This window comes from Zhongshania aliphaticivorans, assembly GCF_902705875.1.
Lineage (GTDB): Bacteria > Pseudomonadota > Gammaproteobacteria > Pseudomonadales > Spongiibacteraceae > Spongiibacter > Spongiibacter aliphaticivorans_A.
This window is the reverse complement of sequence record NZ_CACSIK010000001.1, coordinates 461,371-519,041: the sequence shown is the minus strand read 5'-3', so window position 1 is coordinate 519,041 and position 57,671 is coordinate 461,371. Positions and strand designations below refer to the sequence as shown.

Below are 57,671 nucleotides of genomic sequence, written 5' to 3'. Positions count from 1 at the left end.
GCATACGGCACAGACAGTCTTGTCATTGCCCCCATTGGCATTCCCAACCAATGACATATCATGACGCGAATAACCGCACCATGGACAACGAGCAGCGCAGACTGGCCGCGATACTGCTCTGCAATACGATCTAGCTCTGTGGTTACTCGCCGGCAAAAGTCAGGCATTGCCTCGCCGTTTGGCGGACTAGCCTCAGCTGGCGACTCCCAAAAATCTGACCATTCTTGAGGGTATTGCTGACGCGCCACATCGTGAGGCAAGCCCTCCCAGTCACCAAAGTGCATTTCACGTAGGTCGTTACATACGGTTACTGGCGTTTTCTGTTCACTGGCAAGTGTCTCCGCAAAGCGTTGGCAGCGCTGTAGCGGGGAGCTCACAATATGATCCCAATTAGGGCCCATGGTCGCGACTTTATCGTGCATTTGCTGCCAACCAAGTTCGCTGAGGGCAACGTCGGTGCTGCCACGAAAAATCTCGCCACCCTCGCATGCCCCATGCCGAAGTAAATCTATCTGTGTTTTGCTTACTTTAGCCATGACAGCATTCCTATTTTAACTATTGCCACGGCTCACACCAGCTTGCTCAAAACTCGCCATTTCTTTTTGCAAACGGCAGGCCGCCTGCATAATGGGCAAGGCCAACGCCGCTCCGCTTCCCTCACCCAAGCGCATATCCAACTGCAACAATGGTTCAGCTTCCATTTTATTTAACAGACGGCTGTGGCCGGGTTCTGCCGAGCAATGAGAAAAGAACAACCATGGTCTAATCGAGGGGTTAATTCTTACCGCCGACATGGCCGCTGCGGTACATATATAGCCATCAACCACCACCGCTATGCCTTTTTGAGCTGCACGGATATAGGCACCGGCAAGGGCATTAATTTCATAGCCACCAATGCGGCGCAACACTTCCATGCCGTTTTTCATATGGGGTAAATGCCGAGACATTGCACGAGTTACCACCGCCGATTTTTTTGCCAGCATCTGGTCTGTAATTCCTGTACCACGTCCCACCATCGCCATTGCTGACAACCGAGTATGCGCTACCGCCAAGGCAGCAGCAGAAGTACTATTGCCAATGCCCATTTCGCCGCCAATAAACACATCAATGTCACCGGCTTGGTCGATAATATCCCGCCCGACAATCATGGCCTCTTCACATTGCTCCATGGTCATGGCTTCGGTGACGCACATATTCTGGGTACCAGCACCCACTCGCATATCAATAACATTGGGTAAATCTTCAAGTGCGTACACCGTGCCCACATTGATCACTTTAAACTCAGCGTCCATCGCTTTAGCTAGGACACTTATCGCTGCGCCGCCGCTAGCGAAATTACGCACCATTTCGGATGTCACCGATTGTGGATAAGCCGACACACCTTCGGTTGTCACTCCATGATCCCCAGCGAACACCGCAATTAAAGCCTTATCTAAGTGAGGCTCTAGGGTTCGTTGCACTGCTGACAATTGAATTGCAACATCTTCTAGCCGCCCCAACGCCCCCAGCGGTTTGGTTAAACTTGCTTGCCGCGCCTGCGCAGAGGCGCGAAACTCCTCGTCAGCTTCTGGTGCTGACTCCTCATACCAATGTGACATATTTTATCCTTTCAAAACTTGCTCTAAACCCGCCGTTACCAACACGACTCGATCTGCCATTGCCGCGAGGTCCTGATGCAAGCGCCCCGATTCGTCAACAAATTGCCGACTTAATGACCCCAGAGGCACAATTCCCTGCCCCACCTCGTTGGTCACCAACACAATATGACCCTCTGCCTGCTGCAACACCTGATAAAACTCGTCGCGAACATCATGCCAGTTTGATAAATCATCTTTCATCAGCCAATTACTTAACCATAAGGTTAAACAGTCAACCAAGATTGCACTGTCCACTGCTGCATTCGCTCTAATCGCCGCAGTTAGCTCCTCAGGTGCCTCTACGGTACGCCAACCCTTGCCTTGCCGCAGATGTTGATGGTGAGCAATACGCGCCGCCATTTCTTCATCCCCTGCGGTGGCAGTAGCAATATACACACGCTGAATATTGTCTGGAGCCATGCAAATCCGCTGCTCAGCTAACTGACTTTTACCCGATCGTGCACCACCAAGATACAATTCAAGCACTGTGACGCTCCTCTACATTATTATCGATGCTGCCACCAAGAAGGCTTCTAACGTATAGTAAACCCCACATTCTACAAGACCGGCTGCAACAGAGGGAAATATGGGACATCGATTATCGAAGATTTATACTCGCACTGGCGATGATGGCACCACCGGACTCGGTGATGGCTCTCGTATTGAGAAAGATCATCACCGAATGGAAAGCATTGGCACTGTCGATGAACTCAACTCTGCCATCGGCTTGCTGCTGGCCGAGCTACCTAGCGATGACGCCTATGCTGCACTGCTAGCCCAAATTCAACACGATTTATTCGATCTTGGCGGCGAGCTCGCGGTACCTGGTTATACCATGATAAGCGCAAGTCGCATTAGTGAGCTTGAAAGTAAATTAGACTGCTTAAACGAAGATCTTCCGCCGCTTAAAAACTTTATCCTTCCTGGTGGTAGCAAACCTGCTGCACTCTGCCATATGGCTAGAGCTATATGTCGCCGCGCCGAACGCTGTCTTGTCGCGCTCAGTAAAACTGACGAAGTAAACACCACCGGTCGCCAGTATTTAAATCGCCTATCAGACTTTTTATTTGTAATGGCAAGGCTATTAGCGCGCCGTAATGGCGGTCAAGAGGTATTATGGCAGCAAGCAGACAAACGATAAAAACGCCCCCCTTTTGTCACTTATAATAAGAACGGGGCGGCTACTTAAGACATCGCGCTAGCCATACAATTTATGACTAGCGCAAAAGCGATAGCTAGACCAACTGCACTATCGCCACTGCACAGACCCACACCAGCAAACTGCGTGACAGTAAATGCTGAACCGCCAACAACTCCTCCGAAGCCAAGCGTACAAATTGTTCGCCATCTACCTGCCCCTCTGGCACAAATTCAGGCAGTGCGGTCATACCGATTTTATCCAAAAGATCAGCAGACGGTAGCTCGCTACTCACACTCTCTCGCCACGTTTTTATACAGGTATCAAAATTCCCGACAATGGCAAAAGCAAAACCCAAAATACGAACCGGCAACCATTCCAAATAAAATAACGCGGTGGCAGCACGATTCCGATCGTCCTGTTTAAGTTGATCATCATTCGCCAATAAAAACAGTAAACGATATGCCAAGGCCGCCGCTGGCCCTGCAAGCACAAACCAAAACACCACGGCAAACCAGCGCTCAAAACCTTGGTAGAACACCGCTTTGCGAACACTGTTATGAAGTTCAAGGGCATTCTCGGCACCCACTTCACAGAGTTCTGCACTAAAGCCTCGACCATGCTGGTAAGCACCTTCTAAATCCGTTCGCTGCCAGCTGTTTAGGTAAAGTTTGAGACGAACTTGAAAATCACCACGCCCCAAACAATATAACAAAATGGCCACACTGAGCAGAAATACCGGCAAACCAAATAAGATGGGCGCCAACAGCCAAAGCACGATAAAAACACCGATCATCGGCAGCGCTACCAGCACAAGCAAACGCAGAGTGCTATTGCTAATTTTCGCCGTCATATCTCGATAACGCAGGAACCAAGCATCTTCTTGGATAACCCCGCCGCTACCCCAAAATTGCACTGCCGCCCACGCAATTAAAATGGCAAAAAATTCCATGATTTACCCCAATGCAGTTTTATAATAACGCCAATCAAAAGCTATACCTGGATCAGTTTTTCGCCCAGGTGCCACATCACTGTGACCCACTATACGGTTTGTGGTAATAGCCGGATAATAACTCTGCAAGCTTTTTGTTACAGTAATGAGCTCACGGTACTGGGCATCGGTATAGTTAATATCATCTGCGCCCTCAAGCTCAATACCAATACTGTAATCATTACAGTTATCGCGCCCCTCAAATTGCGACACCCCAGCATGCCACGCTCGATCATTAAACGACACAAATTGATGGATAATGCCTTTGCGATTAATAAACAAATGCGCAGAAACGGTTAAACCTCGTAAATCTTGAAAACTTGCATGTGCATCACAGTCTATACAGTTGGTAAACAACTGATGAACATACGGTCCACCAAACTCTGCGGCTGGCAGACTAATATTGTGGATAAGCAGCAAGCTAATATCATCGCCACTAGGCCGCTGATTATAATTGGGCGACGGGCACCGTTTAGCGCCGGCCAGCCAACCTGTCGGTTCGATTAAATACATTGCTTCACACTCTAACTACCCCATGCCCGCCACGACACGACTCTGAAAAACCCCGTTTTATTGCTACCGAGAGTACAACGGTGACGGCTAAACGTAAAATCACAACTCTGAATTTCCACGCAACAATATTCAATCCATATACAGCTAGTAACAATACCAGTAGTCCCCTAGAACAGAAGCAGATTGATTAACGTGTGTTTACGATATCAGCCACATGATTGGCGAGTTCGTCGAAATGACGAATACATATATCGGCCTGTGCCGCAAACACTGACTCCCCGCTAGGATCATATAAACAACGATACATACCAGAAGCTTTAGCGGCCTCTAGATCGTAAATATAATCCCCAACATACATCGCATTTTCGGGCGCTACCGATAGTCTCGCGGCTAAATCAAGTAAGCCAGTAGGGTCGGGCTTGGCGGGAGCGTCTTCACGAGTAATCACCTCTATCGGCGGTATAGCTAGACGATGGCAACACACATCAAAAGCCGCACGGGTGTTTCTCGTCACAATCCCTGTTGCCAAGCCCGCGTTGAACAAGTCATCAAGCAGTGTTTTTGCGCCCGGCATCCACGTCGCACTGGCAGCGCCGACCATTTCAAACTCATGGATTATTTGCTGCGCTTTAGCTCGCTCTTGGGGACATGGCAACTTAGCTAGATACGCCAATAAATCCACGTTTTCTGGCCAGCCCAATTGCTGCCGTAAATCCTTAAAATTCAGCCCCGAATCCACGAGCGTGCCATCTAAATCAAAAAAGATAGCGGATATTGTAGCCGGTATACGCATCAATTTTTCAAACGATATCCGGTCCGAAACATCCAAGCAACGGTTATCAAACACAGCCCCATGAACACTAAAATCATCACCACGCTGACACCAATATTGACGTCAGCCACGCCGTAGAAACTCCAGCGAAATGCGCTGATTAAATAAACCACCGGATTAGCTAGGGTGATGGACTGCCACAACGGTGGCAGCATGCTTATAGAATAAAAACTACCACCCAAAAAGGTTAACGGCGTAACAATCAACATGGGCACCACTTGCAGCTTTTCAAAACCGTCGGCCCAAATGCCGATAATAAAACCGAACAAACTAAAGGTTGCCGCGGTAAGCACCAGAAAGGTCACCATCCAAAACGGATGTGCAATGTGGTAATCCACAAACAGGTTCGCGGTAATTAAGATAATACTACCCACAATCACCGACTTCGTTGTTGCCGCCCCAACATAGCCCAGCAATATCTCTCTCATTGAGATTGGTGCCGATAAAATCTCATAGATAGTGCCGTTATACTTGGGAAAATAAATACCAAACGAGGCATTAGAGATACTCTCTGTCAGCAACGCCAACATCACCAAGCCTGGAATAATAAATGCGGCATAGCTTACACCGTCGATTTCCACCATCCGCGAACCAATTGCAGAGCCAAACACCACAAAATACAGCGACGTAGAGATAACCGGCGACGCGATACTTTGCATAATAGTTCGCCAAGTACGCTGCAGCTCAAATTGATAAATCGCTTTTACAGCATGAAAATTCATTCTACAGCCCCCACTTCCACGGTAGCAGTATCACTCACTAAACTCACAAAAATTTCCTCTAAGGAGCGCTGTTTCGACTGGATATCTTTGTAATCTATGCCGTGCTCATCAAGCCGCCTAAATAAATCAGCAATTCCGGTTTGATCACCTTTAGTATCAAAATGATAAATTAACTCTAGTCCATCGGCGGCTAAGGACAGCGGGTAATCCTGTAATTCGGTAGGCAATTCTTGCAGGGACTTTTTCAATTGCAGTCGTAATTGCTTTTGCCCAAGCTTGTCCATTAATACATTTTTTTCTTCCACAAGGATTAATTTGCCACGCGATATCACACCTATCCGATCCGCCATTTCCTCGGCTTCTTCAATGTAGTGGGTGGTTAAAATAATGGTCACCCCTCGGGCGCGGAGGCCTCTTACCATTTCCCACATATCGCGACGCAATTCAACATCAACACCCGCCGTAGGCTCATCAAGAAACAAGATTTCAGGCTCGTGCGACAAGGCCTTGGCAATCATCACTCGACGCTTCATTCCTCCGGACAATTCCATGATCCGGGCGTTGCGCTTATCCCACAGCGAGAGTTGTCGCAGTATTTGCTCTATATACGCCTTGTTGGGCGGACAGCCAAACAAACCCCGACTAAAGTTTACCGTGGTGAGAACACTCTCAAAACCATCGGTACATAATTCTTGTGGCACCAAACCAATTTTAGTTCTTGCCGCACGGTAATCACGAATAATATCGTGACCATCCGCAGTAATAACTCCTGAGCTGGGATTCACTATCCCGCAAATAATACTAATCATCGTGGTTTTACCGGCCCCGTTAGGGCCTAGCAGCGCAAATATTTCACCACGCTTTATTTCCAAAGAGATGTTATCAAGTGCTTGAAATCCGGAGTCGTATATTTTGCTCAATTGCTGAACACTAATAATGGCAGACACGGGCTCTCCTAATTGGCAGCTGCCAAACGGCAGTCTGCGATATAATTTAACCGCTCGAGAGTGTCTGTCATGTCTAGGAAATTGGCAAGTATTAGGTCGGAATAACTAGAAAAAGCTAATCACGAAAAGCCAAGGGTAATCTGCCGCTATTCAGGTTGATACAGTTGCTGCCAAAACATTTTTGCGGCGGTATCGGTCATAACATTGATGGCGGTAATATCGAGATAGATACCATCAATGAGCAGGCGACTCATACCGTGCAATGTTGACCAGCTCACTTGGGCAAAACGCAGAGGGTCGAGTTCGGCATTTTGAATCTCCTGCTGCCAGTGACGAATTTGCTCAAGGTAGGTCTTAAAAGCATCGTAAGCCTCCACTTTTAGCGACTCAGTGAGCTGTTGCGACTTCCAAAGGCGGGCGCCAAACATCAACTCATAATATTCGGCATTATCAATCGAAAACTGCACATAACGCCTAACAAAGTCCCGCACGGCCTCTTCACTTATTGCTGCACTGGCAAGGCGGGGCTGCGTCCCAATGACCTCTCTCAATCGACGAAAGCCCTCTTCAGCGACACCGCACAATAAAGCCTGTTTATCTGTGAAGTGGTGATATGGCGCAGTGCGAGACACGCCGAGGTTTTGCGCCAACTTGCGCATTGAGAGGCCGCTTTCCCCCTCACTTTTTAACAGTCGAGCCGCTTCATCCAAAATCTGACGCCGCAAATCACCGTGATGATAGGGCTTGTCACTCACTAGAGCGGAGGCAGGAAGAGGTTTTGAGTCATTTTTCATTGCGCCAATCTACCAAGGTATCTTGACAGTGTCTATATTGAGAGGTAATCTCAACAAACTTGACACCGTCTAGTTTGCTATTCAAATTGATCCAACCCACGATAAACGCCGCCTTAAAAGCGCAAGTAATACCCCGGAGAGTAATACCATGAGCCAGTACCCCAATATGTTAAAGCCCTTAGATCTCGGGTTTACCGTGCTTAAAAACCGCGTTCTAATGGGTTCGATGCACACCGGCCTTGAAGAAGCAGAGAATGGCTTTGAGCGCATGGCTGCGTTTTTTGCTGAACGTGCGCGTGGCGGCGTAGCGCTTATTGTTACTGGCGGTTTCGGCCCCAATATTCGCGCGGCAACACACGAGCACACCAAAATGCTACGCACCGAAGAAGATTGCGTAGGCCACCGTATTGTTACCGACGCCGTTCACAAAGCCGATGGTAAAATCTGTATGCAAATTCTGCATACCGGACGCTACGCGTTTAACGAAAACCCCATTGCACCATCAGCAATCAGAGCCCCCATCAACGCCTTCACTCCCGAAGCCGCCAGCCTCGATCAAGTTGAAGAACAGATTCAAGACTTTGTTCGAACTGCGGTACTGGCTAAGAAAGCCGGCTACGATGGCGTAGAAATTATGGGCTCAGAAGGCTATTTCATTAATCAGTTTTTAGCCAAGCGCACCAATCATCGTGACGATGAATGGGGTGGCGATTACGAAAACCGCATGCGTTTACCCGTGGAAATTGTCCGCCGAGTACGCGAAGCTACCGGCGAAAATTTCATTATTATTTATCGCCTATCAATGCTTGACCTTGTCGAAGGTGGCAGCAGCTACGACGAGATATTAACTCTAGGAAAAGCCGTAGAAAAAGCGGGAGCAACCTTAATTAACACCGGTATTGGCTGGCACGAAGCGCGAATTCCAACCATTGCGACCAAGGTTCCGCGCGCCGCATTTACCTGGGTAACAGCTAAATTCCGCACCGAACTTAGCGTTCCTGTTATTACCTCTAACCGCATTAATACACCCGAAGTGGCTGAAGATGTATTGGCTCGTGGTGATGCTGACATGATATCAATGGCGCGGCCATTTCTTGCTGACGCCGACTTTATCGCTAAAGCCGCAGCGGGTCGCAGCGATGAAATCAATACCTGTATTGGCTGCAACCAAGCCTGCTTGGATCACATTTTCAGTGGTAAATTAACCAGCTGCTTAGTTAACCCCCGCGCCTGTCATGAAACTGAGATCACCATTTCGGCAAGTGATAACCGTAAAAATATTGCCGTGGTTGGTGCCGGCCCCGCTGGTTTAGCCTTTGCAACAACGGCAGCCGAACGTGGCCACAGCGTCACCTTATTTGACGCAGCACCCAGCATTGGCGGTCAGTTCAACATTGCCAAGCAAATCCCAGGAAAAGAAGAGTTTAACGAGACCATTCGCTACTTTGAGCGCCGCATTGCCCTCACGGGTGTTAATACCAAGCTCGGCGCAACCGTAGATCAGTCTACGTTGAATAGCGGTAACTATGACGAAGTAGTTCTGGCTACGGGTATAAAACCCCGCACCCCTCCCATCGAAGGCATTGAGCACCCTAAAGTTTTAAGCTACCTAGATGTCATCAGAGATCGCAAAGCGGTTGGTAAAAAAGTCGCTATTATTGGCGCCGGTGGTATCGGCTTCGATGTTGCCGAGTTCCTCACTCATACCAGCGACGCTAGCACCAATATCTCGACCTTTATGCGCGAATGGGGTGTAGACATGACTATGCAGGCACGCGGCGGTATTGAGGGAGTACAAGCCGATGTATCTGAGTCACCACGCGAAGTATTTTTACTACAGCGCAAAACATCTAAAGTTGGCAGCGGGCTGGGCAAAACAACCGGTTGGATTCACCGTGCTGGGCTGCAGCAAAAAGGCGTTAATATGCTGCCCGGTTGCGAATATCTGAAAATTGATGATGCCGGCTTACATATTCGACTCGGTAATGAAGAGCGTATCCTAGACGTAGACAATATCATTGTCTGCGCTGGTCAGGAGTCTCTCACAGAACTCAGCGAAGGCCTTACTAGCTCGGTGCATCTCATTGGCGGAGCACATTTAGCTACTGAACTAGATGCCAAGCGTGCAATCGATCAAGGTACTCGTTTAGCGGCAACAATATAACCTTGTCATAACGAGGAATCCTGAGGGAGTAAATAAAACCTCTCACCCACTCTTGCAGCGCTGTCATGCAGCCGCTGCAAGAGCAGTTATTTACAGTAGCCATACTCAGGATTCTGACTTAAAACCTTCACGTTGTTAATACCAAAGCCTCAACCACCCTTGCAACCATCACAATCAAACTTTCACACAACAGCACTAGTTCAATCTTCGCACATCACCTACCATTGGCATGACTTTAGCTTAGTAAATTAAAATCATGTTTTGTTCTTTTTGCGGGAACGAATGAAGCCATCACTACATCCAAATACCAGCAACCCTCATCAGCCAAACACTCATTATTCGCTAGATAAGCGCAGCCCAAAGGATATGCATGCCCGGCCCTATAAGCTCCATCGGTCAGTTTCTGTTGATTTTATTCCTGACATTTCATTTTGCGTCGTCAATTCACGCCGAAGAAGCCGTTGGCAAATCCACTCAACGCATTAAAGTAGACAATGATGCGCTAACCGAAATGAGCGGCATAGCTGCCAGCAACACTCATCAAAATATCTATTGGGCACACAATGACAGTGGCGACAGAAGCCGCCTATTTGCACTGAATGACAAAGGAGACCTCGTAACAGAACTAAGGGTAGACGGCAGCAGCGCATTTGACTGGGAAGATATAACTAGCTTTAAAGACCAAAACGGCAGTTATTTGCTCGTCGGTGATATCGGCGACAATATGGCCCTGCGACCCTTCATAGACGTATATTTACTCAAAGAACCCAATGATATTAGCAAGTCCATACTCCACACCAAGAGTGAGCGGCACTATTCGCTAATCTACGAAGATGGCCCCCACGACGCAGAAGCATTAGCTGTCGATAGCGCAGAACGATTTGTTTACATTCTTAGTAAACGAGACACACACCCTCGCCTTTATCGCTTCTCCCTTGATGCCATCGAGGGCAAACCGATTCCACTCAACTTTGTGGGCGACATTCGAAGTATCCCAAGCATTGAAAAGCACAAAGAACAGCGCCAAGGAGGCATTAGTGGACACTCTCCAACAGCAATGGCCTTTAGTCCTAAAGGTGACCTAGCGATGATAGTCACCTTGCGCCACACTTATTTATTCACCCGCAAGCCAGGCCAGAGTTGGCTAGAGGCACTAAATAGAACACCTTTTTCCCGCACACCGAATCGCATGCGCCAAGCAGAAGCGGGGGCATTTACAGCAGATGGAAAACACGTGGTCGTCGGCTCAGAAGGCCAACCAGCGATAATCGATTTCAGCAGCTCACCAGATTTAACAGCTAGTCACGAATAATGCCTGCAAACCAACATCTACAGGCATATATACGACTAGGCACCCACTGTTGGGGTAATGCATAACAGGGTTAATATCACACCAATACCCGCCGCCCAAACTAAGCTACGCAAGGTTGCCCAATTTTGAATATAACAGATGGTAAATACCACGCGAACACCAATATACGCCATCGCCAGCAGATTAACATTCGCCTGATCAGCGCCGCCAAACTGCGCAATAATCACCGCGGCTGCAAATAATGGAAAGCCTTCAAAGCCATTTTGCATTGCCGCAACCACACGGGCTCCACGACCATCTAGCTGCGCCAGCCACTCTCGAGGATGATTATTATCAAAACGACCATTTTCAGATTTACCCACTTTGGCAATTAATGCGGTCAAACCCGGCATTAAACCAGCAACAAACACGCACCAAAACGCAATACTCATAACATCTCCTCCAATTTATTTTTATTCGGCGTCAATGTAACACAAGGGAATAATGTAGAGTATTTAACAAAAATTTAGGAACTTACACATTTTCCCTATGCGTAAAATTGCACACGACAGGGAACCGCTAAATGGTTAAGGGTTACTGCGCATTATCAATCGGGGCATGTAAAACAAGACCTACTGTCATATAAATATCGTCGTAACGAACGCCACCATTGCCATAGGGCTCATCTACAGGGCCTGTATTACAAATAGCCATAAAGGAGATTAGCGGTTCTTCTCGAGCCATTCGAAAGTCACCACTGCTAAACACCTTCTGCTGCTGAGCAAATTCACCTCCACGGATATATAAATCAAAACGTTGTCCGCCCTCATCCGCCGGCGCATTATTCACCACATACCAAAGCTCATACCAAGTATCAGTTTGCATACGATCGGCGTTTTTATCCGCAGTGGGGTCCACAATCGGAGCGTATTGTTTAAACCCTTTGGACACCATGAGCGCACCGGAATTTATTGTGCCATCTGATTCGGCTTTATCAGTAATCCGAATCATAGGTTCAAAGGCATTGTAGTTAAGCTCAACAATCTCTGCTGTGGTTTTATTGCTTAAACCAAAGGAATGATTATTAGGGAAATACTCAACATTGATTCGAGTATAAAAGGTATATGTCTCACCTACCTTAACTGGCAAGGGCAAGGCGAGGGAGCTCAGCGCTTTACGATTGCCAACCACACCTTCAGCCGCTGGCTTTTTAATTAAATAATGATTTTCGCTCGAATGCTCTACACGTATTTCAGTGACCTGAGGCCTTTCAACTCTGGGCCTAGTTTGATTATCTGGGTCAGCCAAAGACCAGTTTGCAAATTTTTCAGAGGCTTCAAAATCATCAATTAAAACCCAATCACCCGCTTTCACATTAAGAACCACAAGCCAAAGTACGGAGATACTAATTACCTTAATAGCAGTTCTCATTAAACACACTCCACGCCTAACATGCTCACTATGATTCCTTCATTTTCTATTCGAAAATCCGCAACAGACCACCCGCTTAATCTACTTACCATCTGTATATAGTTACCAGTGCTACCTACCTGATGTCGGTGCGGCAAGGCCGTCTAGAATACCCTTCAAAGTGTGCTCGACCTGTTGATGCTCTGTTGACTCGACAAAGCCAATAGAAAAGGTCTGCGGACTAGTAAGGTGTTTCGCTTTAACGCTACGACCAAAACCCAGTACCGTCATATAGGGACGGCTTAGGTAATCATCTGGATATTCGTCATCCTCGTGGTGCAGTATATAAAGCATTCTTGGTGATTTAACATCACCAAAGGCATACCATTCCGGCGCAGGTAGATCACCTTTAAAGGGCTCATCAATAAGATGAGATTTATTGTCGGCAGAAGCGTACCAAAAGTCATCTTTATCCATTTCGCCGCCGGGCACGCCTTCATACTGCACCCAATATTTATACCCCGGACTAACAGCCGTCATTGTGAAATCACAGCGGTCAGCATAAAAATCCCACTGCCCTTGCCACTTGCCGTTGGCAGAAGTGAATATGATTTGAACGTGATCGGACTCCTCCACGGTAAGCTCTGACCTAGCAGGATCGGTTCCCGCATTCATGGCATGAAAGTAACTGCCATCCTGCTTATGAATGGCATTGGGAAAGCCCCGATACTCGCCTTTCCAACCGGATCCCGGCTCCTTATGAAAACCAATCCAGTCTATACCGTCCTTGTCGACCATACTCGAAAGCCCGCCACCGGTTTTTTCAAGATAGAATGTGGCATTGGCAATGCGCACTATATAGCTGGGCAAACCGCCAGAAGATTCGTCGACACCGTGGCTTAAGCGCACAGGTGCCGGTGTTGTCGTCATCGCACAGGAAGACGCAAAATACACTACAAAAAATGTAAATATTATTAATTTTATGATTTTAATCATGGTCAGAGACTCTTCTAATAATTTAATCAACACGCTGTAGCACAATCCACCACGGACTAGCCAAACGCAACTCGGCTCATACTCAGTCTTTTATATTTGTAAAATGGAATTGTTTTAAACAACTCTTCCAGCGGAATCATTGCGAATGCCCAGAAAATGGAAACATCAAAATACAAAATTAACAGCGCACAAAGCGGAAGAGACACCAACCACTGGGTAATAAAATGAATTTTCAATACCCGTGAACTCTCGCCTAAGGCCCGTAAAATATTTCCAGAAACCGTGTTGTAGGCACGCAAAACAGGCAATGCTATATACAGTGGTGCAATGGTCGCCAAAGCCCTATGGGTGTCAGCATCGACATCCGAATAGATAAAGGGTAAACATTGACTGAGCAAAAGAAACAGCCCTGCGATAATCATCGACAAGACCATCCCAATTTTCACACTATCTTTAACAAACACATTTAGATCTTGCTTAAATCGCCCGCCCATTGCTTGACTAAGACTAATTGCGGCTGCCTGTGCCCAAGCATTAGTAAATTGTGTGCCCGCCCGTAGCCATGGAAATAATAAAGTTATGGCCACAAATTCGATGAGATCAAGTTGTGCATACAATAGTTGGTATACCGTCACGCCGACTGATATAACAAAGAAGTTTGCGGCAATAGGAAAAATTTCAGCAGATTGGCGTTGTACTTCTGCTAAAAATGGTTGACCTCGTGGATAGCAAAGGTCGACACCCTTCTCTGCCCTCAATGAAAAATATAAGAATATCGCCCGCAACAAAACGGCTGCCACACTTCCCCACGCGGCCCCCTCCACACCTAAGGCTCGAAATTCCCAAAACCCGTTTATCAAAATATAACTTAACAATACATTGAACGGCAGCTCAATTAAAAAGCCCTTAAGGGGCACCGTTGAACTGCCTCGACCATTATAAAATGCGGTACAAACTTGGGTGTAAGCCGTAATCAAAATCACGTATTTACTGATCGCGATATAACGCTCTACCACTTCTGCAAGCTCTGCATCATTTGTAATGATGGCAACAAGATTGCTACCAAAAACACTAAGAACAAAGAAGAACACCAAGGCACTAGTCACATTGACAAATAAACCGACCCAATAGACTACGGCTAGCTCATCTTGTTTTTTTCTACCATGTGCTCGACCGATAAGCAGCTGTATACCATTGCCAATCGCTATTTTAATACCCAGTACAAACGCCACAACCGTAGATGCAATACCCATTGCCGCGACAGATAATTCACCAAGCGGTGCGACCAACAAAGTATCTATCATTAGCATCGACTGGACTAGCAAGGCATTGAATGCCAATGGCCACGCCACAGCCAGATTACTCCGCATACTCACCATGGAATTCACAACAACAAACTCCCTATCGACATCCCTTTCTGCAAGCTCGCCCGTAAAAATAGACGTTATATCTTCTTACAGAAAAGGCGTAGTCATCCACTAAGATGAAAAATGCTGCCAGCGGCCTCTAATCGCTAAACCATCGCAATCATCAACTAACTATTTACAGCTACTTGCGTAGCACTTTTCTTTAGCATAAAGCCAATTGCGAGAATAATGGACGCACATATTAAAAACATAAACCGCCCCCACAATGGGTTTGGAATCAAGCTCATTAACATTATCGCCGCCCCCATCGTCATCACCATTAAGCCAAGTTTGTGGCGCTGCTGACTATCGGCTTCGTCTTGCTGGTCATCGGCAATGTAAGGTGTTTTCAAGTCCTCGAAAAATCGCTCGGTTTCCACCTTATTTATGTCTGTCGCTTCGTTATAGAAAAGTGTCGTCGCACAGAAGAAGCCCGCCGTGATAAACAAATGACCACCAATCGTTAAGATGATATTCATATCGACCGTTTCGCGATCTGTTAGGGACTCAATCCCCACCATGCTCGCAAACACATCAGCGGTAAAAACATTCATCACCAACCATGACACAAAGAAGCCAACGGCCACCGTCGCCCAAGATGCCCACGCTGGCGTTTTCTTCACAAAAATGCCAAACAACAAGGGCACCAATAAGGGAACTTGCACCATGGTCGACACTGACATCATCAGTTCGAACAAACTAAGCTCTTTAAGGGACGCAAAAAACAAAGCTGCCGCGATCACTAATAAGCCGCTGAGAAAGCTAATCAACTGGCTAATCCGCAGTAGCTTTTTATCATCCTTTTTTCTATTCCGTCTTGCTAAAAATGGCTGATAAATACTCCGAATAAAAATACCAGCGTTTTTATTCAGTGCAGAGTCCATTGACGACATCGACGCAGCAAAAAGCGCCGCCATCAACAAGCCTACCGTACCCGCCGGCATTGCAAGGCGAGTAAACTCGAGGTAGACCGCATCGGCGGCCTTGCTGCCAAGTTCTGAATAGCCTGCCGCCGCATCTGGGTACAATGTGGCAGCCGCCCACGGCGGGATAAACCAAATAATAGTGCCAACGCCCATTAAGGTCATTGCAAGTAAGGACGCTTTGCGGGCATTTTCTGAATCTTTTGCAGTGAGAAAACGAAAAGAATCATGAAGATTCATAATCGTTATGATTTGCTTTGGGATAAAAAACAGGAACGTTCCAACAAGAATCATCGTGTGATTCATATTTGGCCCAACGAGAAAGCCGCCGGGAAAATTACTGACCATCTCAACGGGGCCGCCCACTTTCACCAAAGCCACGATGGCACACGCCACTGAGATAACGGCAACCACCAAGGTTTGCACAAAGTCAGAGGCAACAACCCCCCAGGCACCCGACAATACCGATACAAACACAACCGTCAGGCCTATCACTACAATAGTTACGCTAATATCCGCACCAAATACGGCACTTGAAAAAACCCCTAAGGCATTGAGCCAGACACCGGCATTAAGAAAGGAGAAAATAATTAAGGCCCAAGAAAAGAACAGTTCATTACCATGACCAAAACGTCGCCTTACCGCCTCTGTTGGTGTATCCACTCGCATTTGTCTAAAGCGATGAGCAAAAAATGCCCAACCGACAAAGTAGGCAAAAGTATTGGCAATATAGACAAGCGAAATGGCAAAGCCATCCGCAAATGCCTTACCGGCAGCACCGGTGAAGGTAACGGCTGAAAATTGCGCCATGAAAGCTGTGGCGCCAACCATCCACCACAGCATTCGCCCGCCACCGCGGAAATAATCACTTGTGGATTTTTCAGCCATTCTCGCAAAAATGGCACCCACAGAAAGAATCATGACAAAGTAGACTGCGATTACAAGATAATCGTAAAACATGAACTTACCTACCTATTGCCGATGGCTATTGCAGATGACTAACATCTGTCCAGTTATTATTATTTCTGATTAGGTCAATGAGTTGCTGATACTGACTGCCTTCCTTGAAGGACGGGTACGGCGTAAATGCCTCTCCCCGAATATCTTTTACAAATTCCCTTGCAAGAAAATGCCAGTTTCGCTCAGTGTCACCAGTAATATTTGGCAAATCCTCAGCGATCTCTTGAGGAATCGGCAGCTCCTGCCAAGTTTCATTTTTATCCCAAAAATACAAAGGCCCCATACCGTAGTGGCCTTTAATAAAAATCGCGCCTTTAGTGCCATAAAACACAATATGATTTTCATCAAATTTCGGCGTTAGTCCGCCATGCTTAAACAGGGCTGACACCGGCTTGCTCGCAAATGGACTTTCTAACTTCGCCAGTACCGTATACGACCACTCAACATTGCTCTCGCCCCACTCTAATGCAGGGTCATTGAGATCTTTGGGAATAAAATCCCTGCGCGTTTTAAAGTTATGCACGCCTTCGACAATCGGCGCCTTTCCCAAATCGTCACGAACATCGCCGGCTATCGCGAGAATTTTTTCACCAATCACTGAGGTAACAATCGAGATCATGTGAGTGAAATTATTATTTAGACGACCACCACCATCTTCTTTGCGATGGGACCAGCCAAAGGGAATGTCACGCTCTAAATTAAAATGCGATATACATTCGACCTCGACGGGCTCGCCAATGGCACCACTCGCCACCAATTGCTTGGCATGAAGGATATGCGCCATGTAACGGAAGCTGGCTGCGAAGGCTGTCTTAACGCCCTTCTGTTTAGCTAATTGATACAGTTCTGCCGAGGTCTCGCCACTAGCGGTGAGAGGCTTATCGCTGAATACATGGCAGCCAAACTCAATCGCCTGCTTTATCGGTTCGTAGTGGGCGCCGCCCGGCGTAGCAATAGAGACAATATCGGGCTTACAGGTTTGCAGTGCCGCCTGCCAATCTGTACTTGAATATGGGATTTCCATTTTGGCAGCAACTTCTGCCAGCACACTGGGGGTTCTGCCCACAATGCCAACCACCTCAGCGCCCGCACTGCGGAAGGCATCAGCGTGTCCTTGGCCGGCAAATCCCGTTCCATGAATAAGTACTTTTAACTTCGTGTCCATTAGTCCCTCCTGTTAATTTATTATTTAATCCGGTGAAGCACTGACTACCAATTCCACATTGTGCCGTCTTCTAAACGGCTAATGGGAAGGTAAGAACGCTTGTAAGGAAAGGCTTTTGCGGCCTCTTCGTCAAACTCTACACCTAAACCAGGCGCGTCACTGATATAGGCCATACCGTCAACGATTTCCGTGTTGTGTGGAAAAATTTGAGGAAGATCTTGGTCGCCAAAACCAACAAACTCTTGAACACCAAAATTCGGCGCCCAAGTATTCAAATGCATATGCGCAGCAAAACAAATAGGCGACAAATCTGGTGCACCGTGAGGCGCCAGCTTTACGTTGAACATAGCCGCAAAATCGGTAATTCTGCGCAAGGCTGTTATCCCCCCAGCATGTGTCGCCGCGACTCGAATGTAGTCAATGAGCTGGTTCTGAATCAGGTCTTTGCAATCCCATATCGTGTTATACGTTTCGCCAATAGCGAGAGGCGTCGTGGTGTGCTGCCTGATTAGCTTATAGTTATCCTGATTTTCCGCCATGGAGGCATCTTCTAAAAACATCAGATTATAAGGTTCAAGCAGCTTTCCGAGACGGGCTGATTCAATAGGTGTGAGTCGGCTGTGAACATCGTGTACCAGCTGTATTTCATTACCGAGCCGGCTCCTAGCGCGATCAAATAATTCGACAATCATATTGAAATATTTTTGCGTCGACCAAGTCTCTTCAGGCGGCAATGGTCTATTGCCCTGCATTTCAAAATAATCTTTTTTGTCCCCTAGCACGCCGTAAGTTACATCAAGACCGGGAACGGCAGATTGCAATCTGATGGCCTTGAATCCCGCCGCAGCATGTTTCTGGGCATTATCTAAGGTCTGTTCAATATCTTCGCCATTGGCATGGGCATATAAGCCAACCCCTTTACGACTTTTGCCGCCGAGCAGCTGGTAAACGGGCAGACCGGCAACCTTACCTTTGATGTCCCACAGCGCCATATCAATCGCTGCGGTCGCGGCCATATTAATAGGGCCTTTGCGCCAGTAAACACCGCGATATAAATATTGCCAAATATCTTCTATATCATGTGCATTCCGGCCTATTAAGCAGGGAATAACATGCTCTTCCAAGAGCGCCACTACAGCCTGTTCACGACCATTTACAGTGGCATCACCCACACCATAAACCCCCTCAGAGGTAGTCACTTTGACCGTGACAAAGTTTCTTCCGGGGCAACATACAAACACTTCTATATTATTAATAATCACCTAGCGAGACTCCGAATCCGCAAAACATAAATCGATTTACTAAATCGGTTTAGTTGCTTAACTTACCATAGTAAGGCAGTATGTCAACAGATTTAGGAAATCAACAATTCAACGCAGAACACACTTAATGACAAAGGTAAGATTGGTTGATGTGGCCGCCCAAGCTGGCGTGTCCAAGAGCACGGTGTCGCAATATTTAAGTGGTCGTTTCGACTATATGTCGAAGGATACAAAAGAGCGCATACAACAAGCGATTGCGGAATTGAATTACGTCCCCAACTCCATCGCGCGCAGTTTAAAAACCAATATCACCAAAACCATTGGCATCATTGCTCGTGACGTCACCGGCTTTTATACCAGCCGAACAATACGCGGCGTGGATGACTACTGCAAAAGTAGTGACTATAACGTGCTGATCTATAACACCGATTTTGATCCCGACAAAGAAGCTCAGGCTTTAAACAATCTAAGGCAGATTAATGTCGACGGAATCATTATTTCACCATCAGGCACCAACACTGATCTAATCAACAACTTTGTTAAACAAGGCTTACCAATTGTCCAGTTTCAGCTAGAACACGATGGCTCTGAAAAGAACATCATATTGTCGGATTATAAAAAAGCCGCTTTTGATGCAAGCGAATATTTAATCCAACTTGGTCATCGCCGAATTTGCTTTGTGACCCAAGATTTCGAACACGTTAAGTCAAGGCGAGATCGCTATCTTGGTTATTGCGAAGCACTCGCGAAACACGGCATCGCTTTAGACCAGGAACTTATACAATATTGGCATCGCGGAGATGGCTTTTTAAGCTCACCCCTTAGCCTACTTGAACATAAGAATCCACCAACTGCGTATTTCACTCAGCACTTAGCCATAACTTCAGACTTGCTCAAACGGTTAAATCAAACCAATTTAAAAATTGGCGAAGATATTTCACTGATTAGTTTTGAAGACATACCGATGGTCGAATTTTTCAAAACGCCAATCACCGTCATCAAAGAAGATCCTTATAAGATTGGCATGGAGGCAGCAAAATCCTTGCTTGGCCTAATTCAAGACAAAAGCACACCTCCTAAAAGACTGGTTATGCCATGCACACTGACCATTCGCGATTCATGCCACAGGGTTGCCTAACACGGCAAACAGCAATCGAATTACTTTTGATATCGCCCTGCCTTTAAAAGACACATAAAGTTTCATTTCAAAGCAGAGCTTAAAATAGCATTTAAACTCTGCACGTTATGGCGATGCCCTGCGCCGTTATAGCTCCAGACTTTTAGCTGGCCCAGTAAGCAAGCGCAAAAAAGTTACTTGTGCATAATCGCCATTAGCCTTATCTGTCGCCCAATCTCCGGTCCCTAAACATTTTGGATACCACATGCCCGGAGCGTCTTTAATGCTGCACTGATTATAGGCACCCGCTTTAAAAAAGTGGGCATCACCACTATAGCCATTGGGGTGATCAAGCTCATCAACATTACCGTAGGCGTCTACATTATCGGCCAAGTTTATTTGGTATTTCACGGTGCCGTGACGCTCAGTGGTGAAGGTTAAATCCATGATATTGCCATTAACATTCACTTCATAACTGAACGCTTCATCTAGTGCAATTCCGGCCTCACCAGGGTCTTCTGCATCATCCCAAGACTTTCCCCAAACGAGATAACTTATATCTTGTCTGGCGGGGTTGTCTTTTTCCAAGTTCCGTTCGTAATTCCAAAACACGGAACCGAATTTATGATCTGGCCATTTTTTATAGTAAATTTTCAATGGCTCATTACCCCAGCCATAACCCTCGCCTTCCGCGACAAGCGCTTGGTCTTTCGCACCATGTATCTGCCCCACAACCACTGAAAATGCAGGATTTTTTTCTGGGTATGTCGCTCGTTTCGCAACGTGATTGACCATTACTGTGGCTTGCAAATTACCGCCTATCTGGGAAAACTCATCGGCACGCTTATGGCTTTTAAGTGCAAAATTATGCGCAATGCCTTTTTCTTGATCCGCCGTACTCGCAATGACATGGTGCAGCTCACTACGGGTATTCGTTGAATTGGGTGTGGTGAACGCCTTATTTGGCGCAGCAAACACCATATTCCCGTCAGCATTAAGATAAAAGAAATCTGGATGTTGGTAAGTTTGAATTTCACTCACAGAAATTTCGTCAACCTTACCGTCATTATTACTATCCGTTGGGATCGTAATTTTCCAGCTACTTAAATCAAATTTATCTGCTGGAACTAAAGCCTTCTCGCTTGGGCGTATGCCGACCTGCTCGCCACAGCCATTGAGAAATAATGCCGCTATAAATGCTATTTTTAACCGATAGATAGTCACTATAAATTTCATACTCTCTGCCTAATTATTCATTTAAAATTATATTACTAATCATTTTCCAAGCCTGTTAATAAGTTCACGCCAAGCTATTCCAAGCCGGCACTGAACTTAATAAGCAAAATCAACAGCCATAATCATTTATGTTTTAATGCCGCGACAATACTGTTTACTATCTCACTGGGTGGCGGTGTCACATCAAAGCAACAGCTATCTTCTGGTAGCTCAAGTGCTGCCAATTGAGAACCAAGAAGCAATGGATTAAAAAAATGCCCCTGCCTAGACGCCAAACGGTCAAGCAGTATCGTCTCACTTCCTACCAGATAAACCCAGTCGATATCGGTGGAACATTTTGAACTCAAAATTACCCGATACGTTTCTTTTAACGCCGAACAGGCAAGCACAGCTCCGCTCTTACCCTCCCACAATGCAATATTGTCGGCTAGAAAATCTAACCATGGCTTGCGATCCTCATCCGTCAAGGAAATACCACGGCCCATTTTCTGTATATTCGCCGTCGAATGAAAGTCGTCTGCATCATAAAAAGGTAGCGAGAAAGCCTTGGCCAATAATCTGCCAATGGTGCTCTTACCTGTTCCAGAAACACCACAAACAACAAGTATCATGCAACTTATCCCGTAACATCTTATTCTCAATGCCTATATCAAGCTCATATTAACTGCTGCGCTCAACACCTTACAAATAATGTGAAATGAGCCTTAAGGCTCATTTCACTGCAAGACAAGTATTAAAAGTGCTACTTACTTGTTTAAAACTTAGCGCGCACACCCATGACGAATCGACGATCAGACTCTTGCACTTCCCATAGTGCACCTGTCGCGCTGCGGTTCACAGTGGGCTCACCGGTGAGATTAGAAATGTTAGCAACCACACTGAAGGTTTCATTTACATCCCAATTACCCGACAAGTCCCATTGCTGTAACTCATCACGATAATCATTCCCCACCGTTGGGTCATCAACGTCTGGATTATTATAAGCAACCAACTCACCAACTCGCTCTACCCGCTTTTCATTGTTTTCATCAAGAAAACTATCTCGGTAGGTATAGGCTAAACGGATACCAACACCACCGTATTCCCAATACATTTGCAGATTATAAGAATTTTCAGAAATATCGGCCAAAGGTACACCATCCGGATCCTCACTTTGCGATAAGGTATAGTTGGCATTGATACCCAAGCCAGACCAGTACCCCGGTAGAAAATCAAAGCTTTGTTGATACCCCACCTCAAACCCTTGAATTGTTCCTGATGAGCCATTTGTTGTCGTAGAGGTTAATATCCCCCGGCGACCCGCAGCATCATAGGCGTCAAACTCTGCCTGATCAGAAGTAAAAATATACGTCGAAGAGTCACCTGTAGCATCAGGCCTTATACAAATATTCCCTGGTATCGTGGTATTTTGTATTGCTAACGCTGTGGGCTCGTAGGCACAGTAGGTTTCAGTTTTTAAGAATGATGCGACTGACTTATAAAACAAGGTTCCCGACACCATATTGCCATTGCCAAAATAGTGTTCAAAGGCAATATCAAATTGTGTCGCTCGGTATGGATCAAGATCGGGATTACCTCGCGTAGCAAGAATATAATCACCATTAAAATTAAACGTTGGACTTAGCTGTTCAAAGTCGGGGCGCGCCATCACTTTTGCAGCGGCAAAACGCATCAACGTATCATCAGTAAGATCGATGGTTGCATTAAAGCTAGGCAAGAAATCTTGGTATTTATTAGAATCACTAACAAGTGCGTCGCCAGCCTGATTATAAGCGGAAGACGTAATCTTTGTTTCAACAAGACGTCCGCCCAAAACAAACCTGACGTGGTCAAAATCCATATTTGCCTGGATATAAAACGCAGTCGACGACTCAGTAATATTTGCATAGGCACTATTTAGCGCCTCCAAATTATCTGCCAAGGATCCGGTCGTAGCGTGACTGGTTCCCTCTAATAGCTGCTGCACAAAAGCAAACGACGCACCTGCGTTCTGTAGTAATTTACCATCATAAACAGAAAAATTAGTTAAATGGCTTGGCCCAACCATGCCCGAATGCTCAAACGCGTCGCCGGATACGCCAGGACGTATGATTGTTCCTGGGTACATTGCTGCGATATCGTCTTGCCAGAAAACAATAGGGTCTCCATTCGCGTCAGTCACTTCACTATGTAGGTTTGCCTGTCGAAGTTGAAATGCAGTTTTACTATATTCATTGTCGGCAGTGCGAAAACCAGCCTTAAGTGATGAAAGCCACAGCAGCCCGCCTGGGTTGAAATATTCAACGTCTACTCGGAAAGCTTCTTCCTCATTATCAATATATTCCCGCTCATGCCTAAACTCCCTAAGCGCAAGATTTTCTGTCATTAGGTAAGGGTTCCCATCATCATAAATGATGCTGGCGGCTTGATTATCCCCCATGATCACCGTACCGCTAGGCCGATATTCATTTGACGCAGACGGGTTCAAGGCCTCCGCCTCAGGGTCTAAGGCGCGCCAATTGAACTCTGAGCTTGGCAGGTAAGTACTAGATTCTGCTGTTGAGTATTCAGCAGACACATTAATCTGGTCAGTCACATTCCAATCACCGCCGAAAGCAATGGACGATGATTCGGTTTCACGAAACTCACTCCACGTTTTTGGAATAATAAGCGCATTCTCAATGCGATAATTATTTAATGAGCCGTTTGCATCTTCATAAGTATCAGCTGTCGCCACCGGCGTTTCTGCGGCGTGCAAGATGGAATACGCCTCTTGCCCACCAGTGCGCTCAGTCGCATTTAAATCAAGATAAACACTGCCAGCTTCTGATGCAGGTGCCCATTGCATAGATATGTTATAGGCGGTGCGTTCACGCTCTTCTATAAATGGTTCAAATTTGTGTTCCGATGGCACAACATAATCACCGCTGGCGGTATTTTGCGCATCGGGAAGACCAAGCTCTGCACCGTCATAAACAAACTGGCTTACTTGAAAGGTATCTTGTCGCAAAGTACGATCTTGATACGAAAGCATCCCCATTAAACCGAAGCTACCGGCGTCGCCTAAATCCCAGTTGTCGCCACCCGCAATACTTAACACGGGCGCCCACTCTTCCGCTTTGTCTGCATATTCCGCATCCATGGAAATTGCAATTAAGCGGTCTGGAAGGTCTAGCGGCTTAGCCGTTTTTAAGCTTATGGTTCCACCTAATGCGCCCTCAACCATATCGGGTGTTGGTGACTTAATGACCTCTACCGCAGAAAGAAAACTAGCGGGAAAATCTTGGAAATTCACACCATTACGACCATCACCCATGGTGGATCGACCGTTTAATTCTACTCGGTTCTGAGAAAGTCCACGTATCGACACTTCAGAACCAACACCAAAATCACGGTTAATTGACACACCTGTGACACGCTGAAGCGCCTCGGCAATATTATTATCGGGTAATTTACCGATATCTTCGGCAACAATCGAATCGGCAATACGATCCGAGCTTTGCTTCATATCTGCCGCTGCGGCCATACTACTTCTTATTCCCGTAACAACCACTTCCTCAAGGGCGGTATCTTGCGCGAAAGATGAAACGGGAAGAGCCGCGGCAATGGCGCTAGCTAAAAATTTAAGCCGATAACTCGGGCTGCGTTTGATAAATCCACACTGATTATTTCGTTTTTTGCTCATATTATTATGTCCATTTCTATATCTGTTAAGAGAGAGCAGCATTCCTACTTCTAAAAACAAGCGAAAACATAAATCGATTTACTAAATCGGTTTAGTTTTTAAAATTACCACATAATTGCCAGAAGTCAAGGAATTCCAATAAACCCTAGATATATCCACAAAATAAAAGTATGAGGAGGGGACGCCGAACTAATCCGTATCCTTGCGCATACCAATTACAGGATAAGCTGAAGAGATTAATGATCGGCGGAAAATATTTTGTGGGAAATTATTTATTTCAGGATGTAACAATTATAAATTTCAAAATAGAGGTATTTACCTGATACCCTTAAAGACAAGCATGTTCATCATATTTTAATTTAGTGGTAACTTTTTATATTAATGGGAAGTAAAAAAGACCAAGCAAATGACTTACCACTCCATACTTAGCTATCAATATTAACCAAAAATAACAACATAACTATCTGTTATTTATACAAATAGAAAATATTTCACCCCAGAAATAAGTCAGATTAAAAGCTGTTATACATTAAAAATTATTGACCAATATTTTTTATTAATCACAGTTATTAGGCTTAATGATAGCTCTACACCAATTCAAAAATCTATTTTCTGACAATACCATTTTATCGACACCATCAAAAAATATTTCCAATTCTTCTGGGTTTTTAAAATAATCTGCACGTGTTTTCATCGGCTTATCTGAATCAAGTTTTTTGACAACAACCGCAGGGTTTCCAGCCACAACGACATTAGCTGGGACATCCTTAGTCACCACCGCGCAAGCCGCAACAATGCTGTTTTCACCAATTGTGACACCCTTTAAGACAGTGCTGTGATCACCCAGCCAAACATTGTCAGCAATATGTACTGGCGTAACAGCTTCGCTTCGGCGGCTACGATCATATACCTCATGCCAATCACTATCGGTAATATAAACGCCGTTAGCCATCATAACGCTGTCACCAATAACAATTTCATTCGCCGCCGAAATACGTGTACCGGGGCTTATCAAGACATAATCACCAATTTTGATACGACCGCTTTCTTCATCCAGCCCCCAAACACCAATTTTCACTCGGCTCTCAGGCTCGCCAATGACCGTTGCGCAACGCCCAATTTCAATATTGGGACCAGATATAGAGATATACCATGGCTTCATAAAAGTGGGATAATCACCAAGGTAATCACATGCTGGCTTTAAAAAATGCTGGGTGTACCAAGCCCGAAAACGTAAATAATTTTTTTTCACCCAGTAGGGTCTTCTGTCTTTTCGCATTAGCTACCCTTTTTTTAACGATATAGTGTCGCAAGCCAAGACATTTAGCGCAATCGATACCCTATAGCAAACTATGAAAAAGCGCAGTGACAACTCGCCCCCTAGGGAAGTAAGTAGCAATCAACAAGGCCTTCACCCCAATTTAAACAAAATTGTGGTCAAGCACCTACACCATCCTTTTTTAAAACCCTATGCACAACACAATATTGACGCGTTCAACATCGCGGAAAAATGGATAGCTAATCGACCTCAAGCTCTTATATTGGATTCTTTTTGTGGCACTGGTGAAAGTACGCGCCAACTTGCGCGCCTATTCCCACAGTCACTGGTGATTGGCGTAGATAAATCTGCAGCAAGACTTAATCGTCACCAATTAGATAATGAAAAAACCATTAACAACTATTTATTGGTTCGCGCTGATATTGATGACTTCTGGAGGCTCGCTGTTGAGCGACGGTGGATCTTGCAACACCATTTTTTGCTGTACCCAAACCCCTGGCCCAAAAGCGCACAGCTACAGTATCGGGTACACGGCTCTGCCGTTTTCCCTGCACTTTTGACGCTTGGCGGCGAAGTAACACTACGCAGCAACTGGAAACTATATGTTGACGAGTTTGCCAAGGCCTTAACCCTTTCAGGTAATACAGCCGAAACAACCCTCTTTCATCCTGTTAGCGCCATCACTCCTTTTGAACGTAAATACCATCTTGCTGGCCAACCATTATGGGAATGCAACTGCAAACTGAATACCAGCCAGTAAGACACGATTACTCCCCCCTGTTATCAAGCCCTTGCTCAGCGTTATACTATGACCACCCTTATCAAAACAGTATGAATAATGAGCAATCCCGCAACACATCGCGATATTAGCCAAGACCCCGTTTGGCACACCATCCGCAAAGAAACTGCTTGTGAAGTTGAGCGCGAACCCGTGCTAGCCAGCTTTCTCCATTCTACTATTCTTAATCACGATAGCTTAGAAACTGCATTAAGCTTCCACCTAGCCCATATTCTAAATAGCCCCGCTGCCTCCGCCTTGCTAGTCAGAGAGGTTATTGAAAAAGCACTAGTTGCTGATCCCGAAATTGGCCAGGCTATGCGAGCAGATATTTGCGCTGTTTTTGAGCGAGATTCAGCGTGTTCAAGATTATCGGTGCCATTTTTATATTTCAAAGGCTTTCATGCCCTGCAGTCATACCGGATTGCACACTGGTTATGGCAACAGGGAAGGACCTCGCTGGCACTGTTTTTTCAAAACCGTATATCGTGTGAATTCGGTGTCGACATTCACCCTGCGGCAAAAGTGGGTCGTGGTATTTTAATGGACCATGCCACTGGAATTGTTATCGGTGAAACCGCCGTTGTTGGCAATAATGTATCGATTATGCAATCTGTCACCCTTGGCGGTACTGGCAAGGAGGAAGGCGATCGCCACCCCAAAGTCGCCGATGGCGTACTGCTAAGTGCTGGCGCTAAAGTGCTAGGCAATATCCATATAGGAGAAGGTGCACAAGTCATGGCGGGCAGTGTGGTTTTACGAGACGTCCCCCCGCATACAGTCGTTTCCGGCGTGCCCGCCAAGGTCATTGGAAAACCCGACTGTGCAGCACCCGCGCTGTCAATGAACCACCGCGCGTGTTGCGACGAAGAAGCCTCCCAATAACCTTTCGTTCTTATTAATTCACTGCCACTATATCAACAGCTTTAAAGCTGACAGGAAGGCCTAATCCCGTTAGCTTTAGCTTTCTCGTAAATCGGCCGCGCTGTTGCCAACTGCTTTTGTAAATCGCTTATACGCGATGAGTGAGAAGGATGAGTCGACATAAATTCTGGGGGTTGATCACCACTTAATGTGCTCATATTTTGCCACAGCGTAACGCTCGCCTCTGGGTTAAACCCTGATTTAGCCATGAGATCCAAGCCTACTAAATCTGCCTCAGACTCTTGTGCCCGCCCATAAGGCAACACCACACCATACTGGGTACCCAAACCCAGCAAACCCATCACCGTTTCCTTACCTGCCCCCTCTCCGAGCAACACGCCGATTAGTTGGGTTCCTGTGCTAGCCACACTTTGCACCGACATACGCTCAGCACTGTGATGCGCCAGCACATGCCCAACCTCATGGCCTATCACCGTAGCTAGCTGGTCAGTATTTTTAGCTACTTGAAAAATACCTGTATGCACTCCAATTTTCTTACCTGGCAGTGCAAATGCATTGGCTGAGTCCTCTTCGAACACCACCACTTCCCAGCTTCCCCGCCACTCAGATGATAATGAGCCCGTAATCGCATCAGCGATACAGCTCACATAACGGTTTGTGGGGCCATCTTTATTGATTGTCATTTTCTGCTTCATTTCATCAAATGCCGTGCCGCCCATTTGCGACATTTCACCGTCCGAAAACAACAACATTTGACGACGCCCGGTGGGCGACTCTGCACACGATGCTAAAAAACTCACTAAAACCATCGCCGATACGAGCTTTAAGATTGTCATAAACTCCCCATATTAATCGGTCACTTTGCAGCTATTATGGCATAGCCATGGCTATGATAAACCGTGTAGCCTGCTATATTGAAAATATGGAGCGTAGATAAGAATGAATGAACCCTGTCCTTGGTGTCTCGCCTCACCAAACTATGTCAAATATCACGACGAGGAATGGGGTATTCCTTCAGACGATGAACAAATCCTTTTTGAGTTTTTAGTACTTGAATCAGCCCAAGCTGGACTGAGCTGGCTGACTATTTTGAATAAACGAGAAGGCTACCGAAAAGCCTTTGCCAATTTTGATCCACATAAAATCATCAAATTTGATGATGCCTCAATTGCGTCGCTTATTAACACCCCTGAAATCATTCGCAACCGCCTCAAAATAAAAAGCACAATCACCAATGCAAAGCATTTTTTAGAAATTCAAAAAGAATATGGGAGCTTTGCCCGCTATATGTGGTCTTACTTCGATAACAAACCTATCCAAAACAACTGGAAAACCTTAGCTGATGTCCCCGCTACAAGTTACCAATCAGACTTGATTAGCAAAGATATGAAGAAAATTGGATTTAAATTTTTTGGCAGCACCATTTGTTACGCTTACCTACAAGCCCTAGGTTTTGTGAACGATCATTTAATAAGCTGCCCACGCCATAAAACATGTGCGGAACTTGGAAAAAATTTCCTACCGCACTGGTTATAACGAAAACAAGGTGATCACGATGAGACTATATCTTTTATTCACGCTACCAATACTGATGTTTTTAGGTGGCTGTAGCACAACAAGCGCTGTCGTCACTGACTACAACCCCCGAGCTAACTTTAGTAGCTATGAGCGCTATGCTATATCCGATACTAGCGGTGCAGCTCAGGCCATTTCCCCCTTCATCGTCGAAAATGTAAAAGATTCATTACAAAGACAACTAAAAGCGGGGCTTTATACCCCAGCAGACAAAACTGAAAATACTGATTTTCTAGTTCGCTACTATATCGCAGAAGCAGCAGAAACCGTTGACCGGAGCCCGCGCCTCAATCTTGGGTTTGGTAGTTTTGGCGGCAACTTTGGTATAGGCACCTCGGTTGGTGTCCCACTTGGTAAAGATAAGATAAACCGTAATATCCAGATTATTATCGACCTTTTAGAGCCCGCCGACAAAAAACTCAGTTGGCGTGGCTCGCTGGTTATCGAACTCAATGACAAAGACCCCAAAGTCAATGCCAACACCATTGAGCGAGCCGTAACCGAAATATGGCAGCAATTTCCACCTCAATAGCTGATGAGAGACTAGTTAAAGCAATAAGGAAATAGCTTGGCAATAGTCTCTCGATCCATCTCACGCAACAAGGCAATATTGCGCTCAGGTATGGCTTCAGGGTTAGGGTAAGCAGCTATTGCTTGCTCTAGGCTATCTTCTCGTAACAGATGGAATATCGGATAAGGTGCCCGATTGGTGAAGTTTTCAAAATCGGTCTTTGCCGTTCCACCAAACTGATAATCGGGGTGGAAGCTCGCTATTTGAATCTCACCATCCCATCCACCCTCTTGCAAAACTGCATCTGTCACTTCCAAGAAATCGTTATAATCATAAAAATCCTGCAACATATTCGGAACGACAACAAGACTAGTCTCCAGCGTGTTCAGCGGAGTTTCTTCTAAGCGGCACAGAGCCATATGTAGGTCACCCACCAAATCTTCTGGCGTAGTAGCACAACTCACTTCAATAGCCACCCTATCTTCTTGCAAGGGCTTAGCGGCAAAAGGACACAAACCTAGACCTATTACTGCATTGTTCAGCCAAAGCTGAATATCTTGCCTTATTTTCTCAATATCTGTTGTCATTACTTCCCTCGCACAATCTGAACTTAGGGGGCACTTTACGCCACCATTATAGGTTTACGTTATTACACCAGCATCACTTAGGAATAAATACAATAATACTGCGCCACTCCCAACAAGGCAGATATCACACACCCTGCTACACTAAAAGAGTTATTAGGCCACGGTGGCCCCCTTGCCGCCAAACCTACCTCCGCCTGACCTAGTTAGGAGCATAAAATGAAACGGTTTTATTTTTTAGCTGATAAACTCGATAAACTAAATGCTGTTCAACAAGATCTTGCCGATAACGGCATTTCTAAACCCCAGATTCATGTCCTTAGCCGAGATGACTCCGGAGTCAAAAAACATCAGCTCAACGATGTAGAAGCGGTGTTACGTAAAGATGTAGTACAGGCCATGGAACGAGGAGCACTGGTCGGCTTAGCTGCCGCTGCCCTTGTACTTGCGGTTGGCCATTATTCAGGCGCCATACTCCAAGTTGGCTGGACGCCCTTTGTCTTCTTGTCTATTGTCATGCTCGGTTTTTTCACATGGGAGGGCGGTTTATTTGGTATCCAGCAACCTCACCACGAATTCAAACGCTTTGATCAAGCGCTGGCCTCTGGACGTCACCTACTGCTTATCGATATTGACGACAAAGATCACAACACCCTAAATCGCGTCACCGCCTACTACCCAGAACTGGAGTTTTCAGGTACTGGTAATGGCTCCCCAAACTGGTTTATCGGATTACAAAATAAGTGGCGAAACTTTGTAGAAGTCATGCCGTAAACCAAAGCGATACATATACCCATGCCATACAAAAAAGGCCGACGTTTTCGACGCCGGCCTTTTAATAGGTATATCCGATTATCGCAGAATTTATCTATTTCTGATGATAGGGCATCGATAATTCGCGAACACTCTCAATAAATGCACCGGCATTAGCTGGATCAACCTCTGGCGTAATACCGTGGCCAAGATTAAAAATATGACCTGGGCCATTTCCAAAGCGCGCTAAAATCGTAGCAACTTCTTCACGAATACGCTTTGGCGATGCCCGTAGCATTGAAGGGTCCATATTTCCCTGTAGTGCCACACGATCACCGACTCGTGCCTTTGCGGCGCCAATGTCGGTTGTCCAATCCAAACCTAATGCACTAGCGCCAGTATCTGCCATCATTTCAAGCCATTGGCCGCCATTTTTAGTAAACAAAATCACCGGCACAGCACGGCCTTCATTTTCTTTAATAAGACCGTCAACAATTTTCTTCATATAACGCAGGCTGAACTCTTGGTAGGCATTGTGGCTTAACGCACCGCCCCAAGTATCAAAGATTTGTACCGCCTGTGCTCCGGCGCGAATCTGATCGTTTAAATATGCGGTCACGCTCTGCGCTAATTTATCCAGTAAAGCGTGCATAAGTTCAGGCTGATCAAATGCCAACGCTTTTGCGCGGGCGTGATCTTTAGAGCCACCGCCCTCAACCATATAGGTTGCTAAGGTCCAAGGACTTCCAGAAAAACCAATTAATGGGACTTGGCCATTTAACTCTCGTCGAATGGTCCGAACCGCATCGCAAACATAGGTAAGGTCATGCTCACCATTAACAACGGGTAAAGCATCGACATCAGCCATAGTGCGCACAGTTTTCTTGAAGCGAGGACCTTCACCCGTTTCAAAATATAAACCCAAGCCCATCGCATCGGGGATAGTTAAAATATCAGAAAACAAAATGGCGGCATCAAGGGGGTAACGCGCTAAGGGCTGTAAGGTTACTTCACAGGCGAGCTCAGGGTTCATACAAAGCGACATAAAATCGCCAGCAACGGCTCGAGTCGCACGGTATTCTGGAAGGTAACGACCAGCCTGCCTCATCATCCACACAGGCGTGTAATCAACGGGTTGACGCTGGAGTGCGCGAAGGAAGGTATCATTTTTTAATTCAGTCATTTTTCTCTCAACGCCGTTACAAAAAATAAAAGCGCTAAAGTAAAGAACCACAGCAAAATCTTGCCGTACCGTCCTTACATTGCGCTTAACAATTACACTTTTAGGTAATCTAAAATGCCTTCAGCCGCTTGACGACCTTCCCACACAGCAGTTACCACTAAGTCTGAACCGCGAACCATATCGCCACCAGCAAAGACTTTAGCGTTACTCGTTTGAAATTTGCAATCCTGCATTTCCGGAGCAACAACGCCACCCCAACTATTGGTATCAACCCCTGCATCGCTTAACCACGCGGGTGGGTTAGGTTGAAAACCAAAGGCTACCAGCACCACATCAGCAGGAATAACCTCTTCACTACCGGCAATAGGCTCTGGGCGGCGGCGACCATTTTCGTCTGGCTCACCTAGCTCAGTTGTCACTACTTTAATTCCCTCAACCTTTCCATCACCTACGATGGCGATGGGCTGACGATTAAAGAAAAACTGAACGCCTTCTTCACCAGCATTTTGTACTTCTTTACGTGAACCGGGCATATTCTCTTGGTCGCGGCGATAAGCGCACACAACACTTTTTGCGCCTTGACGAATAGAGGTACGATTACAGTCCATGGCCGTGTCTCCACCACCTAAGACAACAACACGCTTATCTTTTACATCAACGAAATCAGCGCTGTTTTCTTCCCAGCCCATATTCCGGTTCACATTAGAAACAAGGAAAGGTAGAGCGTCGTACACACCTGGTAGGTCTTCACCTGGGAAGCCACCCTTCATGTATTTGTAAGTCCCCATGCCAAGGAAAACAGCATCGTATTCCTCTAGCAATGTATCCATGCTGACATCAACACCAACATTCACATTGCAGCGAAACTCAACACCCATTTCTTCTAAAACTTTGCGGCGACGCTGCACAACCGACTTCTCAAGTTTAAATTCAGGAATTCCGAAGGTTAGCAAACCGCCGATCTCTGGATAGCGGTCAAATACTACGGGCTTAACACCGGCACGCACCAACACATCTGCACAACCAATACCGGCAGGGCCCGCACCAATCACGGCGACTTTCTTATCAGTCCACACCCGCTTGGACATATCTGGACGCCAGCCCATAGCCAGTGCGGTATCGGTAATATATTTCTCTGTAGAGCCGATAGTAACCGCACCAAACCCGTCATTTAATGTACAGGCGCCCTCACACAAACGGTCCTGTGGACACACTCGACCACACACTTCAGGAAGACTATTAGTTTGATGACTAAGCTCTGCTGCCTCAAACAAGTTACCTTCACTGACCAATTTCAACCAGTTTGGAATATAGTTATGAACGGGGCACTTCCACTCGCAATAAGGGTTACCGCACCCTAAACAACGGTGTGACTGGTGCTTCACTTCCTCTTCTTTATAAGGCTCATAAATCTCTACAAAGGAGGTGCGTCTCTGCCCAATATCTTTCTTACTGGGGTCTTGACGACCTACATCTAGAAACTGAAATGAATTCTGTAAACGCTCTGCCATTTTCAAATTACCTCATTGCTACTCGGCGGGCTTATTCCGGACGTCTTCTGGTGGAGTCAAGCAAACGACTGAGGCTTGCCGCCTTGGGCTTGATCATCCAGAATTTACCGATGTAGTCGTCAAAATTGTCGAGGATATGCTGCCCCCAAGCGGAATTTGTTTCCGTAACATATTCTGCAATATTGCTGCGCAGATGTGCCCTATATGCCTCCATTGACTCGGAGTTAATCCGGCACATTTCCACTAATTCACTGTTGTATCTATCTACAAACTGATTAGCTTCATCTAAAACATACGCAAAGCCACCGGTCATACCTGCACCAAAATTGACCCCCGTAGGCCCCAAAACGGTGACAATACCGCCGGTCATGTATTCACAGCAATGATCTCCGGCACCTTCCACAACAGCATGAGCACCAGAATTACGAACACCAAAACGCTCGCCGGCGATACCTGCGGCAAAAAGTTTTCCACCGGTAGCACCATATAGACAGGTATTACCAATAATTGCGGTGTCTTGGCTCTTAAATACACTGCCTTTTGGCGGATAAATGACCAGCTTGCCGCCGGCCATACCTTTGCCAACGTAGTCATTGGCATCACCTTCAAGGTACATATTTAAGCCACCCGCATTCCACACACCAAAGCTTTGGCCTGCGGTACCCTTCAAACGAAGAGTTACCGGCGCATCTTCCATACCAAGATTGCCGTGACGCTTGGCGATCTCACCCGACAGGCGAGCACCTATAGAACGATCACAATTAGTAACATCAAATTCGAGATCAGCGCCAGCCAAAGACTCAATAGCCGGCAATGCCGCTGCCACCATGGCCTCCGCTTTCTCGCCTTTGTCAAAGGGCGCATTCAAGTCAACCTGACAAAACTCAGGCTGACCCTTCGCAGCGGGGTCTTTAAACAAAATTGGCGACAAATCTAACAATTCTTGCTTGTCTGTCTCACCCGCTTTTTGCGCCAGTAAATCAGTACGCCCAACAAGTTCTTCCATGCTGCGTATACCGATACTTGCCATCCATTCCCGCGTTTCCATAGCAATGAAAGTAAAGAAATTCATTACCATTTCAACTGTGCCAATGAAATGGTCATCGCGCAGACGTTCATCTTGCGTTGCAACACCAGTCGCACAGTTATTTAGATGACATATACGGAGGTATTTACAGCCTAAAGCCACCATTGGCGTGGTACCAAAGCCAAAGCTTTCAGCACCTAACATGGCCGCTTTAACAACGTCTAAACCTGTTTTCAAACCACCATCTGTCTGTACACGCACTTTGCCGCGCAAACCATTGCCGCGCAAGGTCTGCTGCGCCTCAGAAAGCCCAAGCTCCCAAGGTGAGCCGGCGTAGCGAATAGAAGTGATCGGACTAGCCGCAGTACCGCCGTCATAGCCAGAAATAGTGATCAAGTCAGCATAGGCCTTAGCGACACCAGCAGCGATCGTTCCCACTCCCGGTTCCGATACGAGCTTCACTGAAACCAGCGCCGAAGGGTTAACCTGCTTAAGGTCAAAAATCAGCTGGGCTAAATCTTCAATAGAATAAATATCATGGTGCGGCGGTGGCGAAATTAACGTCACACCAGGCACCGAAAAGCGCAACCTTGCGATTAACGAATTCACTTTACCGCCAGGCAGCTGGCCACCTTCACCAGGTTTCGCACCCTGCGCAACTTTGATCTGCAAAACTTCAGCATTGACCAAATAATGCGGCGTGACACCAAACCGACCCGAAGCCACCTGTTTGATTTTAGAAACTCGTTCGGTACCAAAGCGCGCGGGATCTTCACCACCTTCACCTGAGTTTGAACGACCACCAAGACGGTTCATGGCCGCAGCCAATGCTTCGTGGGCCTCAGGGCTCAAAGCGCCAAGCGACATCCCTGCAGAGTCAAAGCGACGGAATAAATTTTCTATTGGCTCAACTTCATCAAGCGGAATGGGCTTAATGTCTTCTTTAAACCCAAGGAGATCGCGAATTGTAGCCACAGGGCGGGTATTGACCAACGCTGCATATTTTTTCCACAACGCGTAATCACCAGATTTAACCGCGTCCTGCAGGGTCATCACAACATCTGGGTTAAACGCGTGATATTCCTTACCGTGGACGTACTTCAGTAAACCGCCCTGATCAAGGGTTTTACGCGGCAACCAAGCGATTGTAGCCAAGGCTTCTTGGTCACGCTGCAATTCCTCAAATCCAGCCCCGGCAATCCGGCTTGCTACACCTCGGAAGCACGTATCAACAACCTCGGTAGATAACCCGATAGCTTCAAATAATTGGGCACCGCGATATGACGCAATGGTCGATATGCCCATTTTGGACATAATTTTAAGGAGGCCCTTATTAATCCCTTTTACATAGTTGGTGTGAGCCGTTTGCTCATCACCAAGCACTTCTCCATCACGCAGCATATCACTGATAACCGCGTAAGCCATATAGGGGTAAATTGCTGTCGCACCAAAGCCAAACAAACATGCCATTTGATGAGAATCACGAGCACTGCCGCTCTCAACAACAACATTTGCGTCACAGCGTATACCTTGCTTAATCAAGTGGTGATGAACTGCCCCAGTCGCAAGCAAGCTATGTACAGCAAGCAAACCAGGCTCAATACCACGATCACTGAGTAGCAAGATAACTTTGCCACTGCGCACAGCCGCTTCAGCAGCAGCGGTCACCCCGTCAACAGCTTCTTTTAAAGACATCAACGCGGGATCATAAGCCAACTCGATTCTCGCCAAAGGATAACGCGGCGAATCGATGTGCATTAAACGATCAAATTTATCAGGGGATAGAACCGGGCTGGTCAGTATCAAACGATCAGCATGATCTGCCGTCTGTTCAAATACATTTTGTTCTGCCCCTAATAACGTTTCCAAACTCATCACGATAGCTTCACGCAGGGGATCTATCGGCGGGTTAGTAACTTGCGCAAATTTTTGACGGAAATAATCGTACAAAGAGCGTTTTTGACGTGACAACACCGCCATAGGCGTATCGTCGCCCATAGAACCAACTGCTTCATTGCCACTATCCGCGAGGGCAGAAAGCACTTGCTCCCGCTCTTCAAAGCTGACTTGGAAATACTTCTGAAACGCGGCCAAAGTCTCAGCTTCTGGTAGCTCAGGGCGGTTACCTTTACCCAGCTGATCTTGCAGACGGTTACCATTTTCACGTAACCACTGCTTATAAGGGTGGGCAGATTTAAGTCGCTTATCTACTTCTTCAGTATGTAAGACTTCGCCAGTCTCGGTATCGACAACTAAAATTTGCCCAGGGCCTACGCGGCCTTTAGAAACAACGTCTTCAGGTTGATAACCGTAAGTACCTATTTCAGAGGCAACCGTAATAAATCCATCTTTAGTGATAACCCAGCGTGAAGGACGAAGGCCATTGCGATCCAACATACACACAGCATATCGGCCGTCTGTTAGCACTAAACCTGCAGGACCATCCCACGGCTCCATATGCATGGAGTTATATTCATAAAACGCTTTTAAGTCGGCATCCATGTGTTCGATATTCTGCCACGCCGGCGGCACTAACATTCGAACAGCACGGAAGAGATCCATACCACCCGCAACTAACAATTCCAACATATTATCTAAGCTAGAAGAGTCCGAGCCGGTACGGTTAACCAATGGCGCGAGATCAGCCACATCCGGTAACAACGGGCTGCTGAAATTACGGGCACGAGCCTCAGCCCAATTCCGATTGCCTTCAATCGTATTTATTTCACCATTGTGCGCCAACATTCTAAATGGTTGGGCCAATGGCCAGCGCGGCATAGTGTTGGTAGAAAAGCGCTGGTGGAATATACAAATTGCCGTTTCAAGTTCTGGATTAGCCAAATCTAGGTAAAAACGCGGCAAGTCCACCGGCATTACCAAGCCTTTATACGAAATGACATCGGCAGACAAACTGGCAATATAAAAATCAGGGTCATTAGTAATGGCCATTTCAGCTTGGCGACGAACCACAAACATACAGGTTCGTAACTGCTGAGTATCCATACCTTCGACATTGATAAATATTTGCTCAATGCGCGGAAGGCTTGAAAGCGCAATTTCACCGCAGACAGATTCGTCCACCGGTACAACCCGCCAGCCAGCGGGCTGCAGGCCATTTTTAATCAATACGGCTTCGAATTCCGCGCGAGTCGCCGCAGCGGTGCTTTCATCACGCCCAATAAAGATCTGCCCGACGCCATAAATCTCACTCAGGGTACTGCCGCATGACGCCAAGGCTTCTGCACGTAAAAAAGCATCAGGCTTTTTAAGCAATAAACCGCAACCATCACCCGTTTTACCATCGGCAGCAATACCGCCTCGGTGGGTCATGCAGGTTAGTGATTCGATGGCAGTCTGCAACAATTTATGACTCGGCTCACCCTGCATATGGGCTATCAGGCCGAATCCACAGTTGTCACGCACATCTTCAGGTCTGTACAGGCCTGTACTCATAAAACGACTCTCGCAAAATTACTAGGAAAAACAAAAAGATAGTCGAAAAGAACATCTGGGCATGCAACACATACCCGAAAAAAGGAGTGACATTCTACACGGATGCAGCAAAAGCAACAAACGCAGCCACTTAATCGATCGTTTTTTAAACAATCCCCGTACAACTAAGCACGAACACCTGCAACACGCAATACATGAGCAATAGTATTTTCAGGTGCGTCACTACTCACCACAGACACACCCAAGCCTTTGAGCAGCACTAGTCGTAAACGCCCGTCTAACACCTTTTTATCCCTGCCCATTAGTTGCAAAAATTGATCCACATTCATATTTTCAGGCGGCGCAACGGGTAAACCTGCCATCTGCAAAAGCTGTTTACCTCTTAGCAAAACACTCTCATCCAGCCAACCTAGCTCAACCGATAAGGCCAACGCCAGTACCATACCCGCTGATACAGCCTCGCCATGCAGCCAGTTACCGTAGCCCTCTGCCGTTTCTATGGCATGACCAAAAGTATGACCTAGATTTAGAATTGCACGTCGGCCACCTTCACGTTCATCTTCAGCCACAACTCTCGCTTTATTTAAGCAAGATTGGTAAACCGCTTCTTCAAGTAGACCGCCGTCACGGCGCATTAAACCGGCAATATTATCTTCTAGCCATTTGAAAAAGGGAGCATCGCAAATCAAGCCATACTTTATGACCTCTGCCATTCCTGCCGAAAACTCTCGATCAGGCAACGTCTCCAACATAGACAAATCGGCAAGTACACAATTAGGCTGATGAAATGCCCCTATCATGTTTTTACCCAAGGGGTGATTGACGCCAGTTTTACCCCCGACAGAGGAGTCCACCATCGATAACAAGGTTGTGGGCACTTGAATAAATTGCACCCCACGCTGGTAGCAAGCCGCAGCAAAGCCACACATATCGCCCACAACTCCGCCACCCAGGGCGATTAATGTCGTCCCACGGTTATGGTTATTTTCCAACAAAGTATCAAAAATTTGCTGTAGCGTTGCCAAGGTCTTGAATGCCTCGCCATCAGGCAAGATGACTTCACAAATCTCTTTCTCCCCAAGTAACGCCTTAAAATTATCCAAATATAAAGGCGCAATTGTTTCGTTGGTCACAATGCAGACTTGCCTGCCAGCAATATACTTAAGCCACAGCGCCGAATTACCGACGAGTTCACGGGAAATTAAAATGGGATAGCTACGCTCTCCCAAATCGAGTTCGAGGTTTTTCATCTAAGATGTATCCGGGGGAAATTAATATAACAAGCAACTAGGCTAGTATATCAATATTGAGCACTCAGGTCGTCAGCGCCAAGCTGAGAGCATAATTCTTGCACTACAGATTTTGGCGTCCGGTTATCAGTTAATACGGTATAATCTGCAACCTCGTCGTATAGTGGCTCACGCAAGGCCATTAAATTCCGCAATGTTGTCGCCGGGTCACCGGTTTGCAAAAGCGGTCGCTTACGGTCTCGTGCAGTACGACGTATTTGCTCGTCCACCGAGGTTTTAAGGTAAATAACGGTGCCCTTGGCCACCATTAACTTACGGCTATCACCACGCAGAACAGCACCACCACCGGTGGATATAACAACCTGTGCCGCGTCACTCAACTCAGACAGCATCGCCTCTTCACGGTCACGAAAACCCTCTTCGCCTTCCATATCAAAGATCCACGGAATATCCACGCCACTACGCTCTTCAATTTCTCGATCTACATCGCGAAAATCAAAACGTAAAGTATCAGCAAGCAGTTTGCCAATTGTGCTTTTACCTGCGCCCATAGGGCCCACCAAAAATATCGCGCCAGAATTCATCATCACAGCACTAATCTACCAAGCTGTCCGCCAGAATACGTGGCGTTATAAAAATTAAGGTTTCTTGTTTTTCACGAGACACCGTTGTTGTTTTAAACAAGCGACCTAAAAATGGAATGTCTCCCAAAAATGGCACCTTGGTCTCGGAAGAAATATCGAGCTGATCATACACCCCACCAAGAACGACGGTTTCACCATTGCTGACAAGCACACGAGTTTTCAGCTCTGTCGTGTCAATGGTTGGCACCTGACCACCCAGTCCCGTCGAGATTACCAAAGACCCAATCGTATCTTGGTTAATGGTTAAATCCATAATAATACGGTCATCAGGTGTAATAATCGGCGTAACATCCAATTTTAAAACCGCTTCTTTAAAAGCAATGGTCGTCTCGCCATTAGCCGAAGATTGCGGGTAAGGGATTTCAGTACCTGATTTAATAATCGCCGGTTCTTTGTCACCGGTAACCACCCGCGGCTGCGATACAATTTCACCACGCCCCTTAGATTCAAGCGCCGATAATTCAAGATTCAAAAGGACATCTGAGCTAATAAAACCAAGTGAAAAAGAGCCCGCCGCGCCAGACACACCTAAATCTGTCACTAAACCAGGAACCGCAGTATAGGTTGAAGACCCAGCAGCTACGGCACTTAAATAGTTACTTTGTGTTGCCTGATCGCTGGTAATATCGCCATTCGCTGAATACACCTTGTCGCCATCTGCTTTCACATAAGCGCCACCCCATTTCACCCCAAGAGAGCGGTCAAAATCAGAGCTAGCTCGAACAATTCTCGCCTCAATCTGTACCTGACGCACAGGTACATCTATCAATGCAATCAGACGACGGAATTCATCCAGGCGCTCGGCGGTTTCTGTAATTAGTAATGAGTTGGTGCGCTCATCGACAATGACCTTGCCTCGTGGAGATAAAATACTGCCCGTTGAGTTTTCATCGTCTTGGCCGTCACCACGACTTGGCCTAAACAATTTAAACAACTCCGCGGCATCAGCATAACGCACACGTATGAATTCGCTCTGCAACGGAGCCAGTTCTTCAACCTGCTTTTGGGCCTCAATTTCTTGGCGTTCACGCTCTGCAATTTCAGCCGCAGGCGCAACCATTAACACATTGCCAACTTGTCGCTTATCTAAGCCTTTAGTTTTTAAAACCAACTCTAAAGCTTGGTCCCACGGTACATTTTGTAACCGCAGAGTGATATTACCCCTGACTGTATCACTCGCCACTAAGTTTAATTCGGTGAAGTCAGCAATAAGCTGCAATACCGATCTAACCTCAATATCTTGGAAGTTCAGTGATAGCTTTTCGCCAACATAGGCAAATTCCCGACGACGATCTTCTACCTCTTTCTGGGTCAGCGGCTTCACGCTTACAACGTATTCGGTGTCGGTCTGGTAAGCTAAATAATCATATTCGCCACTCACCTCTAAAGACAATTTCGCGCCCTTTTCTCCCATGCGCGCATCAATGTTTTTAACTGGCGTTGCAAAATCGGCAACATCAAAACGACGCTGTAAATTTTGAGGCAGATTAACGCCACCAAAATCCACTTTAATCTTGGCGCCTTCAACAAACACATTAACATCGGCTTTATCATCAGCAAGCTGAATAACTAAACGTCCTTCGCCTTTTTCACCCCGACGAAAATCCAGGTCAGTAACACTATTGCCAGTGCTCACAGCCTTCGTCGACGAGGTTAAAGGGTTATTATATTTTTCCTTGAGGTAAGCCTGACTGCCGCCACTACCTATTTCGACGACGATTGCATTACCTTCTTGACGTGTTTGATACGAGGCCAGCTTAATCAAATTAAGCACAACCCGCGTACGATCCCGCCCCTCCAACACCACAGCACTACTTGCATTGTCATAGGCTAGGGGAAACTTTTTCTGGCTGAGCATATTTCCAGCTCCTACCAAATCAAGCGCAATTCGAGCTGGTTTTTCAATGGTATAGCCCTTCACTTCTGGTGCGGGGCCATCAAATGTTAATCGAGCCTCAAAGCTTCCGCCCTGCAATGAATTAAATTCGATGTCCTTTAAATTCGACGCTGCGACTACGGCTGATGCCATAAGCAAACATATTGCGGTTAAAAAATTCCGCCCCAGCCTTGCTTGACTACTTGGTCGCTTGCTCTGCATCTGCACTCGGGTATTCATGTACTTCTCCGCCTTTCGCATTCTTACTTACGGACTTTCAATTCAAGGGAGCGAGGCCGTTCAACCCAACCATCCCCGCCAGTGGAAACAATTTCCACTACTGTTAGATAATTTTCGGCGACATCAACGATTTTGCCGAAATTACGCCCCAGGTAATTATTCTTTCTCACCCGATGCACACCACCGTCAGGATCCTTCACTAAAGCCCACAACACGCCATCGAGACGCACAGTCCCAACCACGGTAACGGAGTCCAAAGAGAACTGCTCCAAAAATTCTTTTTCGCGCTTCAAATCCGGCTTAACATTGCTGGCTGCATCCAACTTAGCAATTTCTTTAACATCAACCGGTCGATTAAACGGTGCCCGCAAACCAGACGCCGTGTAGCTAAAGGCTCGATAGGCTTTTAATGCAGGAATGGGCGGTATTTGGCCCGAAGGGGCTGCTCGCTTTTGCGCAACAAACTCATCTAAGTCAGCATATTGGTTACCACCGCTACACGCAGCCAATACCGAAACACCAGCGACCAGTAATAAGCGAGAAAACTTCATCACTTACCACCTCCCTGATCTTTATAGCGATACGTTTTAGCGGTAATCGACATTGACTGCTGACTCATATTTTTTTCAGAACTAATCGTATAATCATGCAATGTAACGATTCGTGGCAAACCAGCAATTCCACTCACAAATGCAGCTAAATCGTGATAACTACCACTTACCTTAATGGCAATAGGCAGCTCCACATAGAACTCTTTCACACGTTCAGATTGTAGTTTTATGCTACTAATATCTAGGCCATTAGACACCGCCTTTTCGGTCATATCTTCGAGTAAGCCAGGTACTTCAGTATCAGCGGGAAGCTGGCTTAAAAGTATGCCGAAAGACTCTTCCATCTCCGCCATTTGTTTTTTCAGCGGAACCAATTTGGCTGCTTTAAAGGCTTTTTTCTCAAAATCAGCTTTAAGCCGTAGTTCTTTGGCCTCAACATTGTCTAGCTTCACCCGAAGATCAGCAATGACATAAAAATAACCGCCCACCAAACACAGAATAAATACCCCAATCCATGCGCCAACCCTCACCAACAAAGGCCAAGCGCCAATATTGTCTACATTGAGATCGCTGAGGTCGAAACTCTTTAGCTCGTCAACTAGCTCTTGCCACGCAGCCACCGCCACCGCCCCCTATTTCTCTTCATCAGGCGCAGGCGCACTGATCTTATAAGACATTTTGAAACTACTCGCCTGCTCGCCATACGCCGATGCAGCACTTACAGCGGTTAAATTTGGATCAGTGAACCATGGCGAAGCGTCTAATTTACGCATCAAACTCGAGACTCTATTGTTCGATTCAGCAACGCCCTGAATCTGAATACGAGAATTCCGGCGATTTACAGAGGTATAAAACAAACCATCGGGCAAAGTTCTCACCATTTCGTCAAACACACGGACAATCAAGGGCCGAGTGCCCTGTAAGTCTTGAATTATTGTCATTCGGTCTAAAAGTTGCTGGCGGCGCTTTTCAAGATTTTTGATCTCAGCAACTTCTTTATTAATCTTTTTTATATGCCCCTGTAGATAGGCGTTGCGCGCTTCTTGATGACTTATCGCACTATTGACGATCGACATAGCTAACACCACGAGCAAGACAGCAAGTACCGCTACACCACCAAGCACTACAAGAAACTGTTGTTTAATCAGTTGGCGGCGCTCTTCACGCCAAGGCAATAAGTTAATGGTTGCCATGTTAATCAAAACTCCTAAGTGCCAAGCCACAGGCAATCAACATGGCCGGTGCATCGCTTGTCAGCTTCATGGCGTCCACCCCCGGCGCAACAGACATAGAAGCAAATGGATTGGCAATGACCGTGCTAACTTCTACCCGCTCTTCGACTAATTCTGCCAAACCTTGCATAGCCGCAACCCCACCGGCGAGTACAATAATATCGACGTGGCTATATTGGCTAGCCGAATAAAAAAACTGTAACGACCTCGAAACTTGCTGAATAACCGCCTCGCGGAACGGTGCTAATACTTCGCTGTCATAGTCGTCGGAGAGCCCGCCTTGCTTTTTGGCCAAACCCGCTTCTTCGGCGGTTAAGCCATAGCGGCGCTGAATCTCTTCTGTTAATTGACGACCACCAAACATCTGATCTCTGGTATAGACCGTTTCACCGGCAACAACAACGGTAAGTGAGGTCATACTCGCCCCCACATCGACTATCGCAACAACGGTATTTTCATCACAGCCAATTTGCTGGGAAATCAACTCAAAACTTCGCTCCACCGCATAGGCTTCAACATCAACAACTTTTGGATCAATTCCGGCAATATCTAAGGCCTCAATGCGGGTATCAACATTATCGCGTCGACAAGCCACCAACATGACCTCTACTTCGTCTGGGCTATCTTCCAACTCACCCATAACCTCAAAATCAAGCGCCACTTCATCCAAGGGGTAGGGGATATATTGATCCGCCTCTAAAGAAATTTGAGTTTCAAGCGCATTGTCATTCATTCCCGCAGGCATATGCAGCGTTTTGGTGATAACCGCCGACCCAGGAACCGCAACTGCTGCTCGCTTCAGTTTTGACTTGGAGCGTGAATGAACTGCACGCACCACTTCACCCACCACCTCAACCTCAGCAATGTTTTTTTCTACCACCGAATGCGCAGGTAAAGACATCACCGCATAGCTTTCTACACGGTATTTATCACCATTACGGCTCAGTTCCAGTAGCTTCACAGCACTGGAACTAATATCTATACCTAGCAAACTGCGGGAACCTTGACCGCCAAACAAGCCATCTAGCACTGTAATTTTCCTATTTACATCGTGGACTTAGCGCATACTTTTACATATAAGATTAAATACCAGTGTATACCATTGCGCAAATAGTTCTGAAAAAAAGACGCCGAAAGTGTCTCACTTTTCGTTATCCTATCGTTCAATTAACAATATCCACCTCTATTTGAAGGATTTATATGTCCAATACGACGCGTTATCTTCGTATTTTCATAGGCCTAAGCATTCTTGTCTGCTGTGGAGCCTTAATGATATTTTCTGCGGCCTTCCTTTATATCAGCCCTAAATTACCATCTGTTGAAGCACTTAAAGACACGCAACTGCAAACCCCACTTCGCATTTACAGCGCCGATGGCAAATTATTGGGTGAATTTGGTGAAAAGCGTCGATCGCCCATAAGCATTCATGAAGTACCTGCACTTTTTATCGATGCTTTTCTTGCAGCAGAAGACGACCATTTTTACACTCATCACGGCGTTGACATCAGCGGCCTACTCCGCGCTGCATCCCAATTGATAACAAGCGGCAGCATCCAGTCTGGTGGCTCAACCATTACCATGCAGGTTGCAAAAAACTACTTCCTGAGCCAAGAGCGCACGTTTACACGTAAATTCACTGAAATTTTTCTCGCTATAGAAATAGAACGCGCTTTAAGCAAGGGCGATATTTTAGAGCTATATTTAAACAAGATTTTCCTTGGAAACCACGCCTATGGTATCGAAGCTGCAGCACAGGTCTATTACGGAAAACCCATAAAAGAATTAAATCTCGCTCAAATGGCCATGATTGCAGGTTTACCTAAAGCACCTTCAGCCTACAACCCAGTGGCCAATCCCTCTCGCGCCAAAGTAAGGCGAAACTGGATACTGGGTCGTATGCTCAGTCTCGGCTATATCGATGCTGACGACTACAAAACAGCCATGCTAGAACCCATAAGCGCAAAAGCTTACGGCACCAAGCTCGATGTTGATGCACCTTACGTCTCAGAAATGGTTCGATTAAATATGCTTAAGCGATATGGGCGCTCAGCATATGAAGACGGCTATACCGTCATCACAACCGTCAACTCAAATTTACAAGAAACCGCAAACAAAGCCCTAGTTGATGGCGTTATTGAGTATGACACTCGACACGGATACCGCGGGCCAGAACGTCAATGGACTATCCCTGCTGAATTCACACCGGAAAAACGCCAATCGCTCAGCAAAAAATTAGAAGAAATTGGCAATATTGGCCCTTGGTACCCCGCATTGGTATTAAGCGTAGAAGAAAAAAGCGCATCCATTCTCCTTGCTGGAGAACTACAAACCACCCTTGAGTGGGAGCATGGTCTGGCAAAAACCATCCGCTATATAAGCGAAGATCGGGTAAGTTACGCTGCTGAAACCGCGTCGGAATTACTCAGTGTTGGCGACGTTATTCGCGTTAAAATGAGTGACACCACACCAAGACACTGGATGTTGTCGCAGCTACCCAAGGTACAAGGCGCACTGGTTTCACTCGAAGCCGACAGCGGTGCAATCCTCAGTTTAGTCGGTGGTTATAACTACCAAAAAAGCGCATTTAATCGCGTCACCCAAGCTGAACGCCAGCCGGGGTCAAACTTCAAACCGTTTATCTACACAGCAGCCCTCGACAATGGCTTTACGCCTGCCAGTATCATCAATGACGCCCCCATTGTATTTGACGACGATGCCCTAGGAAACACATGGCGACCTAGCAACGATAACGGCCGATTTAATGGCCCCATGCGGCTTCGCCAAGCCCTTTACCAATCCCGAAACCTTGTTTCTATCAGGGTGTTACGTGAGCTTGGTATTCGCAGAGCAATTAATTATGTAGATCGCTTCGGCTTCGACACCAGCAAACTTCCCCACGACCTCTCGCTCGCTCTGGGAAGCCACTCTCTTACGCCCTTGGATGTTGTCACTGGCTACGCGGTATTTGCAAACGGCGGCTTCAAAATATCACCTTATGTCATTGATCGTATTATGGATCGCGATGGCAATACCGTGTATCGCGCCGACCCAGAAATAGCCTGCCGAGAATGCGGCGAAGAAGATACTGACGCCATCGACAACATTGAAGCTGAAACCCTTGATGACATCATCTATGCCGACGACAACGCATTAAAACCACGCCTAGCCAAGCGCGTTTTAAGCGAAGATGTCGCTTTTCTGATCGATAGCATTTTACAGGATGTTATTACTCGAGGTACGGGCCGCAAAGCCCGTGTACTAGAACGTAGCGATGCCGCAGGTAAAACCGGTACGACAAACGGCCCGACAGATGCGTGGTTTTCTGGATACAGTGGAGGCATCGTGACATCGACGTGGGCAGGGTTTGACCAAAACCTCAATCTAGGTCGACGTGAATACGGTGGCTCAATTGCCCTACCAATCTGGATAGATTATATGCGTGAAGCGCTTAAGGATCACCCAGAGCGCCACCTCAAACAACCGGACAACATTATCTCAGTGCGAATAGACCCTGATACCGGAAATTTAGCGCACCCAGGGCAGAGTAATGCGATTTTTGAGTATTTTAGAACTGATAATGCGCCCAGTGAAAATTTCAATCAGCCATCAAACCCCTATGGCCCTGGCAGCAATGACCCTATAGAAATTTTCTAAGCACTCAGCCTTCCTTAAAACACACCCGCAGAGCGACAACCTCTGCGGGTATACGGATTTCTAGATCGCCTCAAGTGCTTCTGCCAAGGTTTTCACACCAACCACAGTCATTCCAAGGTCGCCACGCGGCGCATTACCATGCGGCACAATCGCCCGCCGAAAACCATGCTTTCGAGCCTCTTGCAGACGCTCCTGCCCGCTTGGCACCGGCCTGATTTCTCCAGACAAGCCAACCTCGCCAAACACAACAAGATCCTCTGGCAACGGACGGTCACGAAAACTAGAAACAATGGCAAACAATAAAGCCAAATCTGACCCTGTCTCCAATACTTTTACCCCGCCAACGACATTCACAAATACATCTTGATCACCCACTTGCAAGCCCCCATGACGATGCAGCACCGCTAACAACATCGCCAAGCGATTTTGCTCCAAACCCACAGCAACTCTGCGCGGATTACCAAAACCGGAACTATCCACCAAGGCCTGTATTTCTACCAACAACGGCCGCGTGCCTTCCCACACCACCATCACGGTACTTCCCGACGTCACTATATCGCCCCGATTCAAAAATATTGCCGAGGGGTTTTTCACTTCTTTTAACCCTAGCTCCGTCATGGCGAAAACACCCAGCTCATTCACTGCGCCAAAGCGATTTTTACTGCCTCGTAAAGTTCGATATCGGCTATCACTACTGCCCTCTAACATAATGGAGCAGTCAATGATGTGCTCTAGCACCTTTGGCCCCGCCAAGCCGCCATCTTTAGTGACATGACCGACCATCAGCAACACGGTGCCCGTTTCTTTAGCAAATCGAGTCAATGCTGCGGCGCACTCCCGCACTTGTGACACACTGCCTGGCGCAGAACTCACATCATCGCTATGCAATACCTGAATGGAATCAACCACCAAAACCCTTGGCTTATTTGCCGCTGCTTGGCCTAAAAGACGGTCGAGGCTCGTTTCCGCACAGAGTTTTAAGTTGTCGGCCTTCAAGCCTAAACGCTTTGCCCTCATGGCAATTTGTGGCAAGGACTCTTCACCCGTGGCGTATAAACACTCACACTGCGCCGCCAAACGGCACAACACCTGCAATAATAAGGTGCTTTTACCTGCGCCTGGATGACCACCTAATAACACCGCCGACCCCGACACCAAGCCGCCACCTAGAACTCGGTCAAATTCATCAAAACCAGTAGACAACCTAGGCAACGCCTCAACACTGACATTCGACAGTATTTGCACCTCACCACCCACCGCTCCGGCATAACCTTGTCTCGCAGAAGTAGCCTTAGCCGCACTAGTCGGACCAAGACGAAACTCCGATAAGGTATTCCATGCACCACAGTCTTGGCACTGACCCTGCCATTTATTATGCTCGGAACCACAATCTACACACACAAATGCCGTTTTTTGTTTTGCCATAAAATAATCCGAATATACTTAGAAACTCGCTATTAACATTAGCTTGGTCTGTCACAGGGCTGACAGTCGCCCCATCAAAGCCGTACAATGGCCCGCTATAACACGAGTACTTGAGATGTCAGCTGCATTGGTAGAACGCCCATTAATTGTCTCTCCGTCCCTCGCCACCACACTTGGCCTAGAGGCCGCCTTACTGTATCAATTACTAGCTGAATGGCTACCACTGCTACCAGGGCAAGAAAACCAAGGACAACGCTGGTTTCTCATCAATAAAGACCAACTCAGCAAACAATTGCCATTTTGGGATTTAACTAAAATAGACGAGGTTCTGCGCACGCTTCACGACCAAGGCCTCATTATTATAGGCGCAGCCTTAATGAGCAACGCCCAAAATATTCGCCTCGCTCTTCCTGAACGGCAACAAACTCAAGATACCAGTAAGATTCACAAAACAAGCGCTGCGGCAGTGGTCGACAAAACCCCGCGTGCCGGCAATCCACCCGCCAACGTATTAAATACCGCGCCACCAAGCAGGCCCGTTCCCGGAAACAGCCTTATTCCGGCTGACTGGCTTCCAGATAAAGCCGGTTTAGATTATTTAACACGCTTCAATCAAGTAGACCCGGCCTTCATTAATGCCGTGCTTCCAGAGTTTATCGCCCATTACCGCGAAACCGGTGAAACCCGCAGCTCTTGGAACAGCACGTTCAGCCAGTATGTCAGTCGACGCTGGAAAAAACAGCAATATGCCAAAATTGAAGAGTCTCGCACCCAACCAATTAGCGGCGATTGGAAACCAAGCCTCGATGCCTTGGAAATACTTGATCGCGACCACGTTAGTCGGCATTTTATTGAAGACGCCATCCCCGAATTTATTTTATATTGGCGCGAACGCGGCACGCCCGACAGCAATTGGAACTCACGTTTTATACAGCATATTCGGTTACAGTGGGCGCGATTTACCAACACCGTCAGCAATGAAAACGAGATAGCTCCCATTAAATCGGATTGGCAACCCAATGATGCGGTATTTGATATTTTTCATATGGCCCGCATCGACCCCGAGTTTGCCAGAGCACAGATCGCCGAATTTATACTTTTCTGGCAAGACAGCGGCACCGCTCATCGCTCGTGGAACACAAAATTTCTCCAACATGTAAAATACCGTTGGGCACACAGTCATCAATTGGGACAGAGCAATGCACGACAGCAACAAGCTACTGGAACAAGCCAAGCGGCAACTGGCTTCATCGAAAAACACACCGACCGCAGCTGGGCAGACGAACTCTGAAGCACCACCAGACAAAAATGCCGTTATTGACGCGCTAAACCAAATGTTTGCCGAATTCGAACTGGTTTACCACAATCAATACAACAAGGCTTTTTCCAGTCCGGAAAAACTGCGTTATGCAAAAAAACTATGGTTCAGTAATTTACGCCACATTTCTCCCGACGTAATTATTAACGCCACCCATCGCGCCATTAGAGAATCTGAGTTTTTACCCACGATAAAAGGCATTCTGAAATATTGTGAACCAGACAATCATGAACTTGGCCTGCCCGATAGCCACACAGCGTATTTAGAAGCCTGTCATGCTCCACAACCCAAAGCGGAACACGCATGGTCTCACCCTGCGGTTTACCATGCAGGACGCGCTAGTGATTGGTTCTATCTGGCCAGCACATCAGAACACAGTGCCTACCCCGTATTTCGTAAGCACTACGATGATTTTTGCCAACGCGTGAAAAATGGCGAAGAACTCACCATCCCTTCGCAGAAAGCGATTCCAGAAACTATTACCAAGCCCTTAACTCCCGCAGAGCAACGCGAGCGCATGCAAAAACTTCGCGATGAATTAGACATTTAACGGCAAGAAACTGGCGTTTATACCGCAAAAGCAATCGTGCAGGCAGCCCGCGCAAGCGCTACAATAACGCCCTTCAAATCAGCCGATTACGACTGACGACACAAAACAGGCAAGTTTATGGCAGATGATAAAACGACACACTTCGGCTACAAAACGGTAGATACACAGGATAAGGTTAAAATGGTCGCCGGTGTATTCCATTCGGTTGCGGCTAAATACGACCTGATGAATGACCTGATGTCTGGCGGTGTTCATCGCCTGTGGAAACGTTTCACAATTGAGCTATCCGGGGTTCGCACCGGCAATGCTGTTCTCGACATCGCCGGTGGCACCGGAGATCTTGCTGCCAAATTCAGCCGCCTAGTAGGCCCAAGTGGCCGGGTTGTACTAGCCGATATAAATGACTCGATGCTCACCGTTGGCCGTGAAAAACTGACCAATAAAGGCATAGTTGGCAATATTGAATACGTACAAGCCAACGCTGAATGCCTGCCTTTTCCCGACAATAGCTTTGACTGTATTACGATTGCTTTCGGATTGCGTAATGTCACCGACAAAGACGCGGCACTGCGCTCAATGAATCGAGTACTCAAACCCGGTGGGCGGCTTTTAGTATTAGAATTTTCTAAGCCCGTGAACCCCGTCATAGGCAAATTATACGATCGCTATTCTTTTGATATTCTTCCCAAAATGGGCCAACTCGTTGCCAACGACCCTGAAAGCTACCGTTATTTAGCAGAAAGTATTCGTATGCACCCCGACCAAGACACGCTCAAAGGTATGATGAGTGATGCCGGCTTTGTAGAAGTCCGCTATCACAACATGACGGCAGGCGTCGTCGCCGTGCACAGAGGCGTGAAACCGTGATTCCACCGGTACTGCAAGGCGCGGCGCTATCAGCACTTGAGAACCTAATAAACAACGCCTTGCAGCTTGACCCGTCAGTGAGCAGTAAACTGCAAGCCTTAAGTGGGCAGTCGTTTGCATTAGAGCTAAAAGAACCGAATATCGATATTGGTATTGGCATTACGGGAAAGCGACTTCGTATTTTGGGGCAGCACAACAATACAGTGACAACCCGCCTCAGTGGTCGCTGGAGTGAATTTGCTAAAGTTGCCACTGCGAGCGACCCAGCAGCGGCACTGATTAATGGCGACATCAGCATTAGCGGAGACACCAGTTCACTATTAGAACTGCGTCAAATCCTGGCAGAATTAGATCTGGATTGGGAGCAACCGCTGGCGGATGCTTTCGGCGATGTTGCGGCCCACCAACTTGGCAGCGGCCTTCGGGCAGGGCAACGCTGGCTTAACAATACCCGTCGCAATTTACACCGCCAATTTAGTGAATATATCGTTGAAGAAAGCCAGCTAGTTCCCCACCCCTGCCAAGCCGACGACTTCTACAATGAAGTAGATGAACTCAAAGCTCGGAGTGAGCGCCTCGACGCCAAAATTCGCCGTTTACAACAGCGAATATCAGCCCCACAAAAAAAGAACTAAGGACATTGCTATGGGGCTGCGCCGCCTAATTGTTATTTGCTGGATTATTTGTCACTACCGTTTAGACACCTTAATTCCGACAGAAAAACTACCTTTGCGAATACGTTTACTTATTCGCCTCGGCCCGTGGCGGCTTTTCCCTCATGGCCAATATAGTCGTGGTGAACGATTGCGTTGTGCACTCGAAAACCTAGGCCCTATTTTCATAAAGTTTGGTCAAGTATTGTCAACTAGAAGAGATCTTCTCGCTGACGACATCTCTGATGAACTCGCCAAATTACAGGATCAAGTTCCACCTTTTGCCAGTGAACAGGCTGTCGCGACAATTGAATCCGCGCTGGGTAAGCCAATCGCTGAATTGTTTTCTACCTTTGATCACAATGCGCTCGCATCAGCCTCCATCGCTCAGGTTCACACCGCCACCTTGCACAACAATATTAACGTGGTAGTGAAAGTTGTTAGGCCGGGAATTGAACATGTCATAGCGGCTGATATCCGCTTATTACAAACAATTGCCCGCCTTGTGCAGCGCCATCTGCCCGACGGGCGGCGACTGCGCCCCGTTGAAGTCGTCGAAGATTATCAACACACTATTTTTGATGAGCTCGACCTACAGCGAGAAGGTGCCAACACCTCCCAACTGCGGCGCAATTTTAAAGACTCTGACGTGCTCTATGTTCCTGAAGTTTACTGGGACTTCACCCGGCGCAATGTATTAGTCATGGAGCGCATCTACGGCATTCCCGTTACCGACCTAGACACGCTGCGTGAACAAGGCACAGACATGAAGAAACTCGCGGAGCGCGGCGTTGAGATTTTCTTTACACAGGTATTTCGCGATAGTTTTTTCCACGCTGACATGCACCCTGGCAATATATTCGTAGCCAAAGATCGTCCCGCGTCACCGCAATATATCGCCATTGATTGCGCGATCATTGGCAGCTTAAGTGATTTTGACCAATATTATTTAGCGCGCAACCTGCTTGCCATCTTTCAGCGCAACTACCGCGAAGTCGCGGAACTACATGTTGAATGTGGATGGGTCCCACCCGACACCCGCGTCCATGAGTTTGAAGCGGCAATTCGTAGTGTTAGCGAACCGATATTTGAAAAGCCAATATCTGAAATTTCCTTCGGTCAATTGCTTTTATACCTGTTTCAAACGGCGCGCCGTTTTGACATGGAAGTACAGCCATCATTAGTGCTGCTTCAAAAAACCCTTCTCAATATAGAAGGCTTGGGACGGCAGCTTTACCCCCAGTTAGACCTTTGGTCTACAGCCATGCCATTTTTAGAGCGCTGGGTAAGGGATCGCTATTCACCTCAAACCATGCTCAAGCGGGTTAGTCACCGCCTACCTGGCTGGCTTGAGCAATTACCCCACCTTCCGGAAACCCTGTTAGAACGTGGCGTACCAAATAAACACGCCAATGGTGAACAGCAACAACAAAATAATGATATTGATCTTATCATGCGCCAACATGCCACCCGAGCGCGAAACCAGCGACTCGCAATCGTCGCCTTTATCGCTGCGGCACTCATTGCCGACCCCGGCATCAGAGAAGGGCTAACAAACTTACCCAAAGGCAGTCTTATGTTATTTGGCGTCGCTTTATATTTCTTTATACGCAGCCGCTGAGGTAAAGTAATGCCCTCGCAAAAACAAGACAGAACACGCTAAATGAACACACAATTACTGCAGCACATTAAATGGAATAATGACGGATTAATTGCCGCAATCGCACAAGACTGTAACAGTGGTAGAGTATTAATGATGGCGTGGATGAACGCCGAGTCACTACAGCTAAGTATTGATAGCGGAGACGCGGTATATTGGTCACGCTCGCGAGGCAAACTATGGCGTAAGGGCGAAAGCTCCGGGAACGTCCAAAAAATCCGCTCAATGGCCTTAGACTGCGACGGTGACACCCTTTTAATTCAAGTTGAACAGCTCGGCGGCATTGCCTGCCACACGGGCCGACAAAGTTGTTTTTATCGCACCCTCAGTGAAGGTGACTGGAAAATTACCGAAAAGGTACTAAAAGATCCCGCCACTATGTATCAACACGTGGAAAAAGCATGACACAATCTATCCTAGAACAACTAGACGCCGTATTAGCGGCTAGAAAAGCAGCTGACCCCACTAGCTCCTATGTCTCCAGCCTTCATCATAAAGGCCTTAATAAGATTTTGGAAAAAGTAGGTGAAGAGGCTATAGAAACAGTACTTGCAGCAAAAGACGCAGAGCAAAACGGCGACAATCAAAACCTCATTTATGAAACAGCGGACCTTTGGTTTCATAGCCTTGTGATGCTTTCGCATCTGGGTGGGAACCACCAGCAAGTACTCGAAGAGCTTGCTCGACGCTTTGGTCTTTCAGGATTAGACGAAAAAGCAGCACGAAAATAATAGAAAACTAAATTACATAACATTATTAAAGATCAAGGAGAACATTATGGGCTTAGGTGGCATCAGTATCTGGCAACTTTTAATTATCCTCGCCATCGTTGTCTTATTATTCGGCACGAAAAAACTCAAAGGCATGGGCAGTGACCTGGGAGGCGCGTTAAAAGGCTTCAAGGACAGCATGAAAGACGAAGACGCAAAAAATCTAGAGAACAAAGAACAAGAGGATGTAAACACCGCATCACAACAAGCTGAACACAAAGACGAGTCAAAACTATAAATGTTCGATATCGGCTTTGCTGAACTGCTGATCATTGCCGTTTTAGGCCTACTTATTCTAGGCCCAGAACGGTTGCCCAAGGCTATTCGCACAACCTCACTCTGGGTGGGCAGGTTGCGACGCAGTTTTAACAACATCCGTTCAGAAATCGAGAAAGAAGTCGGTGCTGATGAAATTCGTCGCCAACTTCATAACGAATCCATACTTGCCTCGCTTAAAGAAACCAAAAACTCGATGCATGATGAGTTTAGTAAGGCTAGCAAGCAGGTTAAAGAGATAGAAAATAGCATCCATCCCGAAGCTAGTGTTCAAAAGACCGAACACGACGATACGCCAGAGACACCAACAACTAAAAAACAAGAAACCAACAATGAGTGATGCCGAACAGGATCAAAGCCAGCCGTTAATTGCACACATTACTGAGCTTCGCGATCGCCTTCTCCGAATTGTACTAGCAGTCCTTATCTGCACCCTTGGCTTATTTCCATTTGCCAATACCATTTATAGCTTTGTATCAGAGCCCATGCAACGCCTGCTGCCAGAGGGTAGCAGTATGATTGCAACCGAAATTGCCTCAACTTTTTTAACGCCGTTTAAATTAGTATTGGTCTCAGCCTTTTGCCTAGCAATGCCCGTGATTTTGCACCAGATATGGCTATTCATCTCACCGGGGATGTACCGTCATGAAAAACGCATTGCAGCACCGCTGTTAATTTCAAGCGTAATGTTATTTTACGCGGGCTTGGCATTTGCGTACTACGTGGTATTCCCCCTAGTTTTCGGTTTTTTCAGCGGTATTACACCAGAAGGGGTGAGTTATACGCCCGATATTGCCCGTTTTCTAGACACTGCACTCAAATTGTTCTTAGCTTTTGGGGTTGCCTTCGAAATTCCTATCGCCACCGTGCTGGTCATCGCCTCTGGTGCGATAACCGCCAAAGACCTTGCCGCAAAAAGACCTTACGTTGTCATTGCCTGCTTTGTTTTTGGCATGCTACTAACCCCACCCGATGTCATCTCCCAGATGCTACTCGCTATCCCCATGTGGCTGCTATTTGAAGTAGGGATTATTTTTGGAAGATTGGTGAAACATAAGCCCTCCGAAGATGATAACGCTGACAAGGAATAAGTAAGCCTAGAGTCAATCATCAGGGGAAGCGCCGCATCCAAATGCGAGGCTTTCAAAGCAGGCAGATTTAACAATAAAGCTAAGTCGAGTGCACCCCTTCGCGGGCCAGGCATCTATAGCCTGCGCTCCAAACCAAACCAAACCATTCTGAATTCCCTAGAGTGACGACGAAAAGAGAAGAAAGAGAGGAAATGCCAAGATCAGTGTTTGCTGCTAACGGCCAACAGGCGCGCTTATTCTTCCTATACACCAGTTTTCACTGAGCCGGATATCAAGCAGTTCGATTAGCAAATTTATATGAGGGGATAAAACTGACTGGATAAAGATATTCGCAACAACAGTTCGTATCTGAAAAATGACCCGCTACAGATTGTGTCTCAATGTATTGGTTTTCGGGCCTACTTCTACTCTAGGTCTTTGTAAAACAGACACAGGGCAACTCCTTTTGACTTGGAGTTGCCCTGTATTTTTACAGCCATCTCAAAGATAGTACTAATGTGTGGCTAGCACTTAATTAGATAGCTATTGCTTCGCCATCATCTCGTGTAATTACAATGGTCGCACTGCGGGGTCTATGTCCAGCAATCCCATCCTGTAATGCATTACCACTAGGGCTAGGCCAGTTGCTTTGGATATCATTCAGATCGCCCCTTTCACCTGGGTGCTGGATATTCACAAACATCGTTTTATTATCGGGCGTCATATCTACACCGGTTATTTCACTACCAGGTACACCGACTAGAAACCGTCGTAAACTATCACCAGGTGTGGCGCCAGAATAGGTCGTGACACTTTGGCCATCGGCACCCCCGACAGCAACTTCACTGCCATCACCAACCGTACCCGGAACACCCGCAAGCATCATGCAATTGGTGACATCAGTGTATGCCCCATCGTCAGTTTGTAA

General features: G+C 46.8%; 54 protein-coding genes (2 of these 54 only partly in view). 20 read left to right on the top strand and 34 right to left on the bottom strand.

All coding sequences use genetic code 11. The features are described from left to right. The 3 genes in view from cobC to cobU are tightly spaced (at most 15 nt apart) and all read right to left on the bottom strand, a layout consistent with a single transcriptional unit that may run on beyond the window. Positions 1–536 carry the 5' portion of an alpha-ribazole phosphatase gene (cobC, locus tag AELLOGFF_RS02430; protein WP_159267175.1) on the bottom strand. Its footprint begins 73 nt before the window's first position, so only the first 536 of its 609 coding nucleotides appear in the window; the start codon lies at positions 534–536; its stop codon lies off the left edge, out of view. Positions 537–551: 15 nt separating this feature from the next. Further along, on the bottom strand, positions 552–1,598 hold the full coding sequence (gene cobT, locus AELLOGFF_RS02425; RefSeq protein ID WP_159267174.1) for a nicotinate-nucleotide--dimethylbenzimidazole phosphoribosyltransferase: 1,047 nt from the start codon (positions 1,596–1,598) through the stop codon (positions 552–554). A gap of 3 nt (positions 1,599–1,601) precedes the next feature. After that, the gene (gene cobU, locus AELLOGFF_RS02420) at positions 1,602–2,123 is read right to left on the bottom strand and encodes a bifunctional adenosylcobinamide kinase/adenosylcobinamide-phosphate guanylyltransferase (RefSeq protein WP_159267173.1); all 522 of its coding nucleotides are present in this window, start codon (positions 2,121–2,123) and stop codon (positions 1,602–1,604) included. 100 nt (positions 2,124–2,223) lie between these two features. On the opposite strand from cobU, the gene AELLOGFF_RS02415 reads away from it, so the two are divergent. Further along, positions 2,224–2,778 (top strand): cob(I)yrinic acid a,c-diamide adenosyltransferase, encoded by a 555-nt coding sequence (locus AELLOGFF_RS02415; protein WP_159267172.1) that lies wholly within the window; start codon positions 2,224–2,226, stop codon positions 2,776–2,778. Positions 2,779–2,872: 94 nt separating this feature from the next. Here the strand turns inward: AELLOGFF_RS02415 and ampE are convergent, their stop codons facing one another. The 6 genes from ampE to AELLOGFF_RS02385 all read right to left on the bottom strand — a co-directional run bounded on the left by ampE (position 2,873) and on the right by AELLOGFF_RS02385 (position 7,574). Then, positions 2,873–3,727 (bottom strand): regulatory signaling modulator protein AmpE, encoded by an 855-nt coding sequence (ampE, locus tag AELLOGFF_RS02410; RefSeq protein ID WP_159267171.1) that lies wholly within the window; start codon positions 3,725–3,727, stop codon positions 2,873–2,875. Positions 3,728–3,730: 3 nt separating this feature from the next. Further along, positions 3,731–4,279: a 1,6-anhydro-N-acetylmuramyl-L-alanine amidase AmpD gene (ampD, locus tag AELLOGFF_RS02405; RefSeq protein ID WP_159267170.1), complete on the bottom strand. Its 549-nt coding sequence runs from the start codon at positions 4,277–4,279 to the stop codon at positions 3,731–3,733. Positions 4,280–4,466: 187 nt separating this feature from the next. Next, entirely contained in the window at positions 4,467–5,072 is a 606-nt protein-coding gene (locus AELLOGFF_RS02400) for an HAD family hydrolase (protein ID WP_159267169.1), read from the bottom strand. Continuing rightward, entirely contained in the window at positions 5,072–5,833 is a 762-nt protein-coding gene (locus AELLOGFF_RS02395; protein ID WP_159267168.1) for an ABC transporter permease, read from the bottom strand. Before AELLOGFF_RS02395 ends, AELLOGFF_RS02400 begins: the two co-directional genes overlap by 1 nt. Continuing rightward, positions 5,830–6,780 (bottom strand): ABC transporter ATP-binding protein, encoded by a 951-nt coding sequence (locus AELLOGFF_RS02390; protein WP_159267167.1) that lies wholly within the window; start codon positions 6,778–6,780, stop codon positions 5,830–5,832. Before AELLOGFF_RS02390 ends, AELLOGFF_RS02395 begins: the two co-directional genes overlap by 4 nt. Before the next feature lie 146 nt (positions 6,781–6,926). Next, a complete protein-coding gene (locus AELLOGFF_RS02385; RefSeq protein WP_159267166.1) occupies positions 6,927–7,574 on the bottom strand; it encodes a TetR/AcrR family transcriptional regulator in 648 nt (215 codons plus the stop codon). 148 nt (positions 7,575–7,722) lie between these two features. On the opposite strand from AELLOGFF_RS02385, the gene AELLOGFF_RS02380 reads away from it, so the two are divergent. Beyond that, positions 7,723–9,738 (top strand): NADPH-dependent 2,4-dienoyl-CoA reductase, encoded by a 2,016-nt coding sequence (locus AELLOGFF_RS02380; protein WP_159267165.1) that lies wholly within the window; start codon positions 7,723–7,725, stop codon positions 9,736–9,738. A 370-nt stretch (positions 9,739–10,108) separates the two neighbouring features. Then, the gene (locus AELLOGFF_RS02375) at positions 10,109–11,050 is read left to right on the top strand and encodes a hypothetical protein (RefSeq protein WP_159267164.1); all 942 of its coding nucleotides are present in this window, start codon (positions 10,109–10,111) and stop codon (positions 11,048–11,050) included. Between the two features lie 35 nt (positions 11,051–11,085). Here AELLOGFF_RS02375 and AELLOGFF_RS02370 read toward each other — a convergent pair whose 3' ends face one another. From AELLOGFF_RS02370 to manD, 7 genes are all read right to left on the bottom strand, one after another. After that, on the bottom strand, positions 11,086–11,481 hold the full coding sequence (locus AELLOGFF_RS02370; protein WP_159267163.1) for an MAPEG family protein: 396 nt from the start codon (positions 11,479–11,481) through the stop codon (positions 11,086–11,088). Between the two features lie 142 nt (positions 11,482–11,623). Continuing rightward, the gene (locus tag AELLOGFF_RS02365; RefSeq protein WP_159267162.1) at positions 11,624–12,460 is read right to left on the bottom strand and encodes a hypothetical protein; all 837 of its coding nucleotides are present in this window, start codon (positions 12,458–12,460) and stop codon (positions 11,624–11,626) included. A 111-nt stretch (positions 12,461–12,571) separates the two neighbouring features. Then, positions 12,572–13,435, bottom strand: coding sequence for a hypothetical protein (locus AELLOGFF_RS02360; RefSeq protein WP_200842586.1), 864 nt, complete (start codon positions 13,433–13,435; stop codon positions 12,572–12,574). 56 nt (positions 13,436–13,491) lie between these two features. Beyond that, a complete protein-coding gene (locus tag AELLOGFF_RS02355; RefSeq protein ID WP_159269247.1) occupies positions 13,492–14,814 on the bottom strand; it encodes an MATE family efflux transporter in 1,323 nt (440 codons plus the stop codon). A gap of 155 nt (positions 14,815–14,969) precedes the next feature. Then, the gene (locus AELLOGFF_RS02350; protein ID WP_159267161.1) at positions 14,970–16,724 is read right to left on the bottom strand and encodes a sodium:solute symporter family transporter; all 1,755 of its coding nucleotides are present in this window, start codon (positions 16,722–16,724) and stop codon (positions 14,970–14,972) included. A 25-nt stretch (positions 16,725–16,749) separates the two neighbouring features. Further along, on the bottom strand, positions 16,750–17,889 hold the full coding sequence (locus AELLOGFF_RS02345) for a Gfo/Idh/MocA family protein (RefSeq protein WP_159267160.1): 1,140 nt from the start codon (positions 17,887–17,889) through the stop codon (positions 16,750–16,752). A gap of 44 nt (positions 17,890–17,933) precedes the next feature. Next, complete coding sequence (gene manD, locus AELLOGFF_RS02340) at positions 17,934–19,151, bottom strand: D-mannonate dehydratase ManD (RefSeq protein WP_159267159.1); 1,218 nt, start codon at positions 19,149–19,151, stop codon at positions 17,934–17,936. 127 nt (positions 19,152–19,278) lie between these two features. Between manD and AELLOGFF_RS02335 the strand changes: the two genes are divergently transcribed. After that, positions 19,279–20,289: a LacI family DNA-binding transcriptional regulator gene (locus AELLOGFF_RS02335; protein WP_159267158.1), complete on the top strand. Its 1,011-nt coding sequence runs from the start codon at positions 19,279–19,281 to the stop codon at positions 20,287–20,289. A gap of 126 nt (positions 20,290–20,415) precedes the next feature. Here AELLOGFF_RS02335 and AELLOGFF_RS02330 read toward each other — a convergent pair whose 3' ends face one another. From AELLOGFF_RS02330 to AELLOGFF_RS02315, 4 genes are all read right to left on the bottom strand, one after another. Beyond that, the gene (locus tag AELLOGFF_RS02330) at positions 20,416–21,504 is read right to left on the bottom strand and encodes a polysaccharide lyase family 7 protein (RefSeq protein ID WP_159267157.1); all 1,089 of its coding nucleotides are present in this window, start codon (positions 21,502–21,504) and stop codon (positions 20,416–20,418) included. Positions 21,505–21,626: 122 nt separating this feature from the next. Beyond that, positions 21,627–22,115, bottom strand: a complete 489-nt coding sequence (locus tag AELLOGFF_RS02325) for a gluconokinase (RefSeq protein ID WP_159267156.1) — start codon at positions 22,113–22,115, stop codon at positions 21,627–21,629. Between the two features lie 143 nt (positions 22,116–22,258). Then, entirely contained in the window at positions 22,259–25,168 is a 2,910-nt protein-coding gene (locus AELLOGFF_RS02320; RefSeq protein ID WP_159267155.1) for a TonB-dependent receptor, read from the bottom strand. A 556-nt stretch (positions 25,169–25,724) separates the two neighbouring features. Then, complete coding sequence (locus AELLOGFF_RS02315; RefSeq protein WP_159267154.1) at positions 25,725–26,447, bottom strand: acyltransferase; 723 nt, start codon at positions 26,445–26,447, stop codon at positions 25,725–25,727. 73 nt (positions 26,448–26,520) lie between these two features. Here AELLOGFF_RS02315 and trmB point away from each other — a divergent pair, with 73 nt between their 5' ends. Further along, positions 26,521–27,207 carry a tRNA (guanine(46)-N(7))-methyltransferase TrmB gene (gene trmB / locus AELLOGFF_RS02310; protein ID WP_159267153.1) on the top strand — a complete coding sequence of 229 codons (687 nt, stop codon included), beginning with the start codon at positions 26,521–26,523 and terminating at the stop codon, positions 27,205–27,207. A 78-nt stretch (positions 27,208–27,285) separates the two neighbouring features. Beyond that, the gene (gene cysE, locus AELLOGFF_RS02305) at positions 27,286–28,110 is read left to right on the top strand and encodes a serine O-acetyltransferase (RefSeq protein ID WP_159267152.1); all 825 of its coding nucleotides are present in this window, start codon (positions 27,286–27,288) and stop codon (positions 28,108–28,110) included. A gap of 41 nt (positions 28,111–28,151) precedes the next feature. Here cysE and AELLOGFF_RS02300 read toward each other — a convergent pair whose 3' ends face one another. Further along, a complete protein-coding gene (locus AELLOGFF_RS02300; protein WP_159267151.1) occupies positions 28,152–28,946 on the bottom strand; it encodes a M48 family metallopeptidase in 795 nt (264 codons plus the stop codon). A gap of 103 nt (positions 28,947–29,049) precedes the next feature. On the opposite strand from AELLOGFF_RS02300, the gene AELLOGFF_RS02295 reads away from it, so the two are divergent. Continuing rightward, positions 29,050–29,646: a DNA-3-methyladenine glycosylase I gene (locus AELLOGFF_RS02295; RefSeq protein ID WP_159267150.1), complete on the top strand. Its 597-nt coding sequence runs from the start codon at positions 29,050–29,052 to the stop codon at positions 29,644–29,646. A gap of 19 nt (positions 29,647–29,665) precedes the next feature. Next, positions 29,666–30,217 carry a DUF4136 domain-containing protein gene (locus tag AELLOGFF_RS02290; protein WP_159267149.1) on the top strand — a complete coding sequence of 184 codons (552 nt, stop codon included), beginning with the start codon at positions 29,666–29,668 and terminating at the stop codon, positions 30,215–30,217. 11 nt (positions 30,218–30,228) lie between these two features. Here the strand turns inward: AELLOGFF_RS02290 and AELLOGFF_RS02285 are convergent, their stop codons facing one another. Further along, positions 30,229–30,783: a DUF1415 domain-containing protein gene (locus tag AELLOGFF_RS02285; protein WP_159267148.1), complete on the bottom strand. Its 555-nt coding sequence runs from the start codon at positions 30,781–30,783 to the stop codon at positions 30,229–30,231. A gap of 216 nt (positions 30,784–30,999) precedes the next feature. Between AELLOGFF_RS02285 and AELLOGFF_RS02280 the strand changes: the two genes are divergently transcribed. Further along, a complete protein-coding gene (locus tag AELLOGFF_RS02280; protein WP_159267147.1) occupies positions 31,000–31,554 on the top strand; it encodes an NAD/FAD-utilizing enzyme in 555 nt (184 codons plus the stop codon). 94 nt (positions 31,555–31,648) lie between these two features. Here the strand turns inward: AELLOGFF_RS02280 and hemE are convergent, their stop codons facing one another. From hemE to AELLOGFF_RS02230, 10 genes are all read right to left on the bottom strand, one after another. After that, on the bottom strand, positions 31,649–32,716 hold the full coding sequence (hemE, locus tag AELLOGFF_RS02275) for a uroporphyrinogen decarboxylase (RefSeq protein ID WP_159267146.1): 1,068 nt from the start codon (positions 32,714–32,716) through the stop codon (positions 31,649–31,651). Between the two features lie 92 nt (positions 32,717–32,808). Further along, on the bottom strand, positions 32,809–34,227 hold the full coding sequence (locus tag AELLOGFF_RS02270) for an FAD-dependent oxidoreductase (protein WP_159267145.1): 1,419 nt from the start codon (positions 34,225–34,227) through the stop codon (positions 32,809–32,811). 31 nt (positions 34,228–34,258) lie between these two features. Beyond that, positions 34,259–38,707, bottom strand: a complete 4,449-nt coding sequence (gltB, locus tag AELLOGFF_RS02265; RefSeq protein ID WP_159267144.1) for a glutamate synthase large subunit — start codon at positions 38,705–38,707, stop codon at positions 34,259–34,261. Positions 38,708–38,871: 164 nt separating this feature from the next. Further along, on the bottom strand, positions 38,872–39,957 hold the full coding sequence (aroB, locus tag AELLOGFF_RS02260; protein ID WP_159267143.1) for a 3-dehydroquinate synthase: 1,086 nt from the start codon (positions 39,955–39,957) through the stop codon (positions 38,872–38,874). A gap of 50 nt (positions 39,958–40,007) precedes the next feature. Beyond that, the gene (gene aroK / locus AELLOGFF_RS02255) at positions 40,008–40,544 is read right to left on the bottom strand and encodes a shikimate kinase AroK (RefSeq protein ID WP_159267142.1); all 537 of its coding nucleotides are present in this window, start codon (positions 40,542–40,544) and stop codon (positions 40,008–40,010) included. 7 nt (positions 40,545–40,551) lie between these two features. Further along, on the bottom strand, positions 40,552–42,717 hold the full coding sequence (gene pilQ, locus AELLOGFF_RS02250) for a type IV pilus secretin PilQ family protein (RefSeq protein ID WP_159267141.1): 2,166 nt from the start codon (positions 42,715–42,717) through the stop codon (positions 40,552–40,554). A 23-nt stretch (positions 42,718–42,740) separates the two neighbouring features. Beyond that, positions 42,741–43,268, bottom strand: coding sequence for a pilus assembly protein PilP (locus AELLOGFF_RS02245; RefSeq protein ID WP_159269246.1), 528 nt, complete (start codon positions 43,266–43,268; stop codon positions 42,741–42,743). Then, positions 43,268–43,888: a type 4a pilus biogenesis protein PilO gene (locus tag AELLOGFF_RS02240; RefSeq protein ID WP_159267140.1), complete on the bottom strand. Its 621-nt coding sequence runs from the start codon at positions 43,886–43,888 to the stop codon at positions 43,268–43,270. The genes AELLOGFF_RS02245 and AELLOGFF_RS02240 overlap by 1 nt, the downstream gene beginning before the upstream one ends. Before the next feature lie 12 nt (positions 43,889–43,900). Then, on the bottom strand, positions 43,901–44,461 hold the full coding sequence (locus tag AELLOGFF_RS02235) for a PilN domain-containing protein (protein ID WP_159267139.1): 561 nt from the start codon (positions 44,459–44,461) through the stop codon (positions 43,901–43,903). A 1-nt stretch (position 44,462) separates the two neighbouring features. Next, positions 44,463–45,530 (bottom strand): pilus assembly protein PilM, encoded by a 1,068-nt coding sequence (locus AELLOGFF_RS02230; RefSeq protein WP_200842585.1) that lies wholly within the window; start codon positions 45,528–45,530, stop codon positions 44,463–44,465. 170 nt (positions 45,531–45,700) lie between these two features. Here AELLOGFF_RS02230 and AELLOGFF_RS02225 point away from each other — a divergent pair, with 170 nt between their 5' ends. Beyond that, entirely contained in the window at positions 45,701–48,154 is a 2,454-nt protein-coding gene (locus AELLOGFF_RS02225; RefSeq protein ID WP_159267138.1) for a penicillin-binding protein 1A, read from the top strand. A 60-nt stretch (positions 48,155–48,214) separates the two neighbouring features. Here AELLOGFF_RS02225 and radA read toward each other — a convergent pair whose 3' ends face one another. Then, complete coding sequence (gene radA / locus AELLOGFF_RS02220; RefSeq protein ID WP_159267137.1) at positions 48,215–49,579, bottom strand: DNA repair protein RadA; 1,365 nt, start codon at positions 49,577–49,579, stop codon at positions 48,215–48,217. A 115-nt stretch (positions 49,580–49,694) separates the two neighbouring features. On the opposite strand from radA, the gene AELLOGFF_RS02215 reads away from it, so the two are divergent. The 10 genes from AELLOGFF_RS02215 (at position 49,695) to tatC (ending at position 56,764) form a co-directional block, all read left to right on the top strand. After that, positions 49,695–50,870, top strand: a complete 1,176-nt coding sequence (locus tag AELLOGFF_RS02215) for a DnaT-like ssDNA-binding domain-containing protein (RefSeq protein ID WP_159267136.1) — start codon at positions 49,695–49,697, stop codon at positions 50,868–50,870. Continuing rightward, positions 50,779–51,447 carry a replication protein P gene (locus AELLOGFF_RS02210; RefSeq protein WP_235035529.1) on the top strand — a complete coding sequence of 223 codons (669 nt, stop codon included), beginning with the start codon at positions 50,779–50,781 and terminating at the stop codon, positions 51,445–51,447. Before AELLOGFF_RS02215 ends, AELLOGFF_RS02210 begins: the two co-directional genes overlap by 92 nt. Before the next feature lie 117 nt (positions 51,448–51,564). Beyond that, the gene (gene ubiE, locus AELLOGFF_RS02205; protein ID WP_159267135.1) at positions 51,565–52,314 is read left to right on the top strand and encodes a bifunctional demethylmenaquinone methyltransferase/2-methoxy-6-polyprenyl-1,4-benzoquinol methylase UbiE; all 750 of its coding nucleotides are present in this window, start codon (positions 51,565–51,567) and stop codon (positions 52,312–52,314) included. Beyond that, a complete protein-coding gene (locus AELLOGFF_RS02200) occupies positions 52,311–52,949 on the top strand; it encodes a ubiquinone biosynthesis accessory factor UbiJ (protein ID WP_159267134.1) in 639 nt (212 codons plus the stop codon). The genes ubiE and AELLOGFF_RS02200 overlap by 4 nt, the downstream gene beginning before the upstream one ends. Positions 52,950–52,959: 10 nt before the next feature. Continuing rightward, complete coding sequence (gene ubiB / locus AELLOGFF_RS02195) at positions 52,960–54,588, top strand: ubiquinone biosynthesis regulatory protein kinase UbiB (RefSeq protein ID WP_159267133.1); 1,629 nt, start codon at positions 52,960–52,962, stop codon at positions 54,586–54,588. Between the two features lie 42 nt (positions 54,589–54,630). Next, positions 54,631–55,032, top strand: coding sequence for a phosphoribosyl-AMP cyclohydrolase (gene hisI, locus AELLOGFF_RS02190; protein WP_159267132.1), 402 nt, complete (start codon positions 54,631–54,633; stop codon positions 55,030–55,032). Then, entirely contained in the window at positions 55,029–55,358 is a 330-nt protein-coding gene (locus AELLOGFF_RS02185) for a phosphoribosyl-ATP diphosphatase (protein WP_159267131.1), read from the top strand. Before hisI ends, AELLOGFF_RS02185 begins: the two co-directional genes overlap by 4 nt. 46 nt (positions 55,359–55,404) lie before the next feature. After that, the gene (tatA, locus tag AELLOGFF_RS02180) at positions 55,405–55,635 is read left to right on the top strand and encodes a Sec-independent protein translocase subunit TatA (protein ID WP_159267130.1); all 231 of its coding nucleotides are present in this window, start codon (positions 55,405–55,407) and stop codon (positions 55,633–55,635) included. Further along, entirely contained in the window at positions 55,636–56,013 is a 378-nt protein-coding gene (gene tatB / locus AELLOGFF_RS02175; protein WP_159267129.1) for a Sec-independent protein translocase protein TatB, read from the top strand. Continuing rightward, positions 56,006–56,764: a twin-arginine translocase subunit TatC gene (tatC, locus tag AELLOGFF_RS02170; protein ID WP_159267128.1), complete on the top strand. Its 759-nt coding sequence runs from the start codon at positions 56,006–56,008 to the stop codon at positions 56,762–56,764. The genes tatB and tatC overlap by 8 nt, the downstream gene beginning before the upstream one ends. A gap of 514 nt (positions 56,765–57,278) precedes the next feature. Here the strand turns inward: tatC and AELLOGFF_RS02165 are convergent. Continuing rightward, positions 57,279–57,671, bottom strand: partial view of a PhoX family protein gene (locus AELLOGFF_RS02165; RefSeq protein ID WP_159267127.1) — the 3' portion only. The gene runs 1,719 nt beyond the window's last position; 393 of the gene's 2,112 nt are visible here — the last part of the coding sequence; its start codon lies beyond the right edge, outside the window; it ends in the stop codon at positions 57,279–57,281.

Bases quoted from the DNA above. Each gene is read 5' to 3' on its own strand.
- cobT (WP_159267174.1), bottom strand. From the start codon at position 1,598: ATGTCACATTGGTATGAGGAGTCAGCACCAGAAGCTGACGAGGAGTTT.
- AELLOGFF_RS02415 (WP_159267172.1), top strand. From the start codon at position 2,224: ATGGGACATCGATTATCGAAGATTTATACTCGCACTGGCGATGATGGC.
- ampE (WP_159267171.1), bottom strand. From the start codon at position 3,727: ATGGAATTTTTTGCCATTTTAATTGCGTGGGCGGCAGTGCAATTTTGG.
- ampD (WP_159267170.1), bottom strand. From the start codon at position 4,279: ATGTATTTAATCGAACCGACAGGTTGGCTGGCCGGCGCTAAACGGTGC.
- AELLOGFF_RS02400 (WP_159267169.1), bottom strand. From the start codon at position 5,072: ATGCGTATACCGGCTACAATATCCGCTATCTTTTTTGATTTAGATGGC.
- AELLOGFF_RS02395 (WP_159267168.1), bottom strand. From the start codon at position 5,833: ATGAATTTTCATGCTGTAAAAGCGATTTATCAATTTGAGCTGCAGCGT.
- AELLOGFF_RS02385 (WP_159267166.1), bottom strand. From the start codon at position 7,574: ATGAAAAATGACTCAAAACCTCTTCCTGCCTCCGCTCTAGTGAGTGAC.
- AELLOGFF_RS02380 (WP_159267165.1), top strand. From the start codon at position 7,723: ATGAGCCAGTACCCCAATATGTTAAAGCCCTTAGATCTCGGGTTTACC.
- AELLOGFF_RS02375 (WP_159267164.1), top strand. From the start codon at position 10,109: ATGCCCGGCCCTATAAGCTCCATCGGTCAGTTTCTGTTGATTTTATTC.
- AELLOGFF_RS02370 (WP_159267163.1), bottom strand. From the start codon at position 11,481: ATGAGTATTGCGTTTTGGTGCGTGTTTGTTGCTGGTTTAATGCCGGGT.
- AELLOGFF_RS02365 (WP_159267162.1), bottom strand. From the start codon at position 12,460: ATGAGAACTGCTATTAAGGTAATTAGTATCTCCGTACTTTGGCTTGTG.
- AELLOGFF_RS02360 (WP_200842586.1), bottom strand. From the start codon at position 13,435: ATGATTAAAATCATAAAATTAATAATATTTACATTTTTTGTAGTGTAT.
- AELLOGFF_RS02355 (WP_159269247.1), bottom strand. From the start codon at position 14,814: ATGGTGAGTATGCGGAGTAATCTGGCTGTGGCGTGGCCATTGGCATTC.
- AELLOGFF_RS02350 (WP_159267161.1), bottom strand. From the start codon at position 16,724: ATGTTTTACGATTATCTTGTAATCGCAGTCTACTTTGTCATGATTCTT.
- AELLOGFF_RS02345 (WP_159267160.1), bottom strand. From the start codon at position 17,889: ATGGACACGAAGTTAAAAGTACTTATTCATGGAACGGGATTTGCCGGC.
- AELLOGFF_RS02335 (WP_159267158.1), top strand. From the start codon at position 19,279: ATGACAAAGGTAAGATTGGTTGATGTGGCCGCCCAAGCTGGCGTGTCC.
- AELLOGFF_RS02330 (WP_159267157.1), bottom strand. From the start codon at position 21,504: ATGAAATTTATAGTGACTATCTATCGGTTAAAAATAGCATTTATAGCG.
- AELLOGFF_RS02325 (WP_159267156.1), bottom strand. From the start codon at position 22,115: ATGATACTTGTTGTTTGTGGTGTTTCTGGAACAGGTAAGAGCACCATT.
- AELLOGFF_RS02320 (WP_159267155.1), bottom strand. From the start codon at position 25,168: ATGAGCAAAAAACGAAATAATCAGTGTGGATTTATCAAACGCAGCCCG.
- AELLOGFF_RS02315 (WP_159267154.1), bottom strand. From the start codon at position 26,447: ATGCGAAAAGACAGAAGACCCTACTGGGTGAAAAAAAATTATTTACGT.
- trmB (WP_159267153.1), top strand. From the start codon at position 26,521: ATGAAAAAGCGCAGTGACAACTCGCCCCCTAGGGAAGTAAGTAGCAAT.
- cysE (WP_159267152.1), top strand. From the start codon at position 27,286: ATGAGCAATCCCGCAACACATCGCGATATTAGCCAAGACCCCGTTTGG.
- AELLOGFF_RS02300 (WP_159267151.1), bottom strand. From the start codon at position 28,946: ATGACAATCTTAAAGCTCGTATCGGCGATGGTTTTAGTGAGTTTTTTA.
- AELLOGFF_RS02295 (WP_159267150.1), top strand. From the start codon at position 29,050: ATGAATGAACCCTGTCCTTGGTGTCTCGCCTCACCAAACTATGTCAAA.
- AELLOGFF_RS02290 (WP_159267149.1), top strand. From the start codon at position 29,666: ATGAGACTATATCTTTTATTCACGCTACCAATACTGATGTTTTTAGGT.
- AELLOGFF_RS02285 (WP_159267148.1), bottom strand. From the start codon at position 30,783: ATGACAACAGATATTGAGAAAATAAGGCAAGATATTCAGCTTTGGCTG.
- AELLOGFF_RS02280 (WP_159267147.1), top strand. From the start codon at position 31,000: ATGAAACGGTTTTATTTTTTAGCTGATAAACTCGATAAACTAAATGCT.
- hemE (WP_159267146.1), bottom strand. From the start codon at position 32,716: ATGACTGAATTAAAAAATGATACCTTCCTTCGCGCACTCCAGCGTCAA.
- AELLOGFF_RS02270 (WP_159267145.1), bottom strand. From the start codon at position 34,227: ATGGCAGAGCGTTTACAGAATTCATTTCAGTTTCTAGATGTAGGTCGT.
- gltB (WP_159267144.1), bottom strand. From the start codon at position 38,707: ATGAGTACAGGCCTGTACAGACCTGAAGATGTGCGTGACAACTGTGGA.
- aroB (WP_159267143.1), bottom strand. From the start codon at position 39,957: ATGAAAAACCTCGAACTCGATTTGGGAGAGCGTAGCTATCCCATTTTA.
- aroK (WP_159267142.1), bottom strand. From the start codon at position 40,544: ATGATGAATTCTGGCGCGATATTTTTGGTGGGCCCTATGGGCGCAGGT.
- pilQ (WP_159267141.1), bottom strand. From the start codon at position 42,717: ATGAATACCCGAGTGCAGATGCAGAGCAAGCGACCAAGTAGTCAAGCA.
- AELLOGFF_RS02245 (WP_159269246.1), bottom strand. From the start codon at position 43,268: ATGAAGTTTTCTCGCTTATTACTGGTCGCTGGTGTTTCGGTATTGGCT.
- AELLOGFF_RS02235 (WP_159267139.1), bottom strand. From the start codon at position 44,461: ATGGCAACCATTAACTTATTGCCTTGGCGTGAAGAGCGCCGCCAACTG.
- AELLOGFF_RS02225 (WP_159267138.1), top strand. From the start codon at position 45,701: ATGTCCAATACGACGCGTTATCTTCGTATTTTCATAGGCCTAAGCATT.
- radA (WP_159267137.1), bottom strand. From the start codon at position 49,579: ATGGCAAAACAAAAAACGGCATTTGTGTGTGTAGATTGTGGTTCCGAG.
- AELLOGFF_RS02215 (WP_159267136.1), top strand. From the start codon at position 49,695: ATGTCAGCTGCATTGGTAGAACGCCCATTAATTGTCTCTCCGTCCCTC.
- AELLOGFF_RS02210 (WP_235035529.1), top strand. From the start codon at position 50,779: ATGCACGACAGCAACAAGCTACTGGAACAAGCCAAGCGGCAACTGGCT.
- ubiE (WP_159267135.1), top strand. From the start codon at position 51,565: ATGGCAGATGATAAAACGACACACTTCGGCTACAAAACGGTAGATACA.
- ubiB (WP_159267133.1), top strand. From the start codon at position 52,960: ATGGGGCTGCGCCGCCTAATTGTTATTTGCTGGATTATTTGTCACTAC.
- hisI (WP_159267132.1), top strand. From the start codon at position 54,631: ATGAACACACAATTACTGCAGCACATTAAATGGAATAATGACGGATTA.
- AELLOGFF_RS02185 (WP_159267131.1), top strand. From the start codon at position 55,029: ATGACACAATCTATCCTAGAACAACTAGACGCCGTATTAGCGGCTAGA.
- tatA (WP_159267130.1), top strand. From the start codon at position 55,405: ATGGGCTTAGGTGGCATCAGTATCTGGCAACTTTTAATTATCCTCGCC.
- tatB (WP_159267129.1), top strand. From the start codon at position 55,636: ATGTTCGATATCGGCTTTGCTGAACTGCTGATCATTGCCGTTTTAGGC.
- tatC (WP_159267128.1), top strand. From the start codon at position 56,006: ATGAGTGATGCCGAACAGGATCAAAGCCAGCCGTTAATTGCACACATT.